This is a genomic window from Rhodococcus sp. NJ-530, assembly GCF_003860625.1.
Lineage (GTDB): Bacteria > Actinomycetota > Actinomycetes > Mycobacteriales > Mycobacteriaceae > Rhodococcus_F > Rhodococcus_F qingshengii.
Window position 1 is genome coordinate 115,344 of record NZ_CP034154.1, and the last position, 56,927, is coordinate 172,270.

56 protein-coding genes and 2 pseudogenes (2 of these 58 cut by a window edge) are annotated in these 56,927 nt (G+C 60.8%); 14 read left to right on the forward strand and 44 right to left on the reverse strand.

All coding sequences use genetic code 11. The features are described from left to right. Window positions 1–939, reverse strand: the 5' portion of a protein-coding gene (locus tag EHW12_RS30925; RefSeq protein WP_047269103.1) for a hypothetical protein. The gene continues 147 nt to the left of window position 1, outside the view; only the first 939 of its 1,086 coding nucleotides appear in the window; the start codon lies at window positions 937–939; its stop codon lies off the left edge, out of view. Between the two features lie 238 nt (window positions 940–1,177). Here EHW12_RS30925 and EHW12_RS30930 point away from each other — a divergent pair, with 238 nt between their 5' ends. Then, window positions 1,178–3,484, forward strand: coding sequence for a cutinase family protein (locus tag EHW12_RS30930; RefSeq protein ID WP_047269104.1), 2,307 nt, complete (start codon window positions 1,178–1,180; stop codon window positions 3,482–3,484). A gap of 67 nt (window positions 3,485–3,551) precedes the next feature. Here the strand turns inward: EHW12_RS30930 and EHW12_RS30935 are convergent, their stop codons facing one another. The 7 genes from EHW12_RS30935 to EHW12_RS30965 all read right to left on the reverse strand — a co-directional run bounded on the left by EHW12_RS30935 (window position 3,552) and on the right by EHW12_RS30965 (window position 10,249). After that, complete coding sequence (locus tag EHW12_RS30935) at window positions 3,552–3,749, reverse strand: hypothetical protein (protein WP_058228286.1); 198 nt, start codon at window positions 3,747–3,749, stop codon at window positions 3,552–3,554. Between the two features lie 610 nt (window positions 3,750–4,359). Next, entirely contained in the window at window positions 4,360–6,156 is a 1,797-nt protein-coding gene (gene dnaG, locus EHW12_RS30940; protein ID WP_125053038.1) for a DNA primase, read from the reverse strand. A gap of 85 nt (window positions 6,157–6,241) precedes the next feature. Further along, complete coding sequence (locus EHW12_RS30945) at window positions 6,242–6,967, reverse strand: hypothetical protein (protein WP_052959772.1); 726 nt, start codon at window positions 6,965–6,967, stop codon at window positions 6,242–6,244. A gap of 137 nt (window positions 6,968–7,104) precedes the next feature. Further along, window positions 7,105–7,419 (reverse strand): integration host factor, actinobacterial type, encoded by a 315-nt coding sequence (mihF, locus tag EHW12_RS30950; protein ID WP_047269107.1) that lies wholly within the window; start codon window positions 7,417–7,419, stop codon window positions 7,105–7,107. 125 nt (window positions 7,420–7,544) lie between these two features. Further along, window positions 7,545–8,735 carry a hypothetical protein gene (locus tag EHW12_RS30955; protein ID WP_125053040.1) on the reverse strand — a complete coding sequence of 397 codons (1,191 nt, stop codon included), beginning with the start codon at window positions 8,733–8,735 and terminating at the stop codon, window positions 7,545–7,547. A gap of 520 nt (window positions 8,736–9,255) precedes the next feature. Next, complete coding sequence (locus tag EHW12_RS30960) at window positions 9,256–9,591, reverse strand: hypothetical protein (RefSeq protein WP_047269255.1); 336 nt, start codon at window positions 9,589–9,591, stop codon at window positions 9,256–9,258. Between the two features lie 25 nt (window positions 9,592–9,616). Further along, window positions 9,617–10,249 carry a YaaA family protein gene (locus tag EHW12_RS30965; RefSeq protein ID WP_241199205.1) on the reverse strand — a complete coding sequence of 211 codons (633 nt, stop codon included), beginning with the start codon at window positions 10,247–10,249 and terminating at the stop codon, window positions 9,617–9,619. Between the two features lie 1,185 nt (window positions 10,250–11,434). On the opposite strand from EHW12_RS30965, the gene EHW12_RS30970 reads away from it, so the two are divergent. The 3 genes from EHW12_RS30970 (at window position 11,435) to EHW12_RS30980 (ending at window position 14,442) form a co-directional block, all read left to right on the forward strand. After that, on the forward strand, window positions 11,435–12,526 hold the full coding sequence (locus EHW12_RS30970) for a hypothetical protein (protein ID WP_047269110.1): 1,092 nt from the start codon (window positions 11,435–11,437) through the stop codon (window positions 12,524–12,526). A gap of 66 nt (window positions 12,527–12,592) precedes the next feature. Next, window positions 12,593–13,858 (forward strand): zinc-ribbon domain-containing protein, encoded by a 1,266-nt coding sequence (locus EHW12_RS30975; protein WP_125053044.1) that lies wholly within the window; start codon window positions 12,593–12,595, stop codon window positions 13,856–13,858. Then, window positions 13,855–14,442, forward strand: coding sequence for a hypothetical protein (locus tag EHW12_RS30980; protein WP_125053046.1), 588 nt, complete (start codon window positions 13,855–13,857; stop codon window positions 14,440–14,442). The genes EHW12_RS30975 and EHW12_RS30980 overlap by 4 nt, the downstream gene beginning before the upstream one ends. Window positions 14,443–14,764: 322 nt before the next feature. On the opposite strand, the gene EHW12_RS30985 is transcribed toward EHW12_RS30980, so the two are convergent. The 5 genes from EHW12_RS30985 to EHW12_RS31005 form a co-directional block, all read right to left on the reverse strand. Beyond that, a complete protein-coding gene (locus tag EHW12_RS30985; protein ID WP_047269112.1) occupies window positions 14,765–15,385 on the reverse strand; it encodes a PIN domain-containing protein in 621 nt (206 codons plus the stop codon). Next, window positions 15,382–16,209: an ImmA/IrrE family metallo-endopeptidase gene (locus EHW12_RS30990; protein ID WP_047269113.1), complete on the reverse strand. Its 828-nt coding sequence runs from the start codon at window positions 16,207–16,209 to the stop codon at window positions 15,382–15,384. Before EHW12_RS30990 ends, EHW12_RS30985 begins: the two co-directional genes overlap by 4 nt. Next, a complete protein-coding gene (locus EHW12_RS30995) occupies window positions 16,206–16,547 on the reverse strand; it encodes a helix-turn-helix transcriptional regulator (protein ID WP_047269114.1) in 342 nt (113 codons plus the stop codon). Before EHW12_RS30995 ends, EHW12_RS30990 begins: the two co-directional genes overlap by 4 nt. 238 nt (window positions 16,548–16,785) lie before the next feature. After that, a complete protein-coding gene (locus tag EHW12_RS31000; protein ID WP_047269115.1) occupies window positions 16,786–17,100 on the reverse strand; it encodes a hypothetical protein in 315 nt (104 codons plus the stop codon). A 149-nt stretch (window positions 17,101–17,249) separates the two neighbouring features. Beyond that, on the reverse strand, window positions 17,250–17,681 hold the full coding sequence (locus EHW12_RS31005; protein ID WP_047269116.1) for a hypothetical protein: 432 nt from the start codon (window positions 17,679–17,681) through the stop codon (window positions 17,250–17,252). Between the two features lie 286 nt (window positions 17,682–17,967). Between EHW12_RS31005 and EHW12_RS31010 the strand changes: the two genes are divergently transcribed. After that, window positions 17,968–18,366 (forward strand): hypothetical protein, encoded by a 399-nt coding sequence (locus tag EHW12_RS31010; protein WP_125053049.1) that lies wholly within the window; start codon window positions 17,968–17,970, stop codon window positions 18,364–18,366. A gap of 9 nt (window positions 18,367–18,375) precedes the next feature. On the opposite strand, the gene EHW12_RS31015 is transcribed toward EHW12_RS31010, so the two are convergent. The 18 genes from EHW12_RS31015 to EHW12_RS34830 form a co-directional block, all read right to left on the reverse strand. Continuing rightward, a complete protein-coding gene (locus EHW12_RS31015) occupies window positions 18,376–19,551 on the reverse strand; it encodes a DUF6545 domain-containing protein (protein ID WP_125053051.1) in 1,176 nt (391 codons plus the stop codon). Window positions 19,552–19,895: 344 nt separating this feature from the next. Next, on the reverse strand, window positions 19,896–21,098 hold the full coding sequence (locus tag EHW12_RS31020; protein ID WP_241199206.1) for a nucleoside hydrolase: 1,203 nt from the start codon (window positions 21,096–21,098) through the stop codon (window positions 19,896–19,898). Window positions 21,099–21,254: 156 nt separating this feature from the next. Beyond that, window positions 21,255–22,007, reverse strand: coding sequence for a hypothetical protein (locus EHW12_RS31025; RefSeq protein WP_125053053.1), 753 nt, complete (start codon window positions 22,005–22,007; stop codon window positions 21,255–21,257). 199 nt (window positions 22,008–22,206) lie between these two features. Then, a complete protein-coding gene (locus tag EHW12_RS31030; RefSeq protein ID WP_125053055.1) occupies window positions 22,207–22,533 on the reverse strand; it encodes a hypothetical protein in 327 nt (108 codons plus the stop codon). Window positions 22,534–22,820: 287 nt separating this feature from the next. Then, entirely contained in the window at window positions 22,821–23,510 is a 690-nt protein-coding gene (locus EHW12_RS31035; protein WP_047269121.1) for a hypothetical protein, read from the reverse strand. 314 nt (window positions 23,511–23,824) lie between these two features. Next, window positions 23,825–24,793 carry a DUF4192 domain-containing protein gene (locus EHW12_RS31040; RefSeq protein WP_047269122.1) on the reverse strand — a complete coding sequence of 323 codons (969 nt, stop codon included), beginning with the start codon at window positions 24,791–24,793 and terminating at the stop codon, window positions 23,825–23,827. A 244-nt stretch (window positions 24,794–25,037) separates the two neighbouring features. Then, window positions 25,038–25,799 carry a hypothetical protein gene (locus EHW12_RS31045; RefSeq protein WP_047269123.1) on the reverse strand — a complete coding sequence of 254 codons (762 nt, stop codon included), beginning with the start codon at window positions 25,797–25,799 and terminating at the stop codon, window positions 25,038–25,040. 228 nt (window positions 25,800–26,027) lie between these two features. Next, window positions 26,028–26,342: a 3'-5' exonuclease gene (locus tag EHW12_RS34820; protein ID WP_277426216.1), complete on the reverse strand. Its 315-nt coding sequence runs from the start codon at window positions 26,340–26,342 to the stop codon at window positions 26,028–26,030. Continuing rightward, window positions 26,327–28,291, reverse strand: a complete 1,965-nt coding sequence (locus EHW12_RS31055) for an exonuclease domain-containing protein (protein ID WP_125053059.1) — start codon at window positions 28,289–28,291, stop codon at window positions 26,327–26,329. The genes EHW12_RS34820 and EHW12_RS31055 overlap by 16 nt, the downstream gene beginning before the upstream one ends. 224 nt (window positions 28,292–28,515) lie before the next feature. Continuing rightward, window positions 28,516–28,836: a hypothetical protein gene (locus EHW12_RS31060; RefSeq protein WP_047269125.1), complete on the reverse strand. Its 321-nt coding sequence runs from the start codon at window positions 28,834–28,836 to the stop codon at window positions 28,516–28,518. 164 nt (window positions 28,837–29,000) lie between these two features. Continuing rightward, window positions 29,001–29,144, reverse strand: coding sequence for a hypothetical protein (locus EHW12_RS34825; protein ID WP_155419140.1), 144 nt, complete (start codon window positions 29,142–29,144; stop codon window positions 29,001–29,003). 77 nt (window positions 29,145–29,221) lie between these two features. Then, window positions 29,222–29,557: a hypothetical protein gene (locus tag EHW12_RS31065; RefSeq protein WP_047269126.1), complete on the reverse strand. Its 336-nt coding sequence runs from the start codon at window positions 29,555–29,557 to the stop codon at window positions 29,222–29,224. Then, entirely contained in the window at window positions 29,554–30,366 is an 813-nt protein-coding gene (locus tag EHW12_RS31070) for a hypothetical protein (RefSeq protein WP_052959774.1), read from the reverse strand. The genes EHW12_RS31065 and EHW12_RS31070 overlap by 4 nt, the downstream gene beginning before the upstream one ends. 131 nt (window positions 30,367–30,497) lie before the next feature. Beyond that, window positions 30,498–30,836: a hypothetical protein gene (locus tag EHW12_RS31075; RefSeq protein ID WP_047269127.1), complete on the reverse strand. Its 339-nt coding sequence runs from the start codon at window positions 30,834–30,836 to the stop codon at window positions 30,498–30,500. A 100-nt stretch (window positions 30,837–30,936) separates the two neighbouring features. After that, window positions 30,937–31,164 (reverse strand): hypothetical protein, encoded by a 228-nt coding sequence (locus EHW12_RS31080; RefSeq protein WP_047269128.1) that lies wholly within the window; start codon window positions 31,162–31,164, stop codon window positions 30,937–30,939. Window positions 31,165–31,274: 110 nt separating this feature from the next. Continuing rightward, window positions 31,275–31,907 (reverse strand): TetR/AcrR family transcriptional regulator, encoded by a 633-nt coding sequence (locus tag EHW12_RS31085; RefSeq protein ID WP_164490651.1) that lies wholly within the window; start codon window positions 31,905–31,907, stop codon window positions 31,275–31,277. 424 nt (window positions 31,908–32,331) lie between these two features. Beyond that, window positions 32,332–32,850, reverse strand: coding sequence for a hypothetical protein (locus EHW12_RS31090; RefSeq protein WP_047269130.1), 519 nt, complete (start codon window positions 32,848–32,850; stop codon window positions 32,332–32,334). 110 nt (window positions 32,851–32,960) lie between these two features. Next, on the reverse strand, window positions 32,961–33,110 hold the full coding sequence (locus tag EHW12_RS34830) for a hypothetical protein (RefSeq protein WP_155419141.1): 150 nt from the start codon (window positions 33,108–33,110) through the stop codon (window positions 32,961–32,963). A 566-nt stretch (window positions 33,111–33,676) separates the two neighbouring features. Here EHW12_RS34830 and EHW12_RS31095 point away from each other — a divergent pair. Then, a complete protein-coding gene (locus tag EHW12_RS31095; protein WP_125053061.1) occupies window positions 33,677–38,407 on the forward strand; it encodes a methyltransferase domain-containing protein in 4,731 nt (1,576 codons plus the stop codon). 235 nt (window positions 38,408–38,642) lie between these two features. Here EHW12_RS31095 and EHW12_RS31100 read toward each other — a convergent pair whose 3' ends face one another. Further along, window positions 38,643–39,113 carry a hypothetical protein gene (locus tag EHW12_RS31100; protein ID WP_047269133.1) on the reverse strand — a complete coding sequence of 157 codons (471 nt, stop codon included), beginning with the start codon at window positions 39,111–39,113 and terminating at the stop codon, window positions 38,643–38,645. A gap of 382 nt (window positions 39,114–39,495) precedes the next feature. Between EHW12_RS31100 and EHW12_RS31105 the strand changes: the two genes are divergently transcribed. After that, window positions 39,496–40,035: a GIY-YIG nuclease family protein gene (locus EHW12_RS31105; RefSeq protein ID WP_125053063.1), complete on the forward strand. Its 540-nt coding sequence runs from the start codon at window positions 39,496–39,498 to the stop codon at window positions 40,033–40,035. Between the two features lie 210 nt (window positions 40,036–40,245). On the opposite strand, the gene EHW12_RS31110 is transcribed toward EHW12_RS31105, so the two are convergent. The 4 genes from EHW12_RS31110 to EHW12_RS31125 all read right to left on the reverse strand — a co-directional run bounded on the left by EHW12_RS31110 (window position 40,246) and on the right by EHW12_RS31125 (window position 43,702). Then, entirely contained in the window at window positions 40,246–41,340 is a 1,095-nt protein-coding gene (locus tag EHW12_RS31110; RefSeq protein WP_125053065.1) for a hypothetical protein, read from the reverse strand. A gap of 74 nt (window positions 41,341–41,414) precedes the next feature. Then, entirely contained in the window at window positions 41,415–41,780 is a 366-nt protein-coding gene (locus EHW12_RS31115) for a hypothetical protein (RefSeq protein WP_125053067.1), read from the reverse strand. A gap of 259 nt (window positions 41,781–42,039) precedes the next feature. Next, window positions 42,040–42,567, reverse strand: coding sequence for a hypothetical protein (locus EHW12_RS31120; protein ID WP_047269137.1), 528 nt, complete (start codon window positions 42,565–42,567; stop codon window positions 42,040–42,042). Between the two features lie 100 nt (window positions 42,568–42,667). Continuing rightward, window positions 42,668–43,702, reverse strand: a complete 1,035-nt coding sequence (locus tag EHW12_RS31125; RefSeq protein ID WP_125053069.1) for a hypothetical protein — start codon at window positions 43,700–43,702, stop codon at window positions 42,668–42,670. A gap of 86 nt (window positions 43,703–43,788) precedes the next feature. On the opposite strand from EHW12_RS31125, the gene EHW12_RS31130 reads away from it, so the two are divergent. Continuing rightward, the gene (locus EHW12_RS31130) at window positions 43,789–44,463 is read left to right on the forward strand and encodes a hypothetical protein (RefSeq protein WP_125053072.1); all 675 of its coding nucleotides are present in this window, start codon (window positions 43,789–43,791) and stop codon (window positions 44,461–44,463) included. A 194-nt stretch (window positions 44,464–44,657) separates the two neighbouring features. On the opposite strand, the gene EHW12_RS31135 is transcribed toward EHW12_RS31130, so the two are convergent. The 5 genes and pseudogenes from EHW12_RS31135 to EHW12_RS35595 all read right to left on the reverse strand — a co-directional run. Continuing rightward, entirely contained in the window at window positions 44,658–44,912 is a 255-nt protein-coding gene (locus EHW12_RS31135; protein ID WP_125053074.1) for a hypothetical protein, read from the reverse strand. Between the two features lie 292 nt (window positions 44,913–45,204). Further along, complete coding sequence (locus EHW12_RS31140) at window positions 45,205–47,106, reverse strand: zinc-ribbon domain-containing protein (RefSeq protein WP_346774240.1); 1,902 nt, start codon at window positions 47,104–47,106, stop codon at window positions 45,205–45,207. Beyond that, a complete protein-coding gene (locus tag EHW12_RS31145; RefSeq protein WP_230691582.1) occupies window positions 47,012–48,322 on the reverse strand; it encodes a beta-propeller fold lactonase family protein in 1,311 nt (436 codons plus the stop codon). The genes EHW12_RS31140 and EHW12_RS31145 overlap by 95 nt, the downstream gene beginning before the upstream one ends. Before the next feature lie 624 nt (window positions 48,323–48,946). Beyond that, window positions 48,947–49,315, reverse strand: a complete 369-nt coding sequence (locus EHW12_RS31150) for a hypothetical protein (protein ID WP_047269142.1) — start codon at window positions 49,313–49,315, stop codon at window positions 48,947–48,949. Window positions 49,316–49,342: 27 nt separating this feature from the next. Next, window positions 49,343–49,474: pseudogene (locus EHW12_RS35595) on the reverse strand (DUF2510 domain-containing protein); the annotation flags it as partial. 225 nt (window positions 49,475–49,699) lie between these two features. Between EHW12_RS35595 and EHW12_RS35600 the strand changes: the two are divergent. The 3 genes and pseudogenes from EHW12_RS35600 to EHW12_RS31160 all read left to right on the forward strand — a co-directional run. Further along, a pseudogene (locus EHW12_RS35600) lies at window positions 49,700–49,816 on the forward strand (DUF2510 domain-containing protein); the annotation flags it as partial. Window positions 49,817–50,125: 309 nt separating this feature from the next. Next, window positions 50,126–50,542 carry a hypothetical protein gene (locus EHW12_RS35605; protein ID WP_223304386.1) on the forward strand — a complete coding sequence of 139 codons (417 nt, stop codon included), beginning with the start codon at window positions 50,126–50,128 and terminating at the stop codon, window positions 50,540–50,542. Between the two features lie 223 nt (window positions 50,543–50,765). Then, window positions 50,766–51,128, forward strand: coding sequence for a pentapeptide repeat-containing protein (locus EHW12_RS31160; protein WP_230691588.1), 363 nt, complete (start codon window positions 50,766–50,768; stop codon window positions 51,126–51,128). Here EHW12_RS31160 and EHW12_RS31165 read toward each other — a convergent pair. Both EHW12_RS31165 and EHW12_RS31170 read right to left on the reverse strand, forming a co-directional pair. After that, window positions 51,049–52,059, reverse strand: a complete 1,011-nt coding sequence (locus EHW12_RS31165) for a cytochrome (RefSeq protein ID WP_125053078.1) — start codon at window positions 52,057–52,059, stop codon at window positions 51,049–51,051. The two genes, EHW12_RS31160 and EHW12_RS31165, sit on opposite strands and share 80 nt — an antisense overlap. A gap of 10 nt (window positions 52,060–52,069) precedes the next feature. After that, a complete protein-coding gene (locus tag EHW12_RS31170) occupies window positions 52,070–52,729 on the reverse strand; it encodes a hypothetical protein (RefSeq protein ID WP_047269145.1) in 660 nt (219 codons plus the stop codon). A 126-nt stretch (window positions 52,730–52,855) separates the two neighbouring features. Between EHW12_RS31170 and EHW12_RS31175 the strand changes: the two genes are divergently transcribed. Then, window positions 52,856–53,320: a hypothetical protein gene (locus tag EHW12_RS31175; protein WP_047269146.1), complete on the forward strand. Its 465-nt coding sequence runs from the start codon at window positions 52,856–52,858 to the stop codon at window positions 53,318–53,320. Window positions 53,321–53,346: 26 nt separating this feature from the next. After that, window positions 53,347–53,790, forward strand: a complete 444-nt coding sequence (locus tag EHW12_RS31180) for a hypothetical protein (protein ID WP_058228438.1) — start codon at window positions 53,347–53,349, stop codon at window positions 53,788–53,790. A 123-nt stretch (window positions 53,791–53,913) separates the two neighbouring features. Here the strand turns inward: EHW12_RS31180 and EHW12_RS31185 are convergent, their stop codons facing one another. Then, window positions 53,914–55,692 (reverse strand): hypothetical protein, encoded by a 1,779-nt coding sequence (locus EHW12_RS31185; RefSeq protein WP_047269148.1) that lies wholly within the window; start codon window positions 55,690–55,692, stop codon window positions 53,914–53,916. 143 nt (window positions 55,693–55,835) lie between these two features. On the opposite strand from EHW12_RS31185, the gene EHW12_RS31190 reads away from it, so the two are divergent. Then, a protein-coding gene (locus EHW12_RS31190; RefSeq protein ID WP_125053080.1) for an AAA family ATPase crosses the window boundary here: on the forward strand, window positions 55,836–56,927 show its 5' portion. The gene runs 210 nt beyond the window's last position; 1,092 of the gene's 1,302 nt are visible here — the first part of the coding sequence; it begins with the start codon at window positions 55,836–55,838; its stop codon lies off the right edge, out of view.

Genomic DNA, 56,927 nt, shown 5'->3' on the forward strand with positions numbered 1-56,927 from the left:
TCCGATGATCGTCTCACTGACTTTGGCGCACAAGTCGGCCGCCACGGAGTCCGCGACATCGTCAATGTCGGCATCGTCGACGTCGGCCGAGAGCGTGTACTCGATCTTTACGGCTCGCAATGGCATTCCTCGGGGAAGAACGTAAGTAACGAAGACGGGTAGCTCTTCACGCCAGTGACCTAGTAATTCATCGATTACGTGTGCCCACTCTCGCACCGGTTTCGGGGCATCGGCCGTCGCCTTCGCGGTCACTCGCAGTGCTTCATCGGCTCGGCGAGGTCGTAGGTACTCCCCCGATTGCAATACTGAGGTGGCCGCGATGCGGTCGCGCTGCATGTTCAACCAAGCCCCACTGCCCTCACCGAGTTGCGCCGCCCACAACTTGCAATAGCCAGATGCTGTGTCTTGCTTAGGAAGCGCTCGCAGACGTCCTTGCAGTCCGTAGTGGACGTAGTCACCTATCAGGGTGTCGGTGTTGCAGTCGGCCAATGTTGCACAGACCAACTCCGCAGTGGTCGGATCGGAGGTCAAGAGCCCTGTGGCGATCGAAATCAGTGGGGTGGCCAGCGACCCGTCCATCCAAACGACGTGACTTCGATCGGCGGTGTCAAGGGCTGCGGCGAGCTCACACAATGCCATCAACATCGACCGCGCCCGATCGGTTTCCGACGAAACTGGCATGACCATCGTCGCGGGGACACTCGAACGGAGATCACTGCTGACTCCAACGGCGGCGATCCACGTCAGGGCATCAGTTTGCTCGTGCGCTACACCTCCGTCTACGCACACAAGATCGGGTTCGTTCGCAGGTCCACGCGTGGGTGCAATGCGAATGGCCTGCGTTCGTTGTAGGTGCGATAGCAAATCACTGTGCTGCTGTTGTGGGTCGATCGCTGCCAGTAGTTGGCTGGCTGTATCGAGCACCGTGTCGAATTGCATAGGCCTCCTCACTCGAGATGATCGTGCACAGCCAGCGTATGAGGCTCAACTACGCAGAGCGGCAGCATCGGACGCCATCCCGAAATGAGCTCTGACGTGCGCTGATGCGCTGCGGAGGAACCACGAAGACCAGTGACCGCTCTGTTACCCTGCATGTATCGGAGAAGCAGCATGGGACAGCTATCGAATAATCAACTCCTGATTCAAGTCGGCTGGCCCGCCACAACAAGGGGAACTGATGAAGCGAAGCAGACGAATACTGGGCCTGGTCTCGGCCGGCACCGCCTTGTCGCTGGTGACAATCGGTGTCACGGCAACGGCGTCCGCTTCGGCGGATCCAACCACCACGACGGTCGCCGCTATAACTTCGGCGATTCCTGACCTGGGAGACCTAGCTGGAACCGTCGACTGGACGGCAGCGGCCACCGCTGCAGCGAACACCGCAGCCGCAGCGAGCGGGAACGGACAGGCTACCGCGTCGACGCCAAACGTGACGGGAGATGCGATCACGGACAAAGCCGTCACAGCGCCCGTCAGGGAGGGTGTGAATCTGATCGCCGGAGCTCTACCGCCGGGCGCAATCATCCCTGGTTCCAAGGGAACTGACGGAATGCTGACCGGTTCCACCGCACCGCGGTGTGCAGCTACCGTGATCACAGCTGTGCCTGGCACATTCGAGACGGGTCCTACCGCTGATCCGAATGCTCCTGTCGGCCTTCTCGCTCAGGTGGTGGAACCTTTGACAGCTGCTCTGGGAAACCAGGTGTCAGCGACATTCATCCCGTACGCCTCTGATGCCTCGGTCAACGGCACCAGTTACCTCCGGAGCGTCTCGACTGGCGTTCAAGCGACGTTGGCAACGATGGAGGATGTGGCGAATCGCTGCCCAGAGGCACAGCAGATCTTGCTGGGATTCTCACAGGGTGCCGAAATCGGTGGCGACGTGGCCACGGCAATTGGACAGCGGCGCACGAGCATCAACCCGGACAGTGTGGTCGCTGTCGGATTGTTCTCAGATCCGAAGCGTCCAGAAACCTCGAATGTTTTGGCGGACACGACTCAGACCCAACCGGCGTTGCCCACGAGTCTTCAGGAGAAGATCAAAGAGATCGTCGAATCTCCGTCCTTCGCGCAGATGCAGTTGCAGCTCACCGACGGATTCCGGTCGCTGGTAAACCAAGTCGCGACACAGGTCAGCGACACTGGACGTGCTGTTGCTGATGCAACTGCACCCACGTCGTCGACGCAGAAGTCAACGACAACCACGACTACCCACGCTGCCGTCCCCGACTCGGATAGTCAGGCTGTCGCAACGACGACCGCCCCGGAGGAAACCGCCTCTGTTGCAGGTAGCAGCACCAACTCGGCAGAGACGACGACCAAGCGTCCAGCTGCCGGTCAGTCCGGATCCACGACCACCTCTCACAGCCCGACCACGACGTCGAGCAGTAAGAGTTCATCCGCTGAGTCCCCCGGCGCTGCTTCAACTCGCGCCCCGTCGGTCACCGATGATCCGCTGATGCAGCCCCTCGACGACGGAACTAATCGCGACGGAATCAACAATGCGCCGGCGGCGAAGCCGTCGACATCGCCAAAGGCACCCACGACGTCCAAAGCTGCACCTTCCTCGAGTAAGACTGCGGCGGCCGGTAGCGAGACGAACAACACGGCAGATGGTGGGCTCGCAAGCAACTTCGCCAAGTCGTTGGCGGGGGACGGAGTAAAGCCAGAAGCCCGAATTGCGGTCAACGTCAACGAGAACCGTAAAGTTGATGTCGCACCAGTGACCATGGGAGCGGTATCGGGTGGCGGCTTGTCAGGGCAACGCGATTCAGACTTCGGTGCTTTGTCCGGGGTCGTCGCAGAAATCTGCGTTCCCGGAGACGTTGTGTGCTCACTCCCTGAAAACTCAGAGCTGGCACGTCAGCTTGTCCAGGTGGGGAAGAACGTTTCCGGCAATCTAGGTGAGCTCGCGACTGTCGATGGCGCGAATCGTATGGTGGGCTTGCTCTCGCTGCAGGCGGTCAACACCGTTGCCGACATCACGGGTATGCCACGGTCGAAGTTGTCCGCGGAGACGCTGCAGTCGATGGTTGAAATGATTGCGGGTTCAGCCATGACAAGTATGGGCAATCCCGCTGGCGCGGCGTTGTTGGCGAAGGGTGTATCGGCTCTGCCGAACGCGCTACCTGAGGTTTTCGCTCAAATCGCGGATATTCCAGCGATTCTCGCTCAGCTCCCTAATGCAGGGGACACCGCGATGAAGAACCTCGGGTTGGACAAGGTCGTGGACAGGATATCGCAGGCCTTCGCGGAAGCCGGTATGACCAGTCCCCTTCAATTCGACAAGTTGCCGATAGCGATCCCCCGGGTTCTCGAGGCGTTGGCTCAGGACAACCAAGGTTTGCTGCAGTTGGCAACCAATCCGGCCGTGCACTCGGGCAACAGCCTTCACGTAGCTTTCGACACCATTCAGATTGCCGGCAATCAGGATCCGTACCAGTGGGTAGATGATTGGTTCAAGCGAATCTCTGTCACTGCGTAGCTTTTACAACGACTGTGGCCCACTCTCTGGCAAAGAGGGTGGGCCACAGTCGTTTCGTTGAGCGTGCCTAACCGTCTGCAAGTGCCTTCTGCTCGATCATGGCCATGAGGGTTCTGACGGTCTTGGTCTTGAGTTCGCTATCGGCGACGGGTCGCAGTCCTCTCACGATTTCGAGGAGATCGACGTCGTCGAGGTCGGTCGTCTTGTCGAGGTCGAGGATGTGGACTTCGTCAGATGTGGCGGCCGTGCCTTCGGAGATCACCACCAATGGGATCGCGTTTGGAGGGGCTACGTCTTTGCGCGGTCGATTGTTGGTTCGCGTAGTTCTTTTGGTTCCTGACTTCACCTGCTGTGAGTCCTCCGGCGTGGGTGCGGGATCTCGCTTCCCCGGTTCAGGCGTACCCGGCTCTGACGGGGGACTCGGCTCAGGTGTGGAGACTGGCGATGGAAGGGGATCGTGCTTCACCGCCCCACACCCCCCCGACTCCGGCGTAGTGCCGGGCTCAGGCGTGGCTGCGTCCACCGAGGGATCCACTTTCGCCTCAGAGTCCACAGAGGCTGACGTTTCCGGCTCAGCCGAGGTCTCGGAGGCCGACGTCTCTTCAACCGCGCGAGATGCGTCCTGAGGCGGTATGTCCGTATCGTCCTTCGTATCTGTCGGTACCGTGGCCGCTCGGGGCTGAGCGACTGGCACCGGGCCTGAGCGGGGTCGCCCGAACTTACTGGCTGGCCGGGCAAATGCGTTGTTGGTCATGGTTGTGGGCCTCCCTCGCCTACTCACGTCGCAGGCCGGTATCTAGGTGTGTGGGTCCGATAGAAGAGGTTTAACAACCACTGCCGCGTTGCGCGGCACGGATCCAGCACCCAAAGTCGAGTCAGACGCGACGACGCAAGAGCTGGTTCACTCGCATCAGTTCCTGCAGGATCTCAGCCTCATCGTCACCGCCGGCCGTCAATCGCTGCTGCAGCTGAGTCTGTGCGTGCAGCAAGGTCCGTCTCTGCACCCGCGATGCAGTGTCGACAGCGCTGGCAGCGTCCATCACCTCGGTGAATGCGATCAGCCACAGCAGCCTGTGGTGTTTATGCTCGACCGCCTCGGTCATGACCTGCGACCACAACTCGGCGGCGTCTCCGGATACTGGCCTGCCGTGGGGGTACATCACCGTGGACATCTCGACAATCTCTGCGACTGGGCGTGAGAACAGCTGATAGAGATCGGTCTTGAGTTGCGCTAATACAGTTTCGGCTGTTTGCGGATAGGCGATGAAGTACGCCGCCAAACTGCAGTCTGCATCAGTTAACGGCTGATCTAGCGGCGCTGCGTCTGTCGCCGGGGACTGACTTGCACCTGACTGTGTCGGAGACACGTCACCGGTATCGACGCCGATCTCAGTTGCCGCCCACTGTTGGTACTCCCTGCGGAGCACAGCGGACTGCACAGCTGAAAGCCTGCGCCGCACTTGTTCGGTGGCGTTCACCTTTCCTTCCGGGGTGGTGAGATCGAAGTTGCCTATGTCGCCGGTTAGCAAGGTTCGCAGTGCGGGACGCCGTTTGTCGGTCGCTGCCACCAGTGCATCAGCGCCTCCGACGGTTCTCACGTCGCACGGATCTGATTTGTCGCCATAGGCAGTGAAATCGAGCACGGTGATGTTGGTCGTGAAGCCCTGGCATGCTTGGAACAGTGCCCAAGCGGCTTTTCGTCCAGCTGTGTCGTTGTCGAATCCCACGATGATTTCACCGCCGTCGCCGACGCGGGACGCCAGCAGCTCGGCTTGGGTTCTGCTGAAGGCGCTTCCGGATGCTGCGACGGTGTTGTCCAATCCGGAAGCGACCATCGCCATCACGTCCGTCTGACCTTCTACGACGAATACCTGACGACGTTGGAGCATTGAACGACGAGCCTTGTCGTAGCCGAACAGCAGATCACCTTTATGGAACAGGTCGGTGGCGCTGGTGTTGAGGTACTTCGCTGGCGCCGTTCCGGTGAGGTCGCGTCCGGTGAATCCGACTATGCGCCCTTGCGGGTCGTGGATCGGCCACATCAATCGGCCGCGGAACGCGTCGTAGTACCCGCGTTCCCCTTCCTTGGTGATCCCGGCATCTCGTTGGATCTCGAGCGGGTGTCCGGCAGCGGTGAGCGCAGCGCTGAGAGCATTGCCGCCGACAGGGTTGTACCCGAGACCCCATTCCTGCGCGTGCTCGCTGGTGAAGCCTCTCGCTCGAAGGAAGTCGCGGGCTGCTCGGCCTTCGGGGAGTGTGAGAAGCCATTCGCTGGTGAGCTGTTGCGCTTTTTCAAGGACGCTGCGAAGTTCATTTCGGGCGCGAAGATCGTTGTCTGCGAGGGAATCTGAACCTTGAGGCACTGCCAACCCGGCACGATTGGCCAGCTCTGAAACCGACTCTACGAAGCGGAGTCCGTCGACTTGCATCAGAAAGTCGATGGCGTCGCCGCTCGCGCCGCATCCGAAGCAGTGGAATCGGCCCCAGTCGATGTTGATCGTGAACGACGGTGTCCGCTCGGCATGGACGGGGCACAGCGCTTTCACACGGCCTACGCCTGCAGGTTTGAGGTCCAGATAGTCCGCGGCCACCAGTTCAAGGCTTGTGCGGGAACGCAGTTCATTCAAGAACTCCGTGGAGAATCGGGGCGTACGCGGATTCTGCAGGTCCACTCCACGCTCCTACCCTTGTCAGATTCGGTGTTGCCACCTCAGCGTAGAAGAGCTGGTTCAGGGCGTGGCACTGGCCAAATCAGTTCTATCGGTTCCGATCGCGTAGCGCTTGTTGATGCCGTTTGAACCAGGCCTTCTGCTTCGCTTGCCAGGCGTCTTCGGATTGCTGCCAGGCGCCGCGCGATGACGAGAGTCGTTCGTCGAGAGTTGCCATGTCGATCGGCCCGGCTTTGAGTACCTCGACAACGGCGTCTTTCGTGCCGCCGACTGATCGAACTTTCTTCAGGAATTCTTTCGGATGCCATGCCGGACAGCCATGCGCCCTTAACATGTTGCTGGCTGTCTGGCTGTCGTCGAACCAGGCGATGATGGGTTGCGCGGGTCCGTGCTCGTCCTGCCACGCCCACCATTGCCGGACTTTCACCTCGTCCTGAGGCCGCGACCCGTCTTTGATGAAGTGCCGAAACATGATCGGGCCCGGGGGGAACTTGTGGCTGAGCAACCAGTTCCAAGTAGCTCGGGCGAACTGTTCGGGGCGGGTCGTCGAGTATGCGATCTGTAGGCCTGCGGACTGCAACATCTCGACCAGTTTTCGCCCAGCCCGGATCACCTTTGCGCGGCTGTAGGACCGGTGGAAAGTATGCCAATCACGATCTTGCGATCGCTCCGTGTTCAGTAACGGCTCGAACTCCGCCATCGACGCGAGTACCCCGTCAATGTCGATCACTGCGAACGCGCCGGGAGTGGCCGGCTTGTTCTTCCAGGGTGTCGGCCGGAATCGTGATTCGGGCTGTCGCGGGGTCGGTGACATAGCATCTGACAGTATCCCGGACAGGAAGGATCGCCTGCTAGTTGGGGTGTGTGCGGCGTTTCTCGATTGGTTGCCTGAACGTCGCTGTGGCGCCCAGTCGGTTCGTCGTGGGCGCCACAGCCGGATCAGTTGAATAGCTATGCGACCAACTCGGTGCGCAACCGTGCGAGCTGAACACGTCCGAGTCCCTTTACTCGCTTCGCCTCGGAGATGTCGAGTCTGCCCATCAGGCTGATCGCGCCTTGGCGGCCGCGGCCGGGGAGTGATTCGATCAGGTGAAGGACTCTCATTTTGCCAACGACGGCGTCACTGTCTGCGCGCTCGAGTACTTCCTCGACCTTCACAGTGCCAGCTTTCAGTTTGGCTTTGAGATCTGCTCGTGCCTTGCGCATTTCTGCGGCTTTCTTCAAGCTCTCGGCACGCTGTTCAGGGGTGAGTACGGGTAGCGACATGGGCTTCTCCCTTTGCTGGGTTGGGCAGTCGATTCACTGCCGTGATCCTGGTTGGCTTTTCGTATAGCCGAGTAGTTCTGTTGTAGCAGTGACGGTTACGGCGTAGCGGCACTGTCGATCGCTGCTCAGAGTGGCTGCGGGATCCTACTGATCGTGACCGCTGTGACGTTCTTTCCCCTGAGGAACAGTTTCCCCATCGTCTCGTAAGGGGAATATCCGCGCAGCGTGACGGTTCCGCCGCCTGCGTTCATCGCGCTGGTGACGATCTGCCTCATCTGTGGCAGTGCGACGTCGACCTCGACGTCGTCCACGCTGGTGGTGTTAACGATGGGGATGCTCTGTCCGCGCAACAAATCCCCAGCCACGGCAAGGTTGCTGCCCGATCGGGCGACCAACTCGATCGGATGTTTCGCGCCGTGGGATTGTCCGGTGTTTCGGATCTGGATGAATGCTCCGTCTGCACTGAATACTCGGGGCAGTACCGAGAGGAATCGGTCGAAATCGGATAGGTCTGCGATATCGAGATCCCAGCACCGCAAGCCGTCTGGCTCAGCGAGTGCATCGTCGAAATCGGGCATACCCGCTGTTTGAGCGTTGTGGATGACCGTCGTCGTGCCGTCAGAAATCTCAGTCTGGCAGGTGGAGTCGGTGACCGCTGCCGTCAAGGTCCATTGGTCTGCGCTCGATTTCAGCAGTTTCGCTGACGCGGCCAGTACTCCGATCCCCGTATACCCGATCGCCGCTCGCCGGCTTGTGCCGCCAATTGCGTTTAGCGTGACGGTCCCTGCGGAGTAGTCGCCGGCGACTGCGACAGAGATGGAGCCGTCGGCCGCAGTGCCAATACGGACATTCACAGCAGGTTTGGATCCTGTGGTCGCTGCGTGTGGCGCGAGAACGGCCAAAGCTTGTTTTAGTTCCGTCGGAGAAACTGCTGCTGTTGGTTGAGTATTGAGCAACTTCTCGTCTGACGAGTCGTGTTTGTTGGCACGCACTTTGAATTGACTGCCGAACCTAAGGAACCCATCGCTGTAGGTCAGCGCACTTCGGTCCGAACGTGAGCTTGAAGTCTCTACGATGGTCCGAATTTGGTTGTCCACGACCCACACGGGGGCAATGCGTTCGCGAGGACTCTTGGTCTCGTCTTGAGGTAACGCGGTCAGGACGGTCACCGAAGATCCCCAGGCATCTCGACCGGCGATTGTCAGGGTGTCTCCGTCGACGGCGATGGTGACGCCTTCGACTCTCTCAGGCAGCGCGTGGATCACCTTGATGGCGCCGACGACGGCCTTCGTGGAAATGGTGTTGGCTATGGACACGAAAGTCCCCTCGTGTTTGTAGTGCATTCTCCGATGGACTCAGGATCGCATAATGGCTTCCGGTCATGCGGCATACCGGCCCGTGTTCTCTGCGACCTAGATGCGTACGTTTGTGAAGCTCGGGTGCTGACTGCTACCGGCGGCGTTCAGATGGTGGCTTTCCACCATCCGCCGAAGTGCTCGGATTCCTTCGATGGCGCCAGGTCAGGTGCAATCACAACGAATCGTTCTATCGTTGGATACGTGGGTCCTCGTTGGCGTAGGTAGACCCTAGTGATGTTGTCGTCGACGACGGTTTCAGCGCTGGTTACGTTGGTGTCCAGCTGAGCCTCCCTGATCAGAGCTCGTGGATTCGACGATCTGCGGGAAGTGTTTCAAGGAAAGCCTTTTCGTTGGACAGCAACGCTGATTTCTACGTGCAGTCCATTCGAGTGCGCCAGGCTCGAATGGACTGCGCTCAATGGCACCGACTTGATCGGCCGGCGCAGGCCTGCGATACAGCCGATGTTTTGGCCGTGGGTCAGAGAGTCGTGATCCAGCACTCGACTGCGAGGCGGGCTGCTTCCTCCAAGTCTGAGAGTGGGACGATGACCTGGGCGTCAAGGTGTTCGGTGCGGTCGAAGCCGCCATCGGTCCGGCGAACACTCACTGCGGATCGGATTTCGGCAGTTGCCGAATCACCGCCGTCGGAGCTCAACTGCAGGTAAGGGCAGAATCCGGGATGGTCGTTCGATAGGTACAGCTCACGTCGATCTTCGGAGACGCTGAGGTCCAGGTCATCTGCGTCGCCATTGCTGTCGTTGGCGTACGCGATGAATGCCTTGGCGAAGGCCTCCGGGATTTCGGTCACTGTCATGGTCACTCCTGGTGTCATCGTGGGGTTAGGTGAGTGCCTGCGCACCGCATTCAGCGATGCGGGCAAGGCGATGTTGCTGGTCTCCGATACCTCGAGTTCCAGCCAAAGGGGTGCGGGCATTCGGCCAAACGGATTGCGCGATACGGGTGTAGCTGCGGCCACCGAGGACGACGACGTTGCGATGATCGAAGAGCCCTTGATCGATTGCCTGAGCTTCGAGAGCATCTGCGGTGATCGATCCGGGGCTACCCATCCGCAAGTCGTACGGCTCCACTATCGCGTCGAGGGCGAGAAGACCGTGGAGCGCTGAGAGGATTCTGATCGACTCTGGGCTGGTCAGCGCCCGTGCAGCTTTGAGCCCGAGCCGGTGGTATCCGCTTCGATACATTTCGCCTGCAGGTGATGCGACGGCGGACTTTACGGCGCCGCAGGGAACCACCACCAGTGGTGATCCGTCGGCGACGACTGGGGTGATGTCGGCTGCACCGGCTCGTTCCGTTGTCTCGACTTCGAGGTCGTGCGCGATATGTTCCGCGATGGTCCAGTTCAGCCAGTGCCAGCCTTCGCACTTGGCCAGTGCACCCTGATATCCGGCACGAAACGCTGCCGTCTCGAATGGTGCGGTCCACAAAAGCAATTGGGTGTTCGGCAGAGTCATTTCGATACGGTCATGGGGCCGGAAGATTCTGGTGTGCACAGGTCCAATTGCCAATGGGATCCCTGCATGTCGGCCTCCGGTCTTCGGACCGATACCGGGCACTGACACGACGAGTCCGACGTCGTTGATCAGCGCTGCTCCTGGTGTTGGCGCTGTGAGTGTGGGGTCGTCGTATCTATATTTCGCAGTAAAGAGTGCCATCGGTGCGTCCGCCCGTGATATTGGTTCGTGCAATGTGCTTGCACCTGTCCTCAACACGCTATGGACGGGGTGGAAGTGTTGCGGCACGGATGGATTCGCTCGCGCGGCATTGAATCTGAGGAGCAGGTTCGGGTTCAGTCGAGCTGATGTCTTTACGTGCCGCACCTCCCACCCAGCCCGGTCAGTCTGGGGTTACTCGATCGACTCGGATCGAGTCAGGACCTCGACGACCGAGGCGCCCCCTCTGAAGAATTGGATGATTGCGATGCCTAACGCCTCCCACACGCCGACAGCAGAGCACTTCGCTTGGCTACCTGAGCAGGTCCAGTCAAGTCGATCCGACCCCTTCTCTGCGGCTCAGGCATTTCACGAAGAGATTGACGGGCTACCTGAACCTCGCGACTGGTCGGATCGACGGTTCTGGGGCGGTGGGCTCGCCCTCGTGGCTGTTGGAGTGCTCGGCCGCCTGGACATGATCCGTTGGGAGTGGCCAGCATTGCACTAACTCAGGGCGCCTGCCCGGTGTGGGTTACTGGGCTGCACGCCGGATTCCTGCTGCATGCCGCCAGGCTCTGGGCGAATCCCACAGGCCCAGTGTTCATGGCCGGTTTCGAGGGCAGACATCGCCCGAGAATGCCCAGCGGTTGAGGTCTACCTGCGACTCGTACTGCTTGCGCGGTGTATCCCTTGTCTCGTGCTCACGGCGTGTGTGATGACGCTACTGGAGCGATGTCGGAAGTCCTCGAGTTTCGCGAATCAGGCATGATGTTGGGAAGGTCTTTGGGGCAGGAAAGGCCTTGTTCGCACCACCGGACAGCGTCGCGGTTGGCGCGGATGGATCTGGTCCTTCAGAGGAAACCGACGCAGGGGGTCGTGATGGGTAAGGCGAAGAGTAAGAGGAAAGTTGTTGTGCGGGAGGCACCTCCGAAGCACACTCCGGGAGCTCAGCTGCGACATGGACTCGCGGTTCGGCAGCGAGCAGATATGGCGTTGTCGACGGGACAGCTGAAGCCAGCGCAGATGCCGTTGTTGTTGGATGCGTTCGACGAGGCAGCTACGCCGGTCATGAAGCATCTGGAACCATTTGCTTTCTCGGTGTGGGAGTTGCGTAGTTTCCGCGCGTCGGGAGTTGTCGGCCCGACGTTGAATGGGTTGAGCAAATTCTATGGACAGCCAGTGGAGGTGCTCTCTGCGAACCCTGAGCGATATCTCGGGTTCAAGGGTGCTCTGGCCTTGTCTGACGAAGCAGTGGACGAGCAGGAGATAATCGTCATCTATTGCGGGTATCGGTGCACAAGCGGAGCAACATTGGACCGGCACGCTTACTTTGCCTCCGAGGAAATGACGGCGCTGATCCTGGCGGGAAGTGAGGGCTCAGCGGAAGTCGGTGTCACGATCGCTGATCTGCCCTCACCTTCTGGTGTCGCCTATCTGACGCAATCGGAGGGCGATCTGGTGTTGCTGTGGAACACCGTCGATGATCTGCTCTCGGTTCAGTTGGTGCCGACTACAGGGGCTCAGGACTTCATTGTGAATCAGGGTGAGATTCGGGAGGGCTGGGGATACAGGTTCGGCGATTACAAGTATCTGCCTATCCCAACTGCCGAGGCGGAATTGAGTTCTCCTGAAAGTGATTCCCCGCCGTCGCTTCAGAATATCGGCGGGTACACCCCAGGGATGCCCGATGACGCTCCGGATTGGTCCCGAAAGGGTATCTATCAGGGCTGGAGTTCTGAGCAGATATTGGCCGTATTTCTCTCGTTCACGCACATGCTTCGACAGGGAGCGTTGGTGGACTCGTCCACGATTCGCACCGCGAAGTCGTCATTGAGTGGGCGGCGTCGTCAGCCGGGGTTGGTGACGTATTTGTCGTATCGATCTCGCAGTGGCGCCCGCGCAACCGGTGACGATGGAGCACCGTCGCGGGTGTATTCGCACCGGTGGACAGTTCGGGGCCATTGGAAGCGGCAGTGGTACCCGAGTGAGCAGCGGCATCACCCGATCTGGATCTCGACGTACATCGCGGGGCCGGAAGGTGCGCCGATCAAAACGTCCGACAAGGTGACTCTCCTTTGACGGGCGGTGCTGCCTACATAGCCGTGCTCATCGTGGTTGAAGGGGCCAAGGAGTCGGAGGAGAACTATGCGTCTCAAGGATGAGCATCCGAAGTTGTTTCGTCAGCTGCATCCCACTCGCAATGCAGGGATTGATCTTGGTTCAGTAACGAACTCGTCGAACGACATGGTGTGGTGGATCTGCCCGGCCGGCCACGAATGGCGAGAGACCCCGTTGCAACGTCGTTCGGACATGGTGTGGAAGCAGGGCGACATTTACGCGTGCTTGTACTGCGTAGCCCCTGGTTGCACGGTGAACAGTTGCGGGCATCGCCGGTTTCAATCCGGCAAGGACTCCATCTTTCGGGTGCTCGGGCATCCCTGTGACAAGTGTGAGATCACCGAGCATGCCCGCCGCATCCTTGACGCTCACGCTGACGATGTGCCAGCTGCGATCGGTGTTCTCGAGAACAGCGCGTTGTACGCGTTGTTCTGTAGCCGGGGCTCCGAGGTCGTTGAATGGTGGGAGCACATTTTCCCGCTGGTAGAAGGGTATTTCGTTCGGATGCTCTGTTTGTACGTCGCGATCGACAAGGTGCAGTTCCGACAGCAGCGAAAGTGGACGGAATCAGCGGTGCTCGGTGCGTGCATGCTCCGAATCATCAAGGTACTACCGCAGAGTTGTCAGAAGGCGATGTATTCGGCTGTACCGGCGGATGCTGGGCACTTCCGTCAGAACTATATGCCTGACGTCTATCCGCACGAGATCAAGTGGGCGTTGAAGAAGGCTGGGTTCGATATCCTGGACACGCCATTGGGTAGCGATATCAAAGATCGGGTGCAATTCCTTGAGCAACAGCGCTTTTCCGCGAACGGTGAGATGCCGCCTGTGCATCTCAAGGACAGGCACTACCCCACGTTCGACCACGTTTCCTTCGACCGAGAAAAGGGCGCGTCCGCGACGCTGCAACATTTCCGGCCGATGGAGTTTTCGCCGCGAATTACGGCGGTGCGACTGACGCTGGGCGAATCCACACCTGCCGCCATGGACGATCCTCTCGGACGGAGCTACATCGGGTATGCGCCGGACCTCTCACCGGAAGAGCTGTGGGAGCGGGCGCGCGGGCTGTGGAAGCTGCGCGCTGACTACGTCGCGGCGTCATCGACCGCCTTGGTTGTCTTCGACCGAAAGGTCGTATTGGTCGCTTCGATCTCCGGTGCGTCTTTTCATCGTGACGCTCTGGCCATTGTCGGCGCCCCGAAATCGGATCACCCGCTGATCGGGCGTCCGGATCCGCTACACACGCCGAACCCTTTGGCTCACGGCACGTTCGATCAAGGCCAGGTGTCGTGACGAGGAGCACCAATACTCGACGTCTCGATGGCGGCGCGTTTTCGGACGTACGCCGAACAGGTGACGTTGGGTCTTTGTTGCAGTTTCTGCTCGCGACCCAACCCATCGGTGAAGTGCAGGTCGTTGACGGATGTAGCGAGATTCGTCAGCATGTTCGATCGCATCCGTTGCCGGCGAGCCGTGGCGACGATGCGGCGTGGGCGCAGTCGGCGGCAGCCGTGATGGAGAAGCCGCAGCGGGCGAGATCAGGCTTGAAGTCGTCACCGCGTGGACCGAAGTCGCCGGTGCAGTCATGGACGGCTGTTCTCAATGTCTCCGCGGATGCTCTTGTCGGAGCGGGCGGTGACGTGTCGGTGCTATCGACTGCCGTGATGAGCCGACTCGGTATCGCCTCTGATGATGGTTCATGGAGGTGGATCGCGTTGTCCTTCCCTGTTGTCGGAAGGTTTGTGCAGCGGGTTCAGCTGGCAGCGACACCACTCGATAGTCGTGATCCGACGTGGAGTCTGCTCGGCCACGAGAGATGGGCGCCGCGTGTAGCTGCGACCGTCGTGGCGGATGCTCAGCGAGGGTTTCTGCTCTGACGTTCCTGCACAACGGATCCGGGCGGTCGAGCGTGTAGTGCTTGCAGGGTTAAACGAGCGGTAACGGATATCGAACGATGGTCCGCCGTGCGCTTGTGGCGTGGGCGGAGCATCATTTTGCCGTATCCGTCCTTCCCACCGACTACTGCTCGGTGCGTCGAAGGTACTTGGGCCGTATGTAATTCAGGAATTCGCGGACAGCTTGCAGTGGCGGGCGAACGAGCGTGCATCACCGGCGAAACTCCGCTCCGCCTGGGCCTCTGCTTCGAGGCTTCTACTGCGACCTCGGCCGCTTTTCAGCGCAGAGTTACTCTCTCCGGCGCTATTTCCAGATGGTTGACGACAGCAATTGCGTTCGGTCGATCGGGAGTAGACCGTCGTCGTTCCTACGAAGCTTGGTGTAGACCTCGCGCATACTTCCCTTGTCCGGGAGATAGATGCCTCCAGCCGCCTTCTCCAGGATGGTGACCGTATTCACCAGGGCGATCCCTCCGACAGGCTTTCCCATTTGACGAAGTCGGTCCAAACGCCGGATCTCCGTCGTTGCCAAAGCAGCGCCGCCTTGATCGTCGATGATCACTGTGACTTGGTGCCCGGCTTCGGCGTGGACCACCGCGTGCGCGACAACCATGGTTTCACCGAGATCCTTTGCTGTCGCCAATCGTTGATTCCACGGTTGCTGGCTGATGCGGCTCAGTGCGGCAACAAGCTCGGGCGTCGGATCATCGGGAAGCACGTCCAGAAATTTTGGGGGAATCTTGTTCCAGACTCTCTCCACCTGGGCGAAGCGCCGGTCCTTCCCGGACTTCGACTTACTGAGCACTTCGTTGCGGACCGTTTCCGGAGTGCTGATCGGGCCCGTCGTCGCGAGCAGCAGCCGTTCTTTGTTAATGGCGAGAAAGTTCAGTGCCGGTCCGGCGTCAATTATCGGCCGTACTGTCATCCGGCAGGATCCTCGTCACTGTCGTCGTCCTCCCAGTCGGTGAAGTCGACATCGACTGTGGGGAGCGCAGCGGCGGAGGCCCATTCCGTCTGATGTTCGATGGGAGTGATTCCGTCTTCGTTGAGGCTCTCGACGACATCGCCGACGGGGATTCCACGGAGTGTGGCCAAAGTTTGTGCGGGCACGACGTTCTCGATGTATCCATCGATCGCCCGAGCCAACAGTTTTTGCGGCGCTCGACGTGTGTCGGACTGTGTTTGAAGTGATTCGTACTGGTCAGCCCACCCAAACCGTGCTGCTATCTGCGGTGTGGTCATCGCCATCCATTGGTCTTTGGTGGGTGAGTCGATGCAGCCTGCTTGGTGCATCGCGATAGCCGCCACCGCCGGAGACACACCGAAAAGCTGAACGCAGGTCGAGAGTGTCCTGAGGTCAGCTGATGCGCCACCGACAATTTGCTTCACACCGGCGACCGGGATCAGCAGGTGCCGAGCGAAGGCATCCGCCCGGATCTCATGGGGCGGGCGGTTGTCACCGGTGTCCTCGATGGCCCAGTCGCCGAACACTACGTGCGCTAGCTCGTGAGCCAATGTGGTGCGTTGACGCATAGGGTTTTTGGTTCGAGCTACGGCAATGAACACTGCGTCACGCGCGCTGTCACGCATTGTGAGTCCGTGTTCGTCCCGACCACCGTCGAGTACTGCGACGTCATTGCCTGTCGTCTGCTCGATGAGCGCGACGAGGTCGGCGAGTGGCTGGTTGCCGAGCCCATGCTCGCGGCGAAACTCCGCCGCTGCATCGCGGCCTTCGATTTCTGGGTTCACAGGCAAACGCCGATGCCCTGGTCTTCGAGGTAGGCGTCGAGTTCGAGGAAATGGATCAGCTGCTCGCGCATCTGCTCCATGTTCGCACCGTTGGTGGCCCTGGCCGCGTACTGGACGCGGTCGGCAACCGTAGAAGTGCCTGTCAGCTCCGCCAAGGTGCAGCCGGTGGCCATGGAGATGGCGAGTAGTTCGTTCGCTTTTGCCGGCCGGGCGTCGGTGATGATTCGCGAGAGGGTCGACTGCGAGATGCCGGCCTCCTCGGCTAGCTTGCGCTGGCTCGGGATGTTGGCGGCGAGCCTCGCCTTCTCGATCCGTGTGCCGGTCGAGGGTGTGGTCATGACAGATACCCTCCTGAATCAGTTTGTCGATGTTTGATTCAGTGTAGATGTGTCGAGGTCATCCGGGCAATAGTGACCTTCGACAACTTGTGGACGAACCCCCAATAACGAGTGCCAAACACTCGCGCTCAGCACCCGTTCGGCCGTTCACAAGCCGCCGGACAGTGCCCACAGAAACTCCGAAATTGAACGCCTCGGAGGTTGGACCAGCCACTCGCCCGGCGTTCAACGGCAGGGGTCAGCGTTCGATCAACTCGATCGGATGGTCGAGATCGTATTCACCGATATAAGCAAATACGCGATCATCTTCGGGGCCACTGCCTTCAACGTCGATGAAACCGATGTCGGCGTCAATGCCCTCGGCATCTGCCCTACGAATGATGACGTGGAGACCGGCGTCATTGGCATCCAATCCGATCTGCCGAACTTCGACCTCCATTTCCCGCTTGTCCCCCATCGTCGACCGGAGCCGGATGAGGGAACCAATCATTCGGCCACTGAGGTCAGCGATCTGCAAGGCCTTCACAGATTGTTCGATCTTCTTACGTGCCATGCCTTTGGCCTCCTTCGCTTGGACTGCGGCTTCCGCCGCCCAGGCATCACTCTCACGCGCTCACGGCGCGAGTGCGGCACTCAACCAGCGCCCGACCGTCGAGAATCGATGACGAGAGTTCACCGAAACATGCTGGAGAATAGTGAATCTCAGATCTCGACCTCAGCGATCTGAGATTCGAAATGATCGAGCACCACAATCCGCGCCGATGTGCCGTTGTCGATCAAACGCTCCGCAATCGCCGCAGCAAACGCGGTGGCGCAGCCGGCTGCTGCCCCAGCCACAGTGCCCGACACATCGACGACGTGCGCAACGTCGAGCAACCCGAGGGCCGGAACCTCGCCAAGCAATCGCAGCTCGCGCGTGAATTCGTCGTCGGGTCCGGCCCCAATCACGGCTCGCACCGTGTGCGTGGACAACACATCCCCTCCGTCGGAAGTCTCGGTGACGGTGACCTGGGCTTCGTCCGCCAAGTGGAGGGACAAAGGAGTTCGGCGGATCGGCAAATCAGCGCACAGACTGTCCGGCCGCGGGCTGTCCCTGCGTGTACCAGCCAACTTCGATTGAACGATGATCTGCATGTTGAGCCTCCAACGAATCGTGCGGGTTCACGATGAGCCCGCGATGACTCGACAGTGCGCGTACGGCTCGCGTTGTGCGGCACCACCTTCTGCGTGCCGACCGAAACATTGATGGTGCAACGTCGGGATCGTCTTGCCAGTGCCTCGGACAGGTTGTAGTTCGTCGCAGGCTCCCCACTGTTGGTCCTTTTGTTGGAGACAGCCTGGTCCACGCTGCCTGCGGCGACGATCAGATATTCAAGCACGCACTAAGCTGATGGTTCTGACCATGGAACGGAGAGAGCTCATGTCCTCACGGGTTTCCCTCGCCGAGCGACTGCAGGTCTTGTTTCGGGTATGGCACCCAGCTAACGAGAGCGAAGAAACGTCGACGGACGCTGCTGCAGCGATCAGCGCTGCTGGACACCAGGTATCAGCTGAACAGATCGACGCCCTGCGATCTGGTGCTCAGACCGAAGCGGATCCAGATTTGCTTACAGCGATCGCCGTGCACTTCCGGACGCCCGCGAAGTATCTGCTCGATGACGATATTCAGGATCTGCACGAACAACTGCTGCTCCTCGAGCAGTTCCGGATGCGGAAAGTGCAGAGCATTCAGCTTCGAGGAGAACGCACTGATGCCGACCGCAGGGCGTTGCTGCGGGTGCTCGGAGAGGGTTCGGATAGCCCCTCAGCGGCCAGCTGAGGTTCCTTGTCAGGGGATCTGCGCGTGTTCCTGTTCGCTGATGCTCGATTGTCGGAGGCGGCCGGCTAGGGACCAGTGCTGGGCGATGAGCATCATGGTTGCGATCGCAGATTCGGTGTCGTCAGGGGCGGCCGGTGCAGTGGCAATCGGAGCCTTTTCATCGAGTGGGCTGAGACCGCGTTTACGTCGTTCAATGGCGTTCTGCAGCTGAGCTGCCTGATAGACCGCAATCGCTTGTGTCGGTGTGAGTCCTAGCTGGGCGAGTTGATCGTCCCAACGTCCGTCGTTGATGGGTTCTGCGTAGTGGTTGAGTCGTTGGACAACGTCGAAAACCTCGCTGGTCACCCTCAGCTGACGTTGACTGTCAGTGAGTGTCCGCCGGTCTCGGATTGTTCCGAATACGAGATCGGGTTCCGTCCGTGTGATCGTCTTCCACAGTCGGTGGATTCTGAACTGGTCCCACAGTTCCCGCCGCATGTCCGAGCGAAAAAATGGGAGCCCTGACAGGGTGACGGCGACGAGCATCATTACGGCGAATAGCCACCCGTTGGAGTTCGATTTCGCTTCGACAAGTCGTTCTCCTTTGCCGCTTCCAGTCAGGATGGCGACTGCCAGCATCTGCAACGATTCGACCAGCATGGACACGAAGAACACGATTACGCCGATCACGGTTACTTTCGTGGATGCGGTTCGGATCCGTTTCCAGCTTCGGAGATAGTCCAGGGTTACCCGGCCTAGTCCGTACGCGGTGAATGCGGCGTAGATCGCGAAGTAGGCCACTGCTTGCCAACCGCCGGTGAGTTCGACTGTTGTTTCTGCGGCGCGTGCTGGCGCCGAGAGGACGAGCAGGAGCACCCCGAGTGTGGTCGCGATGCAATAGAGGGTCGGTTGCTTCCAGTGGGGTTCGGTGGGATCCCAGGAGTTGTAGACGCCGACGAGGGCTGCCACCGACCACAGGATCAGGATGTGTACGAGTGTTCGGGTGAGCGTCGGCCCGAGTATCGGGTTGAGAACTGACGCGACGGTGGGGTCTTTCAGGGTGAGCGCGATGCACGCGAAGGTCAGTGCGTGGGTTAGTCGAACGTCGTAGTTGTTGAACCTCAGCAGTGTTGACCGCGCTGCCAGCACCGACCACACGAATAGAAGGATGAGCGCGTGTAGGGGGGCGGGGATTGTGTTGGTCATCCGTCTTCACCTCGGACGAATGTGTTGAGCATTCGTGTGTGGCGGGTGTCTTGGATATCCCGACTGCGCGATCGATGAGCAGTGTCGCGAGGTATTCAGCTTCGTATTCACTGCGAGCGGAGAAGCCGCTGCGTCCGAGTATCCCGCGGACCGCGTCGGGATCCAGGCCTGGTAGCCATGCGGACAGCCCTTCGATGTCGATCGACGTGGTTGGTGGCCCTGACTTGGCGGGAACTGGTATCTCGAGGTCGTGGTCGAGCAGCATGTGGCCGAGTTCGTGGCAGATGACGATATCGATGTGCCAGGACGGGGAGTCCTCTGGGTAAAGCAGGTAATCGGTTTCGTCAGAGCTGACCCACAGGCCGCATACTTTGCCTTCCATCACGTGTTGTGGCACTGGGGAGAGCACTATCGGGTGTCCGCGATCGTGTGCGATCTGTTCGACCAGTTTCCGGCTGTCCCAGGGATCGGGCAAGGTCAGGTTGTCGAGCGCTTTCCGCACTTTGCGTTTGGATGCCGTTCGAAACATGCTGCCACCATCGCCTTTCGAAGAACTGTGCGTTCCGTTCAATGCTTTCCCGAACCTGCGAGGGTGCGGGCGACTCGGTTTCGGATCGCGGCGTAGTCGAGGTCGGTTGCCATCTGGTGCACTGCGGACCGATCGTCAGGGTAGTGCCCCACAACGCAGACCGGCCGTCGGCACTGTGTACTTGTGCGGTAGCCGAAACGCTGGACAGGATCACCGTGGGATCGAGCATGACGGACGTGGCGACACTGTCGTGGGCGGTGTAGATCGGCTGCTCAGCGCCGTATGTGTTCGTGCAGTAAACGTGATAGTCCTCGGTGATGGTCTGAATGAAACGCGCAATATTCGATGTCGACGTGAGGGTTTGCAGATCTGCCCACCTCAGTCGTAGTCGGCCTGTGACGTCCATGCCTACCCAGGTCACTGGACCGGGTGTCGCAGCCACTGTCGCGGCGGCGGCTGGGTCGTGGTTGGTGTTGGTATCGCCTTTGGCGAGGAATTTCGGTTGCGCGGCGGCGACGATTTCGCGGCGATCGGCCGTGCCCATTCCGCCCATGATGGTCACTGATCTGAACTGCCGAAGGATCGTCGGATCGCGAGTGATAGCGGCTGCAATGTTGGTAAGCGGTGCAAGACACAGCAGGTCGACCTGGCCGGGTCGTTCGCGTCCTGTCCGGAGGATCTGGTCGACGGCGGTTTCGTCGCTCAGTCGAACAGAGGGTGGCGGCTGGAGTCCGCGACCGCCGAGCCCGTCGCTTCCGTGTGGGGATGGTGTCGTCGGTGCTGGCCCGGGCCGGGGGCTCCCTACGCATACCGGGATGTCGGTGCGGTTGACCGCAGCGAGGACTGTCAGCACGTTCTGAGCGGCCTGGTGTTCGGTGCAATTGCCGAAGACGGTGCCGATGCCTATGACGGACGTGTCTGGTGCGTTGAGGGCTGTCAGTATTGCGAGCGCGTCGTCGACTCCGGTGTCGGTATCGACGAGTACATGCCGTTCCGGGGTGTTCATTTCGGCGGTCACGCGGCCCCTCCCATGTCTGTGCGTTGGCGTCACGAATAGTAGTGACTTCGCTGATCAGATCATTGACGGCCGTCTGGTGATCGTCGGACAGCGTCGTCGCGGCGAAAGCGTCCACCGATCTGACACCCGCCGTAGGTGCCAGATCAGTGGAGGTGTCTAGCTGATCAAGAAGCAGTCCGGCACGATCCGGTCGGCCTCTGCCCACTCGTCTCGGACGTACATCCTTGCGCTTCGCAGGGCGCTCACGACTTCCTCGAAACCGTCGCTGTCTGCGAGTGCCAGCAGGATGTTCGCTATCGCGTCCGAAGCGGCCTCCGTCTCGCTCCTCGAATCCCCGAAAGAGCGTTCGGTGTCGAGAAGTTTGCGGCCCGTCCAGATCGCCCGTGTGAGGCACGTTTCGGAGCGTTCACCGATCTCGACGCTGATCCGTACCGGGCTGGTGACCGCGACCGCGCGGGCGGTCTGCTCGACCCACCCGGCTACTGCATCGCTTCCTTGTGCGATCACATCGTCGGGTACGAGGTATTCGACCCTGGTCGCGACCGCAGTTGCGGCGCGGCTCTCTCCGCCGACCACCATGCGGTGCGCATTCGACGTGAACTGTTCCGTCGACGGGAGCGTGACTAGCTCGCCCGCATCGACGCCGACCGTTGTATCCAGCATGTCGCCGTCGTTGACGACGAACCGGATCGACTGTCCTTGCGGTGCGTCGACACCGACCAGCAGTGTTCCGGGAGTGACGTTCGAGCGGTGGGCATAGATCTTTGCGTCGACGCCTTCGACTCGAGTTTCGATCAGCCCGTCGGTGTCGGTGTCGGTGTGGTCGGCACCCGTGCCCGGGGCCGAGTCGTGGCCGGGTGTGTCCTGCTCTGCGCTTCCGTGCGAGCCGGGGTTGTTGTCGTAGTCCATTTCGTTGTCTCCTAGATCGTCGGGAATCTGACGCTTTCGATTCCATCTCGTCGATCTGATCTGTGCGGCAACGGGTTTGAATATTCAATGCCCCGGCAGTGCACTCGATGAGGATCTGCCCACATCTAAATTTCCGGACAGCGAAACAGCTTTCACTACTTGCCCGACACAGGATGTCATGTCGGGCAAGTAGTCGAAGTCAGGCGACGATCCGGGGTTCTTTGCCGCTGTAGACGACCTTCAACTCAGTCCCTGATCCGAGACCGTCGGTGTGCGAGGTGAGTTCGTCCGCGTACTCCTCCAAGAACGTTTTGGGGAGGGTGATCTCATCGGAATCGCCGTCGCAGTAGTCGACTTCCACCTCATCGGAGAAGAAATATCCGTTTTCCCATAACTCCGTGGTGAACCTAACTCTCCGAAGGCCCTTTCGCTCTCCCTGCTCGCCCACAGCGACCTCGAGTTCATCGAACAACGACCGTGGGTCATCCACGCCCAAATCGAGTGCCAGAACCGGCGCGAGGAGCACTCCGATCTCCGCGAGGACCGCCCGGTCGCGGACGGATTCCCTGAGAAGGTCCCCAAAGTGGCCTTAGCCGCGCCACTCAATGCCTGTGTGTCACCCATGTCGATTCCTCCTGGACTGTTTCGTTGACAGACCCAGGATTAGGGTGCCGGCGCGAATGTGCGGCACCTTGAGTGTCTCGCCGCACCATCTTGCTTGTGCCCGGTTCCGTCGGACGGCTTCGGACAGGCTGCGCAATTGAGGCGTTGCCCGCCCCCTCTCCCCGGCGGGCAACACCTCAACTGTCCTGATCAGTGGTTCTGCGCACCAACCTGGTACACCTCCCACTTCACTCCCCCGGCATCGGCCCACTGCTCGAGTACGATGGCATCGTCTGCGGTCACATCGACAGCGCGCTCACCGAGCGCACCAGCATCGACCAGATTCTTGGCAGCCGCACGTGCCCATTCCGCAAGGATCGGGGTCGCTTCCGCCTCCGAACCCACCACCGCGACCTGGTCAAACATATTGTCATCATGGCCTTGCATCTGGACGACCCATGCTGCGGCGAGTGCATCATCGCCGTACACGATCTCGCCGGATTCTTTGCGAACCTGACCGCCAACTACGCGCAGTCGCCACCGATCGTAATCTTCGCTTTCGCAGGTGATTTCACCGTTAACATCGCTCTCCGCGAGAGCTGAAAGCACCGCGTCGATTTCTCCGGGATCGGAGTGAACCCCTTCCCCAGATACAGATACGATGTATCGACCACCGATCAGCGCATTCCACACCTCTGTGAAGTCGTCCGGATCTTCGGCCAAACCAAGGACTTTGGCCAACGCCCCAGCTATGACCGCACCCGCGTCTTCGTCTCCGTCGGGGGTCAGCCCGAGCGCGGAGATGTCTTGCAACTTGCCGACCGCGTAGGCCAGAGCGGCGCGCCCTTGATCGTTGTCCTGCACAGAAAAGTTCGCAGACGAATAGATGCCAGATCCCATGTCGTTCCTTCGCTTTCATTGACTACGAGTTGAGGTTCTGACGATTCCGTGTCGCTCACGAGTGCGCGTCACGGCATAGGTCGTCGGGTGGGCGGGCCTCGAAGTTGATCTGCACCAATCCGCCTGCCCACATTGCCTTCGAACTACGCGCATTGAGGACAGGGTCAGCCGCGTTGTCCACAGCTGAGCAATCTCCACCCAGGACAGCAGATGGGCGGTTACGACCGACCGAGAACACACGTTCGGCGGACCGAAGGCGAAACACCCTGTCCCACCGCCGATAGCGGCGGTGGGACAACCACTTCGGATCGCGATCAGTCTGGTACGACGATTCCGAGTTCCGCCAGAATCTGACGCGACGGCGCGAGTGCTTCCTCGAATTTCGTGGGGTGAATCTGCATATCGAGTGCGTACGCCACCATCAGGGCAAGAGAATGCTTGGGTGCTTCCCGCTGAGCTTCCTCGAGCGCCATACGCAACAGCGCTCCGTCGCATGCGAAGTAGGCGAGAACTGCGACAATCGTCGCAGCTTCGGCCCGTGCCGGTCCACAGACCCGACGCGTTACGTCCGCAAAGACAGCGCGTGCAGCCTCACGGCGCCCGGTCAGACCGATAGCCACTACCGCGTCGCGAACACGTTTGTTGAGCAAGCCGCCCGCCAGCTTCGCCACATCGGCGTCAGAGAGTGGGTGGCCGTTCATATGGCGGTCCATCGCGGCGAGAACAGCACGCACGGCCCGCGCCGCTCCTGCGTTGGATGGGGCCTTACCTGCAACGATATTGGCGCCTGTGGCAGTTACTTCGATTCGCAGTTCTTCACGGTCGCTGGCTACACCTCGACCTCGTTCGATCAACGAGTCCAGCGCGGCGGGACATGTAGTTGGGTCGTCGATAAGGCCCTCAGTCTTGCTGCTGTGGTCGATCCATCGCTCACCAAACGCGATCCGATCTACCTTGATCGTTGCCGTCACGTACATTCCGTCGGCCAGGCATGCCGCTGCGACAGCGTTCAAGGCGTCGTCTCGCCGAGAATTCACGCCGATTCCGATCAGTGCCACCATGTCTGCACGGTCGTCCTCGTGGCCCACCAGACTCGAAATATCGTGCTCAGCAGCGCGTATTGCTGCGTCGAAATCGATCCGCACAGCTGCCGCGAGAGCGCCCTTTGCGAGTCTGACCACGACCAGGCATTCGTCCGGGGTGAAACCGAAGAATGCCGGTACAGCGGTGACAAGTGCTCCCGCACCTCGGATCGCCGCATTGTTCTTGGCCACAGTCGCCATCTCGCTACCCCGTTTCTACGAACTCGCTGGTTGATTACGTTCAGAGCTTGTTCGCACCAGCCCGGCAGTGCGGCACGCGCACGAACGCCGGCGAACGCTGTTGCTGCAGTTCGCACCGTCTTTCGCCGCATTCGATGAGCGGACAGGATGCTCGTAGCCACTCGACCTGCCATGCAGGCAGCGGACAGGCTCGGTTACGGCGGATTCGGTGTGCAACTGCCATCGCAACTGCACACCGAATCGATCAGGATGCGGCCCAGCCGTAGAACAGCCAGCCGGCCTGCTTAGTGCCGAGGAATCCGTCGCACGTCTTCCGTTGCAATGACACCGATGCTTTCGCGTTCACGTCCTTCGCGGTCAGCGTCGCTTTCACCAGCGGTTGACCATCTACACGGCGGGTGATCGAGATGACGTCCAGATCAACAGTTTCGGCCAACGAGGTGGCCCCGATCCCCTTCATCGCTTCCCTCGCAGCCGCCTGGGTTCGGTGGCCGAGCGCCCACGCTGGTAGCTGGTTCTGGTTCGAACTCACCACGAAGTGGCGAGTCTCCCGCTGTCCGGTGGTCGTGGTGATCTTCGCACGTCTCGTGACGTTGGTTTCCCGAGCTATCAGGAACCAATCCGCAACCTCGTCTTCCGACCGCCCCAGCTTCTTTCCCAGTGCGGAGCGCAGTGCATCGTGGTCTGAGTACACCGACCACGGCACCTGGAGGCTCACTGTTACCCGTCCGTCGTTTTCATACACCGGTTGTCGTTCTTCAAGAAGTGGAATCGCTTCGCATGCACTCCATTTGTCGAGTCCGTCCACGCGGTCGCTCGCTAGAGTGAATGCGGCGGCCAAGCTCATTGGGGGAACACGAACGGGATTCACTCCCCGGGTCGTGCTGATGGTGCCGTTGTAGCCGTTGTTTCCGTACTCGAGTACCGCCTCGGCACACAAATCTTCGTAGACCGCCTCAACGTCACTGTTCGTATACACCACTTCATGGAAATCGTGACCGCCCATGCTTACTCCTGTTGCTCGCGTAGATATTTCGTCTCCACACTCACTCCAGCGGCCAAGCGGCGCGGCACCCCTGATCACCCCGGACAGCTCGCCGACACGGCGTCTGTGCATGGACAGCGCTGGTTCCGGAGGCTGCGCGGACAACCTCTGGATCGGTACGCCTGCAATCCGCCCGTGTTCGCATCCGGACTCCGCCGCTCAGGCATCCGTCAGCGAGGAATGCACTCGTCAGAGAAGCATGCCCTCCAGGGGAGGTGTCAGGCCCGGGATCACCTCGGGATGAGCGTGACGAGCACTGATCAGATCTACGACTCGTTGGTCGAGGAGTATGCCTGGATCCAGATGACGCTTTGCCCGCGTCAAGCCCACATACGCCAGCATCTGCTCATCTCTTAGATCGTCGAGGTCGAGAGGGAACGGAGCATCGTCCGGCTCGAGCTCCCATTCGTGGCTGATTCGCACTCGATCGAATTCCAGGCCCTTAGCTTTGTGACAGGTAGCCGAAACCAGTTCGGCCCTATCTGGTCTCACTGTCGATGCCATCGCTGCTCGCACCTCGTCGACGCCGTATGTGTCGACCAATTCGACCAGGGTTTTAAGTTCCCCTCTCCTGGCGCGTTCTCTACGTAGTCCTGCAGATCTGCCCATGTCGTGAATGCGGCCAGATCCGCGTCTTTGGGTGATTGCCCGGCCTTCAGCAGTTCAGCGGATTCGCAGAACCGGGTAGCTGCGGCGGCGTCACCGATCAGTGCAGTCGTCTTCCCTGCCTGCTGGGCTGCGATCACTTCGGTCAGCGCAGCACCATTGGTCCGGCACAACACTGCATCGACAGGATCGGAGATCGAGATCAGCCGCGATTCCACGTTCTCGTTGCCGATGACCTGCAAGGTTGTGCCGAGTTTCCTGAGGTAGAAGTTCGCGGTGTCTGCGACCGCTGGCCCGAACCGCCATGACTTCGTCAGCGACAAATATGTGGCGCCGGCGACGTTCGACATACTGTTAATGGCGCCGGTGAAGCCGTAGATAGCTTGGTTCTCGTCACCCACACGTATCCGCTGCATATGAACTTGATCGCGAATAATGCTGTCGATCAACGGATTCGCATCCTGTGCTTCATCCAACATCAGGTAGTCACCTTGCCGACCCACGATGGGGTGGGTATCCGCCCACAGCTTCAACATGTGGGTCGGTGTGAATTTGATGGTCCAGTTGTGGGGGTCGCGAATCGCAGCCCACGCGCGGCGGGCAATCGGGAGAACATGGCCGACCAGTTCGTCCCGCTGCGCGCTGCCGACGTCGATTCCCCTCTGCTCGGGGACGTGCTGTGGTCCGATCTGTTCGTCCATTGTTTTGCAGAACTCGTCGACTGTTGCGAGCGCCAACCTTGTCACCGGATACTGCGCGAGTACCCGCGGGCCATCGCCGCCTGCAGAGAAGAAGATTTTGTGTGAACTGATCGCCTCCGCCATCTCTCGGAACTTCGATCGCCCGCCATCGAGCTTCGCCAGGAGTGGACCGTGCGCGGTGTTCCGCAAGTGACGGAGCGCGAACGCGTGTGCAGTCGATGTCTGCACTTGTTCAGGAAAGTGTGCTTTCGCTTCGGTAGCCACGGAACGGTTGAACGCGAGGTACAGACCGTGGCGTCCCGGATTTCTGGCTGCTTCGATCCGTGCGATCCCTTTCAGGGTTGACGTCTTTCCTGTGCCGGCGAGGGCGCAAATGACGAGGTCTGCGCCGGTGTCGAATCCGTCGAGGATTCGAGCTTGTTCCTCGGTGGGATCGAATCCGCCCATGGCAGACCTGACTGTGTGGGTGTCGAGAACCGGGTGCTCCGCCATCACGATGGGGCCGGTGATCGGTGCCGACTGTCTGGCGGCTTTCGGCGTGACTTCGCCCAGCGGGACGAGGTCACCTGCGTCGCATCGTTCGATCATCGCGGCCATCAAGAGGCCACATGCGTGCGCATCATCAGCTGCGCGATGGCTGTTCATTCCCGGCAGTTCGAGTAGATCCAGCAGCGTGGCGAGCTTGTGGTTCGGCGCGATCACCATCGTCCGGGCTGCCGCGAGTGTGCAGATACCTTGCCACTGCGGTCGAGGCAGTTCCAAGCGAGCGTATTCGGCTGTGAGGAAACGATTCTCGAACGAAAGGCTGTGCGCGACGACTCCGCTGCGTCCCACGAACTCGGCGAGGTCCGCGAACACCTCCTCCGATGAAGGAGCCGACCACACCATGTTCGGGGTGATTCCGTGTATCCGCTGCGCGTGGGGATTCAGCGGAACATCGTATCCAGGGTTGACCAACGATTCGAATCTGTCGATCACTTCTCCCCGGTGGTTCATCTTCACCGCGGCCACTTCGATAACCCGGCCGTCGTCCGAGACTCCGGTGGTCTCAACGTCGATCGCAACGAATGGCGTCCGCGTGAGAATTCCCGGCTTCCCAGTCTCCGTTTTGCGGACCTTACGTTGCGTGATAATCAGATCGGTCATGGCGTCCCTTGCAGATGTGGTGATCTCCGATGGGGGACAACTTATTTGCAGCTACTGACATGTGCGTCACCGGCTCCCGGCAGGCTCCCACAGAACCAGACACGATCTTGTAGGAAGGCACTGCACGAAGGGGCAGCTAGGGCTCCAGGACAGCTCGACTGCGAATCTCCTAGACGCCTCGCTAGACCAGGATTTCTCCGCCCAGATGCTCCGGACCGGCCGGATCACACCACGATCGACCATTCCGCCAGTCGCATCACAAGTGTTGCAGCAATTCCCGTACCGGTCAGAACTTCGAGCACCCCGGCCCAGTCCGTCCAGTCGCTGGGTAGTCGCCCGCGGATTGCGATGACGAGCACTGCAAGTGCCGATACCAACACCGCGGTAGCGACGCCGAATAGGGAGCTGCCGGCGTGCACACCAACTGCCATCCCAACTCCGACAGCAGCGAAGGCGATTAGCCCGACAGCCCGCCCGTACGGCCCCGTCTCGGAAGTGGCGGGCACTCCCGTGGCAGGTTCCACGCTGTCGCGCGCATTCTCCACAGTTCGATCTCCTTGCTGTCGCGTCTCTCTGGCCTTTTCAAACTGAGCGTCGCAATGGCCAGAGATCCGTGCGGCAACCTCCGAAGAGGGAAAGAGACAGCCGGCGGGTGTGGCAGGACGGATTGAGAACGCAAAACATGGCGGCGAGCTCGGGTTCAGTAGCACTACCTAGATCGAGGGCTCAAGCGTCGATGCACCTTCGCATACAACGCAAGTGCAGTTTCCATGTATTCGTAAGCTGCGATGATGCGGGGGTCGTCGGGATCTTCGCCGTCAGCGATGAGCAGTGCGCGGTCGTCTTCGTTCATAGCCTGTTGGACGCATCCGGAGCCGTCCTGGTTCCCTCCCGGCCTGCGGTAAAACCCTCCCGTGAGCTTCCCCGTACTCAGCGGTGATCGACAGGAAGACTGATGGCGTCTTCGGTAACGCACAGGTCGAGAGTAACGGTGTTCTGATGGTTTCCACTGGTAGCAGCCACTTTTACCACGGCAATCCAGACCGAGGTCGTCGTGCGCAGCCAAGCGAACTGGGTGCCGGCCATGATTCCGTCGATATGGATGGCGGTGGCTTTCACATGTAGCGGTATCCGGTCAGCACGTGGCGTATGGCGGGCAAGACCGAGGGCAATGTCCATGTCCACGAGCACTTTCCGTGGTGGTGTGAGCCAATGGATGTTGGGGTGCTCCGGCCAGGCGTCGACCCATCCATGGGTGTCGATCACAGTGCCTCGAGCAGTCGAGTATCGCTGGCATTGTTCTTCGGGGCGCCATCGAGCGCCTTCCATGTCAGGTTGCCTGTTCCGTCGCGGACTTCCATACGCTGTGTGCGGCGTTGAAATCCCTTGCCGGCAGCCGCGACGTCGAACTGGACGGCGTTTATTCGACCACGCCCGCCTTCGACTCCTCCGTAGCCTGTGACAGTGGCTTCGATACGCAGGTCCACACCTGGCCAGTTCCCTTGCGTGACAAGAAGTACAGAACCTTTCGAGCGAGCCCGAGCCGTGACAGCCCGCGCCCGACTCGGGGTGACGGCTGCTCCGGACAGCCCGAGAACAACTACGTCGACTCCGTCTAGCATTATCGCGGCGACTTCTACAGCAGCGTCCCGAGGATCGGGTATGAGCGCGATGCGGGAGAGATCACCACCGTGTTCGGTAACGGCGAGGAGTCCGAGTCGGGGCAGGCCGATTACCGCCGCTCGGTGCCCGGCAGCAGTAGCGGCCGCGAGAAGGCCGACGAGGATGGATGCTGCGCCATCGACGGCGGCGACGGCGCCTCGGGCGAGCCCTCGGTGTGGGAGTAGCGCCGCGATCGGGTCGGGCACAGGCAGCACCCGGAGCGTTGATCGGGTCGTGTCCGTACTCGCAGGCGTCTCGACCTTGCGAACTGGCTCAGCGATCGACTCAGGTAGGGCGTCGACGTTGTTTCCAGCGGGGATCGCAGCGATCTTCCGACGGAGCTGTTCAAGCTTTTGCGCTTTGGACAGCACCTCCGAGGACGGTTGCCGCTGTTCAGGCAGATTCGTGGTCACAATCTGCCTCCCACTGCCGGTCTCTCACTCCTTCACAGTACTAGAACGTATGTTCGATTCGATAGTTTGGGTGTCGACAAGGGAGGATTCGTGGGCAGTACTGCCAGAATCCGGCCGCTCTGCGGTAGAGATCAGATATTCGCGCCGGATTCCACGTGGGCCACTCCAGCGGAGGTCTTTCCGCGTTCCTGACGTTTGGCGTCCAGCTGGTATCCCAAGAGAATTCCCAGCGAGAGCACCGTCGTGGACATTAGCGCGCCCATGACGAACTTCCCGGTGAGGCTGCTGTAGATGTCATTGTGATTTACGAGTGCATGCGCGGCGATGAGGCCCGCGACGAGAGAGGAGAAGCCAAGGACCAGTTGAACCGACGTGTGTCGCGCGACGTAGGGATCGCGGTGTCCGTTGAGTACATCGACGATGAACATCATCCCGAAGATTATCGGTGAGATGACCAAGAAAGTGACCATTCGGGTTCCTCTCGTTCGTACGACAGGTCAACTCAAAACCCAAGCAGGACTGCACAGTCCCCATCCATTTGGAAGGTCTGGAACGACATGTTCGGGTCCGTCAGCGCTTGTCTCGAATGGCGGCGCTGATCATCGCAGCAAGCTCATCCGCAATCGGATCGATCTCTACCGAGACCGTTTTGCCCGCGACGCGCTGCTCTATCAGTGCCTTCGCCGACTGTTGGAACGCGGTCGGCCTTCTCTGGAGCATCCCGTCGAAGATCGTCTCGTCGATCTGGCCTTCGTAGAAGGTCTCGTCGTCCTCGGATTCTTCATTCAGCGGTGCCATCTCTGCTCCCCTCCACTGCTTCCGCGAAAACTCTCTTACGCAATACGGTGTCATGCTGGGCTCCGCCCATTGCCGTTCTACTTTGGCCCCTCTCGATCGCGGTGGGTATCTCAGCGCGCTACTACGAGGCTCAAATGGGCAGTGAGCAGGTCATCAATACGGGTGGGAAGATCCACGTCCTCTCGCATGATGGGGGCGGCATTGACTATTCCGACGAATCCAGCGCACACGTTCCAAGCGAGGTGGTGCGCGTGTGCGGTGTCTCTGATAGTTCCGTCTGCGATGCCTTCGTCGACAACGTCACCGGTGGTATCGACCCACTGCCGATAAGCCTGATGCGCACCCTCGATTCCGGCTTCGAGGGTCAGTTTCATGCCGGCACGCAGTTGCAGATCACTCTCGACGCCGCGCGAGAGGTCGAGGAACACCCTTCTTAGCTTCTGTGCAGGGGGTTCTGCGGCGGTGCAAGCGCCGGAGAATGCGGTCTCGACGGCACTCGACCAGCCGTGAACGAGCTGCTGGGCAATGGCCTCTTTGGATGGAAAGTGATAGAAGAGAGCACCTTTGGAGAGATCTTTGCTCGTGATCACGTCCTTGATGCTGGCAGCGCTGTATCCCCTCGCGTCAAAGATCGCGGCCGATGCGTCGAGAATCGCGTGGCGGGTGGTGAGCGCGCGCTGCTGCATGTGACGTGGGGAGCCACCGGAGGGTCGGTTGATGGTGGGCCGAATCGAATCGTTCATCGTGGCAGGTCCGTTCTTGTGACTGTTCATCCCTGGTTTTGGCGCACTGTCAGGGGCACCTTGTGGGTAGAGGTTTACTCGTTCGTTCTCGTTGCTTGCTGCGGCGGTCGCATAGGAGGGCGATGGGCGTCGAGGACACGTTCCGCGTCGGTATCGCGCGGTATCGTCATCTGCTGTCATCGTCGTGACCTCCGGTTTCAAAGCTGTGTGTTCGGGCCCACTGTTGCTGCCAATGTTGCAGTGTGCGGCACCAGTGACTTGGCGAACAGCAACATAACAAGGTCATTTCGGTGGACAGTAACTGATGGCTTGCCCGATGCAGGGCTGCGGTCAGCGGATAGATCCGGACAGCAATCCCGCGACCACCAGGCTGGACTGAGCCGGCCAGTGCCCACCCGAAACATGTGGTGGGCACTGGGCGCTCTCAGAATTCGATAGACGCGGCCACGACTGTGTAGAACTCCTGACCGCCATTGTCGAAGTACCGGGAAAGCACCTCATCGATGTCCGCTGGGATCGGCCCATCACGCTCACCCCACCAACAGGCGGCGAACTCTGCTGCGGCGGCCTTCGCTGACTGCTCGTCAAAGTGCACAGTGACGTTCGACCCGTGCTTGTGCTCGATGACCAGCACATACAGTTCCGTGATCTGATGGGAATTCAAGTCGTCGTCTTCGACGAGTGGATCCGCGAATGCGGGCGCGTCGCAGTCCGCCGGGTAAAGCCGCCATGGCCCCTCCCCTGTCGGGTGGGGAAGCTCTGTGCTGTCCGATGATTCGTCGTCCCGCCACAGACCGAACACTGCCGACATTAGGCACGCGAGGTCTCCGTCGTCGTAGGCGGTATTTGTGCCGGAGTCACGGGCGCGAAACAGGTGCAAGGCTTTCGCGCGGTCCGCTGCGGTGATCCTCGAGCATGTGTCGGTGACGGTATTCGATCGCATATCGATCGTCCTCTCAAACGTTCTGTCGGGGGAGAAACTCTGTATGCGAGAAATGGCAAGGGCCGGAGAGTTCCCAGGAGGGTCTCTCTCCGGCCCGGATGACGTTCGGATCAGCGCGCGAGCGCAATTCGCGCATCGCGGCGTTCCCGGCGGGAAGCCTTCGCCTTGAGCGCCTTACGTTCTCCTGCCTTCCAGTTTCGAGAACGGCGGGTCTTCGCGAATGCGTCGACCTCGTCGCCGCCCACAGTCTTACGCTTCATTTCGATCTCCTTCGCAGTCGGTGTGTTCTTCACCCACTGTCGTCGAAGCCATAACGCAGTGCGGCACAACAGGCCTTGTGAGCACGCGAAACATCCTGTCGCAACGGCTATCTGACCAGGACAGGATCGACACTGCAGAAATGACACGGCGGGGTATACCCCACCTCTCAATACCGTCCCGCTATGCCACAAGCCAGGGCCGATCGTTGACGACTGTGAGAATCACGACCCATCGGACAGGAGCTACGAAACGTGCGCCCGGCAACGATCGTTTCCCACCCTTGCCTGCTCTGTTCCTTCCGGGCGGGTCTCGAAGCTCGAGATTTCAAGCGATCACGCTGGTGCTGACGCGTGGTCACAGAGGGACTGAAATGCACGTTGATACCGGCGATTACAGCGCAGCCGTATTGCACAGCTCAGCAATACTAGAAAACAGCCTTTTAACTGCACTTATCCTGCTGTGCCGCACTCATTTTCGATGCCCCGGATTGTGAGTTCTGCTCGATGGCCTGCCGGTACACACACCACACCTGGCAGGTCTCCCCCAGATCTCGGAGGCAAAATTCATGGGAAAAACTCGCGACATCGTCGCCGACGCTATAGCCGCGCTGGAACTGCAGCGCGACCTCGTCGACGGCTTTCCACTCACCGGCGACCAACGCTCCACATTGCAGGCATGGCCCGGGTGGGGTTCGCTGGCATCGGCATTCGCCCCGGAGCCTTCCGGGAAGTGGCTTCATCTGGCCGACCAGCTCGATTCACTGCTCACCCCTCCCGCACGCGCTGCTGCTGCCGACATTGTCGACACGGCCTATTACACGCCCCCAGAGGTGGGACAACGTCTTTGGCAGATCCTTACCGCTGCAGGTTTCACGGGCGGCCGGGTGCTTGATCTCGGCTGCGGACACGGCGCGCTCATTTCGGCTGCCCCGGACGGACTGCCTATCGACGTTACCGGCGTAGAAGTAGACCCCACGTCCGCGCGTATCGCTTCACTGCTGCACTCGCGTGCCACGATTCACACTGGCCGTTTGCAGTCACGATCGTTGCGCGACAACTACTTCGATGCAGTCGTGGCGAACGTCCCGTTCTCGTCCGTCAATGTTCACGACTCAGTGCACCGGATCAACTTGCCGTTGCACAGCTACTTTCTCATGCGCGCGGTCCGAGCGGTTCGCCCTGGCGGCTACGTCGTGGCAATTACCTCGCGGTTCGTGATGGACTCCGGCACCACCGGCAGTGAACTGGCTCGTCATGCCGACCTCGTAGCGGCAGTACGGCTGCCCTCGGGCACCTTCCCTGGAACCGATGTTGTGGCTGACGTGCTGGTATTGCAGGTCCGCGCGCCCGGCCAGAAGGCTTCGGGCTGGATTGACACGGTCAATTTCTCGCGGAATCCCGGTTACCGACTGGGAGCAACTGTCGATGAACGCGACGTCGTCGACACCCCGTTGGGTGAGGGCCAAAACGCTACAGCGGTACGCGTGAATCGGTATTGGGCATTGCATCCGCTTCATGTGGCAGGTGAGATGCGCGCAACCGGCAACCGATACAACGGTTTAGCGGTCGTCACTGACGCCCCCGGCCCAGCGGTAGATGCGGCGATCGCCTCTGCCTGCAGCGCGCTACCTGCAATGACCGCTGCTCCTATCGCCGATGACGGGCTTTCGGATGTAATCCTGGTAGACGCGCAAGGTCGCAAAGAGCGTTCGTTTCACGTCGTAGACGGGCAGATCTTCACTGTGACCGATGGTGCTCTTGTCCAGGTACAACGGCCGGCGCGGGAGTTGTTCGATCTGATCTCGCTTCGAGATGCGGCCATTAACTTGATGGACCTCGAGTCCGATCCGGACTTGCCCGACGAAACGATCGCTCCCGCTCGCGCACATGCTCTGGACCTGTACAGGCTGTACGTCGCAGCGTGGGGCGCGTTGAATCGGTGCACTGTGCGTGAGGGGAAACCTGATCCGGAAACTGGAGTCCCCGCAGTGTCGGTGCGTCGTCCATCGATGGGCGGGTTCCGCCGCGACCCGGACTACCCGCTGGTCTTGGCGCTGGAAAAGTACGACCCCGACACTTCGACAGCTGAGCCGGCAGCAGTACTGCTAGGGCGGGTCAACAAGCGACCGGTGCGGGTTGAGCGTGTCGACACTGCGGCCGAAGCGCTGGCCGTCACTCTCGGTGAGGTAGGCCGCCTGGACTTGTCGCGAGTAGCTGAGTTGTTGGGGCTCTCGAGCCTGCAATCTGCAGCGGCGGCGCTCGGAGATCTGGTCTACTCGGATCCACAGAACGGCGGGCGATGGACCCCGGCACGCGACTATCTGTCAGGCAATGTTCGGAGCAAGTTAGACGCAGCACGGCGCGCTGCGAAGCTCGATCCCGCTTACCTCCGCAATGTGGCAGCCCTTGAGGAATCGATGCCCACGCAACTCGGAATGCATGACGTACGAGTGAGTTTGGGGGCTCCGTGGCTAACGCCGGACGATATCGGAGCGTTCCTCACCGAAGAACTCGGCACCACGTATACGGGGGCGATTCACCATTCGCCGTCAATCGCGTATTGGGAGTTGTCGTCGTCCCTTCGATGCTCGCCTGACGCGTCGGTCCTCTACGGCACCGAAGACATGTCCCCGATCGAACTTCTCCAATGCGGGCTCAACGGCAAACGCCCTGTCGTCTACATAGACGTTCTCGACGACGGGGTCTACCGACGCGTACGTAGCCCGCAGAGGACCGCTGCTGCGGCCGACCGACTGCAAGCCCTCCACGAACGATTTAGCGTGTGGATCTTCGAGGACGAAGCACGCCGCGAACGGGTTCTGGCGGCCTACAACTTGCGGTTCAGTTCCCATGTCACTCGTCGCCCCGACGGGTCACACCTGACTGTTCCTGGAATTTCTGCTGGGCTCACCCTGTGGCCTCATCAACTCGACGCAGTCGACATGGTGCTCTCCCGTCCCCGTGCACTGATTGCACACGCCGTCGGCGCCGGAAAGACCTTGGAGATGGTGTGCTCAGCGATCATGCTGCGACGCTTCGGTTTAGCGAACAAACCCTGCATTGCTGTCCCCAAAAATATCTTGGAGCAGATAGGCCGGGAGGCGCAGCAGGCCGCGCCGGCCGCGAGGCTTCTCATCGCTACAGAGGAAGATCTCGCGCGCGATTCTCGCCGGTTGTTCGCGGCACGCTGCGCTACCGGCGATTGGGATGCCGTGATCATGACCCACGAGGCGTTCTCCACGCTCGGGGTCGACCCGGAGTCCGAAGCGGAGTGGATCGAAACCCAGAAAGCCACCGTCCGCGAGCACATGAACAACGAGCCCGAATTCGGTAGGGGCGCACGTCAAACGGCCAACGCCGTAAGGTCATTGGAAGAACAGCTCGACCGGCTCCGCTCGAATGTGACTGATCCCGATCAAATCACGCTCGAACAACTCGGAATCGACTACATCCTGATTGACGAGGCCGACAAGTTCATCCGGATACCGGTTGCCACCCGCGCCGACGGATTCTCGCTCGGCTCGTCCAAACGCGCTACTGACATGTTGCTCAAAGTGGAGACTTTGGCGGCCCGGTACCCGAATCGACCGGTGGCGTCGATGTTCACCGGAACCCCGTTTCGCAACACTCTCGCTGAAATCTACTGCTGGGCACGGTTTATGATTCCCGACCGTCTCGACCAGATCGGTTTGGCCCATTTCGACGCGTTCGCTCACACGTTCATCCGGTGGGAGACTCGAATCGAGGTTGCACCCGACGGGTCGGGCTTCCGGACTCATACCCGCCCGTCCACAATCCAGAACCTGCCCGAACTCCGCGGCCTGCTAAACGAGTTCGCCGACCTTCTTCCCACCGACGCGCTCGGGCAGAAGCGCCCGGCCCGCAACGATCACACCGTTGTCGTCGATCCTGGCCCGCAGATCCTCGACTACGTTGCGGGGCTGGTGTGCCGGGCCGAGAACCTGCAGAACACCAACAGCCGAATCCGCGGCTCAGACAACATGCTCACCGTGTGCGGAGACGGCCGCAAGGTTGCTTTGGATCCCAAGCTTGTAGGCATCGAGATCGCGTCACCGAAACTGCTCGCCGCCGCTGAGACCATCGCTGCGACCTACCGTCGAGGCCTCGACCGTACGTTCAACAACACCACTCCTGGTGTCCTGCAATTGGCGCTCTGCGACCTGGGCACCCCCAAACCAGACGATGCGTCCACCTATGGCAGGCTCCGGCAACTGGTGGTCGAACTCGGGGTCCCGGCCAACCGCGTGCGTTTCGCACACGAGGCTACGACACCGAAATCCCGGGAAGCTCTACACGCCGCCTGCCGTGACGGGTCAGTATCCGTGTTGCTCGGGTCGACGCCGAAAATCGGTATCGGAACGAACATTCAAACCCGTCTGTCTACCGTTCATCTGATCGCGCCGCCCTGGCGCCCGTCCGATGTCGAACAGGGCGAAGGTCGCGCGTTCCGGCCAGGGAACCTATGCGAGTCCGTAGACGTGTTCACCTACGTCACCGAACGCACCTTCGATGCCTACTCGTGGGAAGTGTTGCATCGTAAGTCTCGTGCCTTCGCACACTTGTACTCCACCGATTCGACGATCCGGGAGGTCGACGACATCGGAGATACAACATTGGCGTACGCCGAGATCAAAGCTGCGGCTTCGGGGAACGTATTGCTACTCGAAGAAGCCGAGATCAAATCTACGGTGCGTACGTTGCGCCTTCGGCGGGCGACGCATCTACAGAATGTGCGCCGCGCCGTCCAGCAAGCCGACCAGTGCGCAGCAGCGGCCGAACGTCTGCGGCGTCGTGTCACCGCGCTCGATGAACTGTACAAAGACCTCGACGACCGGCCAATCATGTTCGACCGGTTGGTCGACGACATCGGGTACTTAATCACCCGACCACATCGAAGCGCATCTGTCGGCCCGCTGACTGTGGAAACGGAAACGTCCGAAGGCCAGATCATCGGATTCACGATCCGGCACGACTACACGACACTGGCGGACGTCCCGGTCTCCCGATCTCAGCTCCGACGGGGCGCAGCCCGCATCGCACCAGCAGTAGCAGAGACGTTGCACCGTCTCACCGCCCCAGAGCGAACCGAATCCGCTCGGTTGCAACAGTCGATCGAACGGCTACGAGCGGAAGAGGACGCTGCTCGCAACGCTGCGACCTCGCTCCTGTTCCCTGACGAGCAGACGCTCGTCGCCGCCGAAGCCCGCCTAGCTGCGATCGGTGCGGAGATCGCCGACGCCCTCGACAGCGACCGCCAGCACAGTCAGGCGGCCTGACCGACGCGGGGCAGGTGTGGACCCCTTCGCCTTGCCGCACCTGCCCCGAATCCCACACCAGCGAACCGGCCCTCACAGATCAGGTGTGGGGGCCGGTTCGCTGGTGCCGGCGGCAGCAAAGAGCCGGACAGGTCCACAGACAACTTCCCCCACAGCGCGGCCGGACAGCCACGACCACAAATGACCCTGGCGACTTACGAGAAACCTCTCGTAAGTCGCCAGCGGTATCTGCCTCTCAGGCGGCGTACACAACACGTCCAGACTCTCGGCCAACCAAGCCGCCGTCCAGAACCCACCGGACGAACAGCGGCTCGCTCGAATCGAAGTTGGCGTACTCCACCTCGCCGGTTACCCCCAACTCCGCGACAACAGAGAGCGCCGCTTCGGCCGCTACGGCGTCCCAGGGATAACCAGCATCGCGCAGCGCACCTCCACCGCCGAACCGGATGTGCAACGTCGACACCGTGCCGTCTACCCGAAAGTGCTCGCACTGCTCTGCCAGTGCGCTCGTACGGAACAATCCAGCCAACATGCCAGCGAGCCGCGCATCAGGACTGACGTCAGAGAACTCACCCCGTGTCTCCGCACCACATGACGCCAGCGAAGCAATCGTTGCCGCCACTGTTGCATCCAACCCACCATCGTCGTCACTTCGATCAGCGACGACGAATGCTCCACGGAAGCAACGACTTTGTCCTTCACCCATTGTGTCCCTCGATTCTGTCTGCGAAATCCGATACGCCAATGGTCACCAGGGACGACTGCGGGTGCGGCACGCCGACCTTATTCTCCGCTCGAACCGAGAGCCCGGACAGGACACACACCCAACGGATCCGATTTCCAACACGCGCTGGCCCACCGAGACCCCGTAGCTCTCTATCCGGTCGCCGCACTGACGCGCACCCACCACCGCTCTCGCGCTTCGGGTCCAGTTCACGGACAGCGTCCGCCCGGTGCGCGATGCCTTCATCACTTTGCATGCACCGTGCCGACGAGGCTGACAGCTTGCTCCACACGACCCTGCCCTCATCGGCGACAGTTCCTGTTTGTCGCGCTGAGTGTCTGCGTGGCGAGGCAGACTGCTCGCTATGCAATCCCCGCATCCCACGGCGCCGCACGATGCAGCCGATACGATCACCGCGCTCAGTAGCTCTAGTCGCGCGCTCGAGGACCTATCCATGCTGCCCGCGGCACCGGGCCTTTACGCGTGGTGGGCGGCGCCGGAGGTGTTCTCTCAGCTCCCGGGGCCCACACACCCGACCAACGCCGGGATACGGCTGCTCTACATCGGTCTCGCCACGAACCTGCGCCGGCGGATTATCAGTAATCATCTGCGCCGCAGCGGATCATCCACCCTCCGCCGCACCCTCGCCGGGTTGCTCCTCGATACCGAGCACTACCGGACCCGACGCACTGATCGCGTCGTCCTCGTCGACGAGGACGAGATTCGACTGACTGCCTGGATGCACACCCATCTACGATTGACCTGGTGCCAGCACCCCTCACCGGCCGCGGTCGAAGCCACCGTGATTGAGCAGTGGTCACCACCGCTCAATGTTGCTCATGCCAGCGGACCTGCCCGTGCCGTGATAGAGGCCGCACGCGCGGCCTACTCCGCCAGTGTCTGACTCGCCCGGACACGACAATGCGCCCAGCCCGCTATCGAATGTGGACAGATCGCCTTCCGCCTCAACAGGCCGCATCGGCCTCCCTGCCACCGTCGAGTTGTGCAACCTGAGCAGTTCCCATCACCGAAAAATTTTGATCTCTTCGAGACAGCTCCATTCCTCCCACACACACTGCATTTCAGGTGTTCGAGGGGTGCGGTCATGACGGAGTCAGAGCCCGTCAGTCAGGCTGAGTCCTGTGCTGAGTAACGGATTGTTGATGACATTCGTGCGCAAGTACTCGATCTGCGCGGTTAGGTTGGCGCGCAGCGCCGTGAGTTCATCGGACATTCGCGTGGTCTCGGAAGTAGCCATCTCATTTAGCGTGATCTGGGTGTACGCCTCCTGGAGGCCTGCCTCCTGCTGCTCGAGCTGATCAAGTGCCTGCATCTGTTTGATCAGTCGATCCAACGGGGCGAGCTCGTTACGGTATGCGAGCAGTGCGGCGACCCTGCGCACCAAACTCGCTCGCATTTCACTGATCAACCCAGCATTGCGCTTGACCGCCTGCAGAAGACGTTCCGCGTCGGGTCCATCTCCACCGAGGATGTCCCGGTCTACAGCGTTCGCACGCATTTGCTTGCCGAGTATCGCAGCGCTGCTAACGATTTCGTACAGTTCTCGATCTAGGTCAAGCCGAATTCGGTGCTCGTCGAGAAGTCTCGATTTCCATGCTGCACTCTTGCCGATATCAGCAATGACATGATCCGCAAGGTACGCAATCTTCTGCGCGTCCCCGCAGTCCTCTCCGTTACCGACTGCTTCGAATCCTGTTCGCCTGTGGGCCTTGCGAAGCTGCGCACGCTCTTCGCGTGTCACACGGAGCGGCTGCCGTACTGCACGTACAGCAGCCACACCCCCCACCAGCGCGAATCCAGCTGGAATGGCGAACGGAATCGCCAGCCCATAGATGTTCGAATCCTCAGTGGTGGCGAGCACTCCGATTACTGCCAGCCCAAGAAGCACAAAAGCAATCGCGGCCATCCCCAACATGACGAATGCAGTTTCCTGACCGGAGCCCGGAGGCAAGTCGTAGTAGCCATCGAGCCCGGCCTGTCGGCGTGCGTCTCGCTTTCGTGCGAGCTCCGGTGTGATCGAGTTCGAGTCGAACTGTTCCAGCTCCGCAAGTCGCATATTGGCTGCCGGGTCGTATTCAGTGATGTCAGAGAGAAGATCCTCGACCTCGGCCGGGGAAACCACAGCGTCGTTCACCGCGCCGGCCGGGAGGAAACGCGGTGACGGGTCGTTCGATGGTGTCGTGCTCATCAAGAACATCTCCATTCTGCTGTGTAGTGATGAATCCTAGTGTTCAGTGCCGACGGGGCAGCTACGCATTGGTGTCAGGCGGACACTGGGAGGCTGGCCGAATCATGTTGAAAGACAGTGTGAGCGATCCTGCATCGCCACCCGTCCCGCACCAGTTGCATCGGCATTACGCAGCACTCGGGGACCATGGCAGCCGGAATGTGGGGCGACGTCGGCGCCGGCCGATGTCGGTGCTCCCAAGGCAGCACACCGAGTCCCGAAGGAAAACGTGCTGAAAGATCGGAGTACAGCGCGATTCGGTCATGCTTGAGCAGGTAGACGAGCAGCTCACTGATTGTCGTCACCCCTGGAATCGGGGACGTGCCCCCGACGCTGCGGCCATCGGTGTCCAGCCACACGAAGTCCGTACCGGAGAGGTTCCAATGTCGAACCATATCCATCCCACAGTCCTCACACGCTGTCGTCATCGCTGCCGCCAGCATTGGGAGCGGGAAGTTGGGTGAGCAGGGGGTCGACGTCATTTCAGCTGCCTCTCGATGATGGGAATCGAACTCAGCCAACGATGAGCGAGACCCGTTTCAGGCGCGGCACACTCGATCACCGATCCGGACCATCTCAGCCCAACCCACGTCGCGACAATCCGGACAGCCCTCGTTTCCCAGACTGAGGTGGAACCCCCGAAAGAAGGTTCCCGGACGATCAGCCCCAGCAGACAGCGCGCTCCGATTTCAACGCCCACTCCGCCACCTCACGAAGCGAATCGAGCGCGGACTCGGTGTACCCGGCGCGTCGACCCCCTTCAATCCACCGAGGAGTGCCAGCCATCTCATACGCCGGCACGCCCTCGTCGGAAGGCGCGATCGCTTGCGCCACCATGACCCGGCCTAGAAAGTCCTCTGCCGGGCATTCTCCACTCGATTCGACCGCGTCGTCACCGTTCCCGGACGCAAAACCCAACAACTCCAGCAGGCGCACAGCATTGTGGTTCGAGAAGTTCGCAGACGGTTCCTCGCCGCTGTCGGCAGTCTCGATCTCGAGCTGAGGGCCCCAGATGCGGGCTTCCTCCGGATCAGTGCACCCCGGCAACAATGCGCCAGTGCGCTGCATGTCCTCCAAAGCCGCTATCGCAGAATCGTAGTCACCGATGCGTTCGCTGCGGCCACCCATCTGATCGGTCAGGCGGTATCCAACGATCTCGCTCATCTCGGGTGCAAAGGTGATTGACATGGTGGCCTCGTTTCTCGCTCGGGGAAAATGACTCCCTCACGATCTCCAATCCACTCGACAGATGCGGCACCCCAACGGGTTCGACCGAACTTCAACGGCGTCAGCGACACTCGGATCCCGGCGCGGCCAACACAACGATGTCCTCCCCGATCCCGGACTGTTGGCCGTACCACTGCGGAGCCGTCAACTGGTGCGCCGTCAGCAGTCCGGCAGTCACCGCATCCCACACCGCTTGCGTGAGCCTCACCATGAACTGCCCGTCGGTGTCGTCGTAAACGGTCGATGGATCCCACCGTACGAACCCCGGTGCTGCGACGTCCCTAGCAGCGTCCTGCAGCCTGCCTCGCGCGATCATAGTCGGCAGCACACCGGAATTCGGCAATGTGCAAGCCCATTCGTTGGTCCACACCATCTCGGGCATTGCAGTCTCGCCCACATTGTCACGGACGGCGGCCGCAACCTGCCTGTCGATGTCAGTACCGTCCTCGCCACCGATGTCGCCGGTGACAATCCAGTCCGCAATCCGCACAACCAGCCTGCCGGCGGTGTCGTCGAGATTCCATGAGAGCGCGCGAATCGGGTCAGGACGCGGTGTTGCTTGTAGATAGGACAGGCTTTCCGTCAGGTTCGCTCCCACACTGCCCTCCCCCTCGCCGCGACGGCATTCGATGCTTCGAGGCAGCACGATGTGCCCCTTTGCCGTCGGCACGCACCGGAGGTCAGACAAGCCCTGCCGGTAGGTACGCGTGTGAGCGAGCGTAGCCAATGACTCCACGACTTCCGGTGTGACGAGGTAGATGGTCGAGTACCGCAACGACTGTGCGCGGGTCCGCAAAACTTTCCGCATCAGTTGCGCCGGGCCGCTGAGCTCGTCGTCAGCGTCGATGCCTACGTCGTCGACGCTCAGTCCGTAGAAGTACTGGATCCACTGCCGGAGCATGTCGGCGTTGGGCTCAGAGATGTTCTGCGTTGTGGTCCACCAGCTATATGCGTTTTGTTGTTCGACGAACAACCGCATGACCGCGGCCATGTCCGTGCGCATCCACGCCGTCGCCGCGTCGAGTCTGCTTACCGCCAAAGCTGCCTCGCGTGAGCACTCCCAGGGTCGATCAGTATCGGTTGAGGTAGCAGTCATGATCGTGCACCTTTCTTGGGCAGTGAAGTGTTCTCGTGAAATCTATGGGCAGGAACACCCGAAACGCGTAGTCCATGATCGTGCCCATGGATACGACGAACTGGCACGCCACACAAACGACTCTGCTGTGTGAAATCTTGCAAGACCGCAACATCGTCGTTCGGCGCGATGTCGTCGAGGCCTTCGTATCCAACATGCTCACGTTGGTCGCCGAAACTGCCGGTATCAGTGAACATGCGGCCAGCGAAACAATCACGGAAGCGGCAGCGGAGCGATGGGCGGACAGCCTCGCTCCGACGATCCTGGCGATGGAAAATCCTTGCGACGGTACAGCTTCTGGGGTGGTGTTGGTCTCTGCGCACACTCTCGCGCAAACCGCCGCAACGCTCATCGAGTTGGTACGCGCGGCCGCCTCGGTCGAGGAGTTCATAGAGTTGGTCAGCCTGGGGATGGCCGACTACGGCGGCGATCTCGCAACGCTTCGGGGAACGGCTCTCGACGCCCGTCAGCGGGTCCAGGAATTGTCGCTGGAACTCGCTCGCCATCTGGTCACTCAGCCGCCGATGGAGATGCTGCAAATCCCGGTCCGAACTCATGCACTGCTGTGTGATCTGCTCGATCAGCTGTCCCAGTCCGAGCTGCTGCCGATCGCCGAGAACAACGGCCACGGCACCTATCACCACACCGTTGACGGTGAGTACACGCTCGGTGACGTTGTGGCGGCGACGTTGCATGACTTGGATGTGGCGTCGACGTACTGAACGCAGGTCGGAACTCTCGGCGATTCCGACCTCAGTGTGCCTCCTAACGCGAGGACTTGATTCGGTGGGAGTTGTTGCGGTAGGCACTTTGCTGATTCGAGCTTCCGCGGCGATTTCCCCTTGCAACGATTGCGTTCTGCGTCGATGTTCACCTGTGCGTGATGTGCCTCGAACGCACAGGCCGCTGGTGCTTCTCACAGCTCGTTTTCGCGGCCAGCTGATGCTCGCCGAAGCGCGCTGATCGCCGGCCCGATACCCGCCAGAACCAGCCCGATAGTGCCGCAGATCAATCCCCATATCCACGGACTCAGCGACGACAACGGCGATGCGGCGGATCCGTCGCCCTTGGTTGACGTGAGCGCAGTCGAGACGAAGGTTCCCAGTAGGAACATGACGATCGCGTATGACCCCACCATTTTGAGTTTGAAGTACTTCCGATGTGGATTCATGCGCGTCTCTTCTCAGTCTTGGGGCGTTTCGGCGCCGGCCAGGTCGGTAGCGCCTATCGCGGAGTCGCATTCGCGTACTGCAGCTGTGCACTGCCGTTGAATGAGATGACGATATTCCTGGCGGTTCCGGTGTTGCGGCACGTTGTACCGGGCGTGCGCGCTTTCTACGTGTTTGACTACACAGTCTCTCGTCGTCTCCGTCGCAAGCAGGTGTCAGCCGCGAGAGCTGCCGGATAATCGCCACTCACCGTTCACTTGTCGGTTCTGACGGCGCGGCGTTTCGATGAGGAATTCATCTACCTTGCAGGAGGGTCCGTTCATGCTGAATTCGCAGAATGCACTCGAATGTCGTCAGCTCGTCCGCGGAGATGGTCTCTGACCACCCGCCAGTCTGCGCCATCTCGGACGGACCCAGCCACACAGGAAGGTTGAGATCACTTCGCCACCAACGCTTGATTGCCCGCTCAACAATTGCAGCATCTGACCCGCGCGAGAAGAGCTCAAGGTGGATGACCTGCCACCCGCTCAGCTGAAACTTGTCAAGGCGATTGGTCCCCACACTCGTGATCCCGACCTTGTGGGCACCGAGCACGGCATGACTGAGGAAGTACAGGTATCCCGGCCTTCCCGGATTGAATCCTCCCTTCTCGGAGCACTCGGGACAGTCTTGACCATGGGTTCTGTTGTTCACTGTCGAGAGCCACTCGTGGCCCCGCGCGCATCTGAACCAGGCTTTTCGATTCGAGAACACCGCAGTGTTCTCAGGTGTCGCACTACCGTTACGAGTGGGATGCCAGCTTGCCGCGACCGTCGGGCTTCGGGAGGCCAGATCGTTGATCCCTGCCAAGACGGTCTGTCCCGCGCACGCCGGGCAACCGGCCCCGGATGCTCTGCTCGCGATCCGCGCTTCCCACTCGTGTTCAGCCTCGCACCTCCACCACGCCTTCGTCCCGTTCATCAACGTCACCATCTCGGGTGTCCTGGCTCCGTTGAGCCGCGGATGCCATTCAGCGGCCAACATCGGGTTTCTCGCTGCGAGGTCGTTGAAGCCCGCCAGAATGCGTTGGCCCGAGCAGAACGGACAGCCATTTCCAGCCGATCGCTCACTTGCGCTGGCCTGCCACTCATGGCCGAGGAGATCCCTCCACCAGAATCGTTTCGCCGTACTCCGAAACACATTCGCCGGGGACAAGGGTGCGTTGAGCGTCGGGTGCCACTCGGCTGCGAGCGCGGGATCGGTGGTACCCAGATCGTTGAAGCCCGCCAACACTTTTTGGCCGGCACAGACGGGGCAACCTTGGCCGTTTGACGTCCGGTTGTTGACGGTCGACTGCCATTGGTGCCCAAGCCCGCACTGCCACCACACTTTACGGTTCGATTGCGCCGCCACCGAGGTCGGCCGGAGATCGTGGTTGCGGTCGAGATGCCATTGGGCCGCAACGACAGGGTTTTCGGTTGCCAGATCGTTGAAGCCGGGCAGAACCGCATTGTTCGAGCAGTACGGACAGCCTGTTCCGTTCGCACGATTGTTCACCCGCGCCTGCCACTCATGACCCAACTCATCTCTCCACCAGACGGACTTTTCCGACCCCGCCGTCAGGGTGTCTGGGGTCAGCTCACCATTTTTGGTGGGGTGCCATTCACGAGCAAGGTGGGCGTGGGTGTGGGCTACGTCGTTGAACCCAGCCAAGATTCGTCGACCCGCGCAGTAGGGGCAACCACTCCCGCGGCTCGTGCGGTGATTAGGGGTGTCTTCCCATTCGTGTTGATGAGCGCACATCCACCAAACTTTCACGCTGGATCCGAGAGTCACCAGATCGGGGGTGCGGCTGCCGTTCTTTGTCGGATGCCATTGCGCGCTGAGGTCTGGGTGGGACCGCGACAAGGGTGACTTCATCGGACCATCTTCTACCGCCCACTGTCGAGATGTAGCGGGGATCAGCAGGACACGCTGCTTCACCATGACGGACTCCGGTCGAACCGCCCTTCCGGTGTGATGCCGGGCCGCGTCCTGTTTCTGCTGTCCTGTCGGTATGAACGACGGTGGCCGCCCACCCCGGGTAGGGGTGGGCGGCCACCGGGCATGTGTGGTGCTGGGGTCAGGAGGTCCAGGTCGCCGAACCGAAGGAGCCGAGCGAGCCGGTCGGGGTCGGGGTGGTGTCGGTGATCTCGAGAACCACCGGCAGAACGGCATCGTCACCGACGCCGTTGGAGGCGATGAGGGTGAACTCGAATCGACCAGCGACCGTGGGGGTTCCGGAGAGCACTCCGGTCGGGGTGAGGGTGAGTCCGTCGGGCAGGGCGCCGGCGGTTGCGGTCACGGTGGGGGCGGGTCGCCCGGTGGCGGTGAAGGTGTGATTGTAGGACTGGCCGACGATCCCGGCGGGTGGGGTTCCGGTGAGGGTGGGCGGCTGCTCGATCGCGATCACCGACACCGTGCTGCTTCCGAGGTCGGTGATGTAGGCGTGGTTCCCGTCTGGGGTGATCGCCGCCCCGCGCGGAATCGTGCCGACCGGGACGGTCGCGGTGACGGTGTTGGTGGTGGTGTCGATCACCGACACCGAGTTACTACCGGCGTTGGTGACGTAGGCGCGGTCACCGTCGGGGGTGATCGCCACCCCGTATGGAGCCGAGCCGACCGGGACGGTTGCGATGACGGTGTTGGTGGTGGTGTCGAGCACCGACACCGAGTTGCTGAGCTGGTTGGTGATGTAGGCGTGGTTCCCGTTCGGGGTGATCGCCACCCCGTATGGAGCCGAGCCGACCGGGACGGTCGCGATGACGGTGTTGGTGGCAGTGTCGATCACCGACACCGAGTCGCCGCCGAGGTTGGTGACGTAGGCGCGGGTGCCGTCGGGGGTGATCGCCACCCCGACCGGAGTCGTGCCGACGCCGACCGGGACGGTCGCGATGACGGTGTTGGTGGTGGTGTCGAGCACCAACACCGTGCCGCCGGAGAAAGTGGTGATGTAGGCGCGGGTGCCGTCGGGGGTGATCGCCACCCCGAGCGGAGTCGTGCCGACCGGGACGGTCGCGGTGACGGTGTTGGTGGTGGTGTCGAGCACCGACACCGTGCCGCCGAAGTAATTGGTGATGTAGGCGCGGCCACTGTCCGGGGTGATCGCCACCCCGGTCGGACCCGAGCCGACCGGGACGGTCGCGGTGACGGTGTTGGTGGTGGTGTCGAGCACCGACACCGTGTCACTGTTCCCGTTGGTGATGTAGGCATGGTTCCCGTTCGGGGTGATCGCCACCCCGGTCGGATTCGTGCCGACCGGGACGGTCGCGGTGACGGTGTCCGCTGACGCCGGCACCACCGAGATAGAGAGCGCTGCGGCCACGGCCACGGCCGCACCCAGAAACAGTCGCATCCGCCGCATCGGCAGACGTGATCGATCGACAACGGTCATAGAAACTGCGTCCTTCCAGGTGCGGACCGCACCCGTGGGGCGCGCAGCAACCCACAAGCGACGCGGGGTACCAGAAAATAACATAACGGTCATCCGCCCCGAAACCGATTGCCCCGCCGGAAACACGTCACCGACAGTCCCGGATGTTCGGTGGCAGTCAAACTAGCGTCGCGCTTCGCTAATCTTCGCCGCAAATCGACACCCACTCCGATAGTTCTAAGGGTCGGAGCCTGAAACACTCGGGGCACAGCGTTTCCTCCTGCAACCATCGCCTAACGATAGGCAGAACAGGCGATGCGAGATCTTGTGACACACCTGTGCTTTGGAGAAGTTGAGACAACTACCGACTGGATTGTCCACCTCTGAATGTCGACGCTGTTCGCCCTACTGGCCTGATGTCTTGTGCACTACCGGACAGTGCCCAGTGCAGGGATTCGGAGCCATTGACGTTTACCCCTCGTCATGGTCGCCGACTTTAGCCTCGCCCCTCAGGCTCAAACTGCGAGAAGGCGCTCTGTGAAGCCATGTGGTTCGTCGACATCCTGGACCCTCACTCCTGGAAGCTTTTTCGGATCCCGATGAAGGTGGTGAGAACGACTAATCCAAACTGAACTCGGGGAGGCGTCAGTTCGATAGGATTTCGTAGGCCCTGTCGAAGCATCCGTCTGCGTAGTCCTCCGCGTCGTACCCATACGTTTCAGCGACTTGATTTCCATATGAAGTGCACGCACTTTCGATATCACCCTTGGTTACCCCACCGCTCGCACCGGCTCTGGAGAATCCCATTACGGTCGCTGCGTAGCGTTCGCCGTGTCGAGCGCCCTCGCTATAGGAGATTTCGTCACGTTGGTTCACAACATTCGCAATGATCAGAGCGGTGCATCCCACCACAATGGCTGCGGCGACAACTATCAGCCACCAGCGAGTTGCCTGTTCACGCCACAGGTTTGCAAATAGGTTCTTGAACGCGTGTAGCCAGCCATTGCGGTTCACAGGCTGGATGATTGGTGACTGCGGGGCGCGATGATCGGTCCATGCCTGGCCGTCCCACCATCGCATCGACTGGGTGGAGTCGTCGGGGTACCAACCTGGCGGCGGGAGCGGTGATCCTGTCGCTGTGTCAGGCCAACTAGACAACGCGATTGTCCCCATTCAGTGGTAGTAGGTTGGACAACTATCGCACATCGGTAAGTCGATGAACCTCATTCGTCCGCAAGAGGTGAGATGACGGATCAAACGAAGACTTAGCTAAGAATCTCAATCCATATCCGCTACTGGTGATCGAATTTTTGGCACATCTGTTAACAGTTCAACTTGTGAGTTTGTCGACATACTGAATAGTCATGGTTACGCAAAATCGACATTTAGCATCTACCGGTGCCTGAAAACTCCCACGGACCATCCAGTCCGCAGCCTGGATGGTATCCAGTACCTCAATCGCCGTCTCTTCGTTGGTGGGACGGTCAGAACTGGACCGATCAGTGGGCCCCGCCGCCAGCGACACCGTCGAACACCTCCACATCTGTAGGTTTTCCGGCAACACAGTCGCCGCAGCCTCTCCAAAATAAGTCAACTCGACCAACTGATTTTCAGCATCTGTGGAACACCGAGCAACCTGCACCAAGCAGCATCACAAGTACGTCGGCGACGAGACCTGCCGAGGCGCCGAAACGGACCCGCGGACGGTTGGTCATAGAGCTGGTGGCCCTCGGGTTCCTGTTGCTCTTTACCACTGCGACTGTGTTCGGCATTTATCGTCTCCTCGGTTTCACGGACCGCGGGACGATAGTCGGGAATTTCGTCGTGGCCCCGGCCCTTACTGCTGCACTTGGATATTTCCTATTCGTACGTTCTCGGCAATACGCCGAGAACGACTCCCGCGGCCCGAGTGAGGGCGCTCGCTTGCACCGGAAGACCATGCTGGCCGGAGGCTCGATCGTACTGGTGGCAGCGATGATCCTTGCCGGATTCATGACGCAGCAATCGAGTACTCCGACACTGTCCGGTTCGGAGCTGCAGACAATGATGCGTGAACAGCTTGGCCCGGCAGCTACATCAGGTGCGCTGACCGGCACGATCGCGTGCCCGACGAGTCGCTCCTACAGCGATGGAGATGTCGCTAGATGCACGATGGACATGCAGTCCGGATCGCAGGTCGTTCTCGTTGCAACGATCTACCGCACAGACAACAAATGGCGGATCAACCTCGACGTCGGATAACCCCCGCAGGAAAGTTCGGGAACCCAGCCGGAACATATTAAGGTCGTGCAACTTTCGAAGAATTCGAAAGTTGCACGTCATCCGCTGCATGTACGAGACCGACAGGATTCGGCCGTTGTGGAAACAAGCAGGCACCTCCGGCGCGAATGCCTCTGATGTCAACCTTTACAACGCAAGCATGTACGGCACGAACCTGACCGGAGTGGACTTTTCTGGCGCCTACATGCGGCACGCGAACCTCGCGCATTCGGGCCTGAGCGGTGCGATCCTGATCGGCGCTGATCTGTTCGAAGCGGACCTGACGGGGGCGAACCTCGACAATGTCTGCTGGGACGATTCGACCCGGTGGCCGACCGATTTCGGCGCGATCCATCTCCACGCTCACGCTGAACCAGCGAGAAGCCATCTCCGACAGCGTTCCTCAACCTTCCAATACAAAGTCCGTGAGCAACGTCGCCATCAGCCCGCAGGTGCCAGCCCGCTCTTGCTCACACACCTGCACCCGACTACGCCGCCACCGGTGGCAACTCGACGCGCAAGTCGTCGGGCCACCGGGCAGCCGAAGCTGGGGGCCGGATGGGCTTGAGCACGTCCCGCATATCGAGGTCGTGATGGTCCTGCCAAGCACGGCGGTTGTTGCAGAACTTCGTCCACAACTGCTCGTATCGTTCAGGATTGATCAACTTCGGAACCACTTCCGTCGGGGACACTGCAATGGCCACCAGGCCATCCGGTCGCGAGTACTTCCATTCTGTCCACACACCGCGGTCAGCATCGACCACAGATTCCTGCGCGTGCAACCCATTCACCAACTGTGTCCCGACTTTGGGCTGCATCGGTTTCGCCTGTCCGTCCCGATCGGACTTCGTCTTGAAGTCACCGATGTACAGGTGGTTTTCGATCCGGAGGATCGTGTCCAGTGTTCCGGCCACGCCGATGCCGTGATTCCATACCGTCACCTCGTTGGCGATGGCCTTTACGTTCCACCGCATCCACCAGTCGATCAACGCCGACGCGTAGTCACCCTCGCCGTGCTCGTCGAGGTCCGCCCTCGCCTGGTCAACCTCGAATCGGTCAATGTTCCCGAGCTGCCATTCCCCCAGTAGTTCAGCGAGGTTGTGGACGCGGTCGCCTCGTTGAGCTGCCTGGTCTGCAACGACATCCGGTGTCGCAGCGATCGCACCGCGCACGGCACGGGCTATCGCATCCGGCTTCCGCGATCTCGCTGCCGCTCTCTCCCTCGCTGCGATCACATGGGGAAACTGATTACGCAGCGTCTCTTCGTCATTGCGCAGGTATGCGGCGGTCGCGTCCTGAACGAGTCGGGCCCGCCAACCCACCAGTGCGCTCCCCTGCGGCCGGACCCCGAGCTCGGGAAGTTTCGAGAACGGGTCGGGAAGATCATCGGCGTCCATCCCTTGCACAGTCGTAATCGACGGCACCTGAGGCTCGTCGCCCACAAAGCGGCCATACATTCGGCCCCATGCGGTTTGGTGAGAGAGCTTGGGAGTGGTCATGGATGCGAAGTTAAGTCCAGGCTCCGACACTGTGCGGCACCGGCATTGCAGCAGCGAGACCGTCGCCTGCTGAATACTCGTCGAGTAGCGCCGGCGTGCCAGGGACGAGCAGATGCCGGCGGCCGCCCTGCCAGAAGTAGGCGGCCTTCGGATCCACCCGGATGAGAAAAGCCAGGTCGTCGGGTCGATCAGCTCTCAGAAAATCTTCCACCCGCCAGCGGCCGCACCTCACGTCGTCCCCGCTCGCATAGACCAACATTGTTTGGGACTGGGTTTCGCACCACCGGTGGACGCGAGCCTCACGCCGGAGCAGCTCGATTCCCAGCGTCGGCAGACTCGTGTGCGCTGGGACTTGCTGAATCCACTGCAGATCATGCGCCCATACGTCGAATGCCTGCTTCTCCTCATTCGTCGTCCAGTCGTGGTGGCCGGCCGAATCGATGCGCGCGACCTCAACGCCTTCACGGATGAGGAGTTCCCGATCGAGATCAAGCCGGTAGGAGCCATCCGGAACATAGGCGGCGGTGGCGGGTAGCGCCTGATAGCGGTATCCCGGATGCGGCCGAACTGGCGTGGCGACAGTGGTCTGTCGCCGCGGAAGGTACTGCGGATCGTCAGTAAATTCGTCCACCCGGGCCGCAGGCGGGCCGGTATCGCGGTCGTACGTCATGCTCACTTGTCCTTCCCTTGTCCGACAGACCTTGTCGGTGCCTTCATGTATACGAGGTGCCCCTCGCCGGCGGGGCACGCGCGCATGCAGCCGGCCACCGGAACTCCCTAGTGCACACTCGTTGGCATGAAGACGTTTCCACAGACGCGGGTCTCCTTTTCGGCGAGCGACATCGACTGTGTGATCAGCGCTGCTGACAGCGGGCTCGTGCAGCACGCACTCTCGCAGGCCTTGCGAATCGTCCTTGAATCCGGCGGGTCGGCCCCGGGAGTGGAACCGATACAGATCAGTGAGGCACTCGAGCTGTTCGCCTGGATCGAGATGAGAACCTCTGGCGAGTCCGGACATTTTCTCACCGGTGAAATCCCGATGGTCCACTCAGCCACTGCGGCCCTGATTTTCTCGCGAGATGTGTTGCTGGCAACGGCCGGCAACATCGAAGCCGGTGTATGCCGCGTCCCCGATCAACCCGATCAGTCCCCCGCCGCTCATGCAGGCGGTTACCGCGATTGCGCGAGCTGGGTGACCGACTTGATCAACAATCAAAACAACAAGGCCCCTGACTCCGCATACCTGGCCGGCCCCTACTGACTTCCTACCCGAATTGAGGGATTCCCATGTCTACAGCCACTTTTCCGCAGTATCGACTGTCTGCGGACGTGCACCAGGTCAACATCTATGCCAGGTACGCCGCGATGGGGATGCTACGTAGCAAGCTCGCCGACTCGCTCCGCGTCCTCCTCGAATCCGGGGTGCCGGCGGCTTCGGAGCTCGATCCTCGCGAGATCGCCGAACTGCTTACCTCTCTCACATTCACCCTGCCCGATGTCGACGAGCACCCGGAGTTGTTTGCCCAGGATCCGACGATGGTCTACATGCCGAGCGGCGCGGTAGAAGGTGCGGCACAAGTTGTCCGGCGGACTGGGGAGCACATCCAATCCGGACTCTTGGCCGTACCTGCGAAGCCCTCCGCTGCAGATCCGCGTGCGTACGGCCAGTCCTACATCGACGTCGCAGACGCAACGCAGGACATGATCGAACAGATCCGCACCGGAAGTTGATGTCGTACGGCTGGTCCGGTAGCGCACGGTCAATAGTGCTGTGTTGCAGAAGGCTGAGCGCTTACGTCGACATTCGCGGCCACCGATGATTGGAAGCTGTTCGCCGACCGACGTGGTTTCAGATCATGCAAATGACTCAGATTCCAGCAATGCCACAAGCGCCTCCCCGACGATGTCGGCGACACGTGCCGGATCGTCGAGTTCGGTTATCGTCACGCCCGGCAGTCCGGCAACACGATCAATGAGATGCGCCGGCGGTCCGTCGTTGATCTGCCCGGCGATCAGCCACAGCATCCGGGTCTGAGATGAAACCAATTGTTCTGCCTGATGGTAGATCTCGTCGAGATTCGGAAGATCCGCGTCGGTGATCACAACCACGAGTCTCGTGCCGGCACCCGAGGTCAGCTGCAGTCGAGAATCCAAGGCCAGCAGAGCCTCCGGAAGCCCGTCGCTGACGCCACCGGCCTCCGGGACATACACGGCGCCACCGATACTCTCGGCCGGCAGGTTCGCTGCTTTCGCGTTCCACACGACCGTGGCCGCCGCACCTCGATCAACTGCTGCCCGATTGACCATCCACGCAGTCACTGCGGAGATTTCGAGCACCGGTTCCATCGACTGGGAGACGTCGACCGCGATACCGACCGCCCACGGTGGTGCTTCCACGACGGTCCGGCGCGTGCGAGACCAGGGCGTCGCAGTCGGAATCATGCCCGCCGCGATCTGACCCTCACGGCGGGCCAGCTCACGGATCCGCATGCGTCCTGGTGGTACAGCCTGCGGAATGTGTTGCGTGCGTTCACCGCGGTCGAGTGCAGCCTCGACCGCTCGGTTCAGCCGGAGGGACTGTGCCAGCTCGCCGTCGGTTGGCCTTCTGACGCTGTGCGCAAGACGCCCGGTGCTGGCGACGCGTCCAGCTGCTGCGATCATCTGGCGCTGGTTCTCCGCCGCTGTGGTTACCCGGGCGGCAGCCGCCGATGGCGGAGTGATGTGTTCGGCGGCCTGCGCGGTCGCCGCGGTACGCCGGGCCATCGCTGCGAGAGCATCACGGAGGCTGGTGTTCTTTCCTGAAGCGGCGATCTCGTCGCCGGCGCCTTCGCTGGCTCCATGTTGAGGGCTGCATCCAGCGCCGTCATCGCCATCGCTGCCCTCGCTGTCGACGTCCGCGTCATCGAACTCGTCGACAATCGCTGCGGCGATCGACTCCGCGCACCGCACCAACCCATCGACGTCACCGTCGTCGAGAGCAACCGCTACACGCGTCTGCTCGACAACAATGCCGATTTGCTTCTCGGTCAAGAACTCCCCGGCTACCTCCGCGAGATCCGGAAGATCGCAGCGGTCATACACCCCGGCATCGATGCGACCACCCACCAAGATCAGGAGCCGAGCTGCCGAGGATGCGGAACTGGCTGTGCAGCTTCCAAGCAGATGCGAAGCCGAACTTCTCAGCCATACCCGATCCTGTGGGCGCCGCGCCACGACTCGCCCTTCCATTCGTGGTTCCTCGAGGAGCGCAGCCCACGCCCCCACGGCCTTCGATAGCCGCCCCCGCCGAACGGTGTGAGCTGCATGGCCCGCTTCGTGCACAGCTACTCCGGTAAGGACCGGGAAGCGTGCGCGATCGCGGCAGTCACGAAGGTCGATTTGGTTCGGATCATCAGAGGGAGAGAGTGTTTGCGCTGCGTCGATGGTGACGGTGGCGGTCGTGTGAGAGTACGCGCCGGCCGGGCGCCCGCCTGCCAGTTCTGGGGTTGCGGCGATTCCGACAACGGTCATCAGATCCCGGCGGGCGGCGATCTCGTCGACGAACCGACCCACTCGCACGGAGAGCTGACCCCACGCGTCGGCTGTGAAGGTCTGTACTTCGTTGTCCATCGTCAGGGCGGCGGGTGCATTCATGACGTGTTACCTCTCTGGTGACGTTCGCTCCGAAGTCACTGTCTCAACTGGCGCAGGTTTCCGCGGCACACCAGTCGTGCCGCACCGATGTCGCGGTACCGGGAGTCTGAGTTCCGACACAGAATTGAGAAAGGGAAGGTTCCATGATCGAAGCGACATTCGCGGCCTGGGCGGTACAGGCTGGAGACGGGCAGGTCACCGCCACCGTCGCCTACCGCGACCCGTTCACCAATACCTCGACTACGATCACTGGCTTCGGGGCTGAGTCCGACTTCCAAGAGGGCCAACTCGTAGTCCGAGAAAGCACCACGCCACCGGAATCCGCCGCGACTGTGTTCGCGGACGCTTTCCACACCTTCTTCCCTTCAGATTCCGATCACTCGAACCGCGTGATCCGATTTCCACAGATCAGCACTGTTCGCGTGCCAGGCGACGCACCGGTGGATCCGAGGGACTTCTTTCCACCGCTGTTCATGCTCGAGTTGGCCGAACAATCGGACCCCTACAACGTCGCGGTGCAGGCGCTGACCTCAGACAAGCGGGTCCTGCGCGGTACAGCGCAGGCCAGCAGCGGTGCCGACCTCGCTGATCGCATCATCATCGAGATCCCCGAAGCCGACCGAGACGGCCTTCTCCTCACCGACGGCCGCCGCTACCTCCCACGCACCATCGCGGGCCAGCCGGATTACCTGGTACTCCGAAAGCTGCGGGGTTACATGAATATTCGACTCAAGGGGGTTGCCGGTGGAGGTAAGACCACCCTCCCAGAGGTGGCATTCGGAGAGGATCTGATCACTGTGCAAGGGCACGGAGATCTGTCAGTGTCCTCGCTCATCGGGCACTACCAACCACAACCCGATGGCACATTCCTCTGGTGCGACGGCCCATTGCTGCGCGCGATGAAGTGCGGAAAAGTTCTACTCATCGACGAAATCAACCGGGCCCCTTCGGAGACGATCGCCATCTTGCTCTCAGTCGCTGATGCCCGCACCCAACTCGTCATCGACGACCGCCCCGACCTGCCGACCGTCCACGCCGCTCCAGGATTCAGTCTCGTCATCACATACAACGAGGAAGGACGAGGCATCCGACCACTCGACAACGCAATCAAGCGACGCTTCCCTTTCGAAGTCACCGTTGAAACCGACTACGACGTTGCAGAATCCGCCGGAATCGACTCCCGCCTGATCAAAGTGGGGTGGAACTTGCTCACCCAGCATGACCAATCCATCGCC

Bases quoted from the DNA above. Each gene is read 5' to 3' on its own strand.
- EHW12_RS34820 (WP_277426216.1), bottom strand. From the start codon at position 26,342: ATGGCATCGACAGTGAGACCAGATAGGGCCGAACTGGTTTCGGCTACC.
- EHW12_RS31040 (WP_047269122.1), bottom strand. From the start codon at position 24,793: ATGGCGACTGTGGCCAAGAACAATGCGGCGATCCGAGGTGCGGGAGCA.
- EHW12_RS31170 (WP_047269145.1), bottom strand. From the start codon at position 52,729: ATGACGTACGACCGCGATACCGGCCCGCCTGCGGCCCGGGTGGACGAA.
- EHW12_RS31130 (WP_125053072.1), top strand. From the start codon at position 43,789: ATGGATACGACGAACTGGCACGCCACACAAACGACTCTGCTGTGTGAA.
- EHW12_RS30985 (WP_047269112.1), bottom strand. From the start codon at position 15,385: ATGACAGTACGGCCGATAATTGACGCCGGACCGGCACTGAACTTTCTC.
- EHW12_RS31025 (WP_125053053.1), bottom strand. From the start codon at position 22,007: ATGGACTACGACAACAACCCCGGCTCGCACGGAAGCGCAGAGCAGGAC.
- EHW12_RS31045 (WP_047269123.1), bottom strand. From the start codon at position 25,799: ATGGGCGGTCACGATTTCCATGAAGTGGTGTATACGAACAGTGACGTT.
- EHW12_RS30975 (WP_125053044.1), top strand. From the start codon at position 12,593: ATGCGTCTCAAGGATGAGCATCCGAAGTTGTTTCGTCAGCTGCATCCC.
- EHW12_RS31085 (WP_164490651.1), bottom strand. From the start codon at position 31,907: ATGAACGATTCGATTCGGCCCACCATCAACCGACCCTCCGGTGGCTCC.
- EHW12_RS31005 (WP_047269116.1), bottom strand. From the start codon at position 17,681: ATGCAGATCATCGTTCAATCGAAGTTGGCTGGTACACGCAGGGACAGC.
- EHW12_RS31015 (WP_125053051.1), bottom strand. From the start codon at position 19,551: ATGACCAACACAATCCCCGCCCCCCTACACGCGCTCATCCTTCTATTC.
- EHW12_RS34830 (WP_155419141.1), bottom strand. From the start codon at position 33,110: ATGAAGCGTAAGACTGTGGGCGGCGACGAGGTCGACGCATTCGCGAAG.
- EHW12_RS30965 (WP_241199205.1), bottom strand. From the start codon at position 10,249: ATGACTCTGCCGAACACCCAATTGCTTTTGTGGACCGCACCATTCGAG.
- EHW12_RS30945 (WP_052959772.1), bottom strand. From the start codon at position 6,967: ATGTCACCGACCCCGCGACAGCCCGAATCACGATTCCGGCCGACACCC.
- EHW12_RS31185 (WP_047269148.1), bottom strand. From the start codon at position 55,692: ATGAATGCACCCGCCGCCCTGACGATGGACAACGAAGTACAGACCTTC.
- EHW12_RS31110 (WP_125053065.1), bottom strand. From the start codon at position 41,340: ATGAGCACGACACCATCGAACGACCCGTCACCGCGTTTCCTCCCGGCC.
- EHW12_RS30995 (WP_047269114.1), bottom strand. From the start codon at position 16,547: ATGACCACACCCTCGACCGGCACACGGATCGAGAAGGCGAGGCTCGCC.
- EHW12_RS31175 (WP_047269146.1), top strand. From the start codon at position 52,856: ATGAAGACGTTTCCACAGACGCGGGTCTCCTTTTCGGCGAGCGACATC.
- EHW12_RS31125 (WP_125053069.1), bottom strand. From the start codon at position 43,702: ATGACTGCTACCTCAACCGATACTGATCGACCCTGGGAGTGCTCACGC.
- EHW12_RS31000 (WP_047269115.1), bottom strand. From the start codon at position 17,100: ATGGCACGTAAGAAGATCGAACAATCTGTGAAGGCCTTGCAGATCGCT.
- EHW12_RS31135 (WP_125053074.1), bottom strand. From the start codon at position 44,912: ATGAATCCACATCGGAAGTACTTCAAACTCAAAATGGTGGGGTCATAC.
- EHW12_RS31165 (WP_125053078.1), bottom strand. From the start codon at position 52,059: ATGACCACTCCCAAGCTCTCTCACCAAACCGCATGGGGCCGAATGTAT.
- EHW12_RS30970 (WP_047269110.1), top strand. From the start codon at position 11,435: ATGGCGTTGTCGACGGGACAGCTGAAGCCAGCGCAGATGCCGTTGTTG.
- EHW12_RS31160 (WP_230691588.1), top strand. From the start codon at position 50,766: ATGCGGCACGCGAACCTCGCGCATTCGGGCCTGAGCGGTGCGATCCTG.
- EHW12_RS34825 (WP_155419140.1), bottom strand. From the start codon at position 29,144: ATGAACGAAGACGACCGCGCACTGCTCATCGCTGACGGCGAAGATCCC.
- EHW12_RS31035 (WP_047269121.1), bottom strand. From the start codon at position 23,510: ATGGGATCTGGCATCTATTCGTCTGCGAACTTTTCTGTGCAGGACAAC.
- EHW12_RS31105 (WP_125053063.1), top strand. From the start codon at position 39,496: ATGCAATCCCCGCATCCCACGGCGCCGCACGATGCAGCCGATACGATC.
- EHW12_RS31115 (WP_125053067.1), bottom strand. From the start codon at position 41,780: ATGGATATGGTTCGACATTGGAACCTCTCCGGTACGGACTTCGTGTGG.
- EHW12_RS31095 (WP_125053061.1), top strand. From the start codon at position 33,677: ATGGGAAAAACTCGCGACATCGTCGCCGACGCTATAGCCGCGCTGGAA.
- EHW12_RS31140 (WP_346774240.1), bottom strand. From the start codon at position 47,106: ATGCCGTTCTGCCGGTGGTTCTCGAGATCACCGACACCACCCCGACCC.
- EHW12_RS31010 (WP_125053049.1), top strand. From the start codon at position 17,968: ATGTCCTCACGGGTTTCCCTCGCCGAGCGACTGCAGGTCTTGTTTCGG.
- EHW12_RS31120 (WP_047269137.1), bottom strand. From the start codon at position 42,567: ATGTCAATCACCTTTGCACCCGAGATGAGCGAGATCGTTGGATACCGC.
- EHW12_RS31145 (WP_230691582.1), bottom strand. From the start codon at position 48,322: ATGACCGTTGTCGATCGATCACGTCTGCCGATGCGGCGGATGCGACTG.
- EHW12_RS31055 (WP_125053059.1), bottom strand. From the start codon at position 28,291: ATGACCGATCTGATTATCACGCAACGTAAGGTCCGCAAAACGGAGACT.
- EHW12_RS31100 (WP_047269133.1), bottom strand. From the start codon at position 39,113: ATGGGTGAAGGACAAAGTCGTTGCTTCCGTGGAGCATTCGTCGTCGCT.
- EHW12_RS31075 (WP_047269127.1), bottom strand. From the start codon at position 30,836: ATGGTCACTTTCTTGGTCATCTCACCGATAATCTTCGGGATGATGTTC.
- EHW12_RS31080 (WP_047269128.1), bottom strand. From the start codon at position 31,164: ATGGCACCGCTGAATGAAGAATCCGAGGACGACGAGACCTTCTACGAA.
- EHW12_RS31090 (WP_047269130.1), bottom strand. From the start codon at position 32,850: ATGCGATCGAATACCGTCACCGACACATGCTCGAGGATCACCGCAGCG.
- EHW12_RS31180 (WP_058228438.1), top strand. From the start codon at position 53,347: ATGTCTACAGCCACTTTTCCGCAGTATCGACTGTCTGCGGACGTGCAC.
- EHW12_RS30930 (WP_047269104.1), top strand. From the start codon at position 1,178: ATGAAGCGAAGCAGACGAATACTGGGCCTGGTCTCGGCCGGCACCGCC.
- EHW12_RS30960 (WP_047269255.1), bottom strand. From the start codon at position 9,591: ATGACAGTGACCGAAATCCCGGAGGCCTTCGCCAAGGCATTCATCGCG.
- mihF (WP_047269107.1), bottom strand. From the start codon at position 7,419: ATGTCGCTACCCGTACTCACCCCTGAACAGCGTGCCGAGAGCTTGAAG.